This window comes from Halosimplex halophilum, assembly GCF_004698125.1.
GTDB classification, from domain to species: domain Archaea; phylum Halobacteriota; class Halobacteria; order Halobacteriales; family Haloarculaceae; genus Halosimplex; species Halosimplex halophilum.
This window is the reverse complement of record NZ_ML214297.1, coordinates 109,123-163,946: the sequence shown is the minus strand read 5'-3', so window position 1 is coordinate 163,946 and position 54,824 is coordinate 109,123. Positions and strand designations below refer to the sequence as shown.

Annotated in this window: 56 protein-coding genes, 1 tRNA gene and 3 pseudogenes (1 of these 60 running past the window's edge); 13 read left to right on the top strand and 47 right to left on the bottom strand. The window is 68.9% G+C overall.

Annotated features, from left to right (window positions below):
* The 4 genes from arsB to E3328_RS00895 form a co-directional block, all read left to right on the top strand.
* Window positions 1-798: the 3' portion of an ACR3 family arsenite efflux transporter gene (gene arsB, locus E3328_RS00910; RefSeq protein WP_135362754.1), read on the top strand. It extends 366 nt beyond the left edge of the window; only the last 798 of its 1,164 coding nucleotides appear in the window; its start codon lies beyond the left edge, outside the window; the stop codon is at window positions 796-798.
* Between the two features lie 10 nt (window positions 799-808).
* Entirely contained in the window at window positions 809-1,273 is a 465-nt protein-coding gene (locus E3328_RS00905) for an arsenate-mycothiol transferase ArsC (RefSeq protein WP_135362753.1), read from the top strand.
* A 73-nt stretch (window positions 1,274-1,346) separates the two neighbouring features.
* On the top strand, window positions 1,347-1,847 hold the full coding sequence (locus tag E3328_RS00900; RefSeq protein WP_135362752.1) for a DUF7321 family protein: 501 nt from the start codon (window positions 1,347-1,349) through the stop codon (window positions 1,845-1,847).
* Window positions 1,848-1,905: 58 nt separating this feature from the next.
* A complete protein-coding gene (locus E3328_RS00895; RefSeq protein ID WP_135362751.1) occupies window positions 1,906-2,880 on the top strand; it encodes a D-2-hydroxyacid dehydrogenase in 975 nt (324 codons plus the stop codon).
* Between the two features lie 43 nt (window positions 2,881-2,923).
* On the opposite strand, the gene E3328_RS00890 is transcribed toward E3328_RS00895, so the two are convergent.
* From E3328_RS00890 to E3328_RS00780, 23 genes and pseudogenes are all read right to left on the bottom strand, one after another.
* Window positions 2,924-3,313: a hypothetical protein gene (locus E3328_RS00890; protein ID WP_135362750.1), complete on the bottom strand. Its 390-nt coding sequence runs from the start codon at window positions 3,311-3,313 to the stop codon at window positions 2,924-2,926.
* Between the two features lie 109 nt (window positions 3,314-3,422).
* Complete coding sequence (locus E3328_RS00885) at window positions 3,423-4,571, bottom strand: SPFH domain-containing protein (protein ID WP_135362749.1); 1,149 nt, start codon at window positions 4,569-4,571, stop codon at window positions 3,423-3,425.
* A gap of 111 nt (window positions 4,572-4,682) precedes the next feature.
* Window positions 4,683-5,309, bottom strand: a pseudogene (locus E3328_RS00880) (DUF6663 family protein); the annotation flags it as partial.
* A 36-nt stretch (window positions 5,310-5,345) separates the two neighbouring features.
* Window positions 5,346-6,383: an aspartate-semialdehyde dehydrogenase gene (gene asd / locus E3328_RS00875; protein ID WP_135362747.1), complete on the bottom strand. Its 1,038-nt coding sequence runs from the start codon at window positions 6,381-6,383 to the stop codon at window positions 5,346-5,348.
* A 136-nt stretch (window positions 6,384-6,519) separates the two neighbouring features.
* Window positions 6,520-6,711, bottom strand: coding sequence for a 30S ribosomal protein S17e (locus E3328_RS00870; RefSeq protein ID WP_135362746.1), 192 nt, complete (start codon window positions 6,709-6,711; stop codon window positions 6,520-6,522).
* 80 nt (window positions 6,712-6,791) lie between these two features.
* A complete protein-coding gene (locus E3328_RS00865; protein ID WP_135362745.1) occupies window positions 6,792-7,511 on the bottom strand; it encodes an SOS response-associated peptidase in 720 nt (239 codons plus the stop codon).
* A 45-nt stretch (window positions 7,512-7,556) separates the two neighbouring features.
* Window positions 7,557-7,865 carry a hypothetical protein gene (locus tag E3328_RS00860; RefSeq protein ID WP_135362744.1) on the bottom strand — a complete coding sequence of 103 codons (309 nt, stop codon included), beginning with the start codon at window positions 7,863-7,865 and terminating at the stop codon, window positions 7,557-7,559.
* Window positions 7,866-8,208: 343 nt separating this feature from the next.
* Entirely contained in the window at window positions 8,209-9,963 is a 1,755-nt protein-coding gene (flaJ, locus tag E3328_RS00855) for an archaellar assembly protein FlaJ (protein WP_135362743.1), read from the bottom strand.
* A complete protein-coding gene (locus E3328_RS00850; RefSeq protein WP_135362742.1) occupies window positions 9,963-11,639 on the bottom strand; it encodes a type II/IV secretion system ATPase subunit in 1,677 nt (558 codons plus the stop codon). The genes flaJ and E3328_RS00850 overlap by 1 nt, the downstream gene beginning before the upstream one ends.
* 21 nt (window positions 11,640-11,660) lie before the next feature.
* Window positions 11,661-12,422 (bottom strand): archaellum protein ArlH, encoded by a 762-nt coding sequence (locus tag E3328_RS00845; RefSeq protein ID WP_135362741.1) that lies wholly within the window; start codon window positions 12,420-12,422, stop codon window positions 11,661-11,663.
* On the bottom strand, window positions 12,419-12,880 hold the full coding sequence (locus E3328_RS00840) for an archaellum stator protein ArlG (protein WP_135362740.1): 462 nt from the start codon (window positions 12,878-12,880) through the stop codon (window positions 12,419-12,421). Before E3328_RS00840 ends, E3328_RS00845 begins: the two co-directional genes overlap by 4 nt.
* 66 nt (window positions 12,881-12,946) lie before the next feature.
* Window positions 12,947-13,414 carry an archaellum stator protein ArlF gene (locus tag E3328_RS00835; RefSeq protein ID WP_135362739.1) on the bottom strand — a complete coding sequence of 156 codons (468 nt, stop codon included), beginning with the start codon at window positions 13,412-13,414 and terminating at the stop codon, window positions 12,947-12,949.
* Complete coding sequence (locus tag E3328_RS00830) at window positions 13,414-13,842, bottom strand: archaellum stator protein ArlF (RefSeq protein ID WP_135362738.1); 429 nt, start codon at window positions 13,840-13,842, stop codon at window positions 13,414-13,416. Before E3328_RS00830 ends, E3328_RS00835 begins: the two co-directional genes overlap by 1 nt.
* Complete coding sequence (locus E3328_RS00825; protein WP_135362737.1) at window positions 13,826-15,478, bottom strand: FlaD/FlaE family flagellar protein; 1,653 nt, start codon at window positions 15,476-15,478, stop codon at window positions 13,826-13,828. The genes E3328_RS00830 and E3328_RS00825 overlap by 17 nt, the downstream gene beginning before the upstream one ends.
* 240 nt (window positions 15,479-15,718) lie before the next feature.
* On the bottom strand, window positions 15,719-16,240 hold the full coding sequence (locus E3328_RS00820) for a chemotaxis protein CheD (protein WP_135362736.1): 522 nt from the start codon (window positions 16,238-16,240) through the stop codon (window positions 15,719-15,721).
* 3 nt (window positions 16,241-16,243) lie between these two features.
* The gene (locus E3328_RS00815; RefSeq protein ID WP_135362735.1) at window positions 16,244-17,458 is read right to left on the bottom strand and encodes a chemotaxis protein CheC; all 1,215 of its coding nucleotides are present in this window, start codon (window positions 17,456-17,458) and stop codon (window positions 16,244-16,246) included.
* Window positions 17,455-17,814 (bottom strand): chemotaxis protein CheY, encoded by a 360-nt coding sequence (gene cheY, locus E3328_RS00810; RefSeq protein ID WP_135362734.1) that lies wholly within the window; start codon window positions 17,812-17,814, stop codon window positions 17,455-17,457. The genes E3328_RS00815 and cheY overlap by 4 nt, the downstream gene beginning before the upstream one ends.
* Window positions 17,815-17,951: 137 nt before the next feature.
* Window positions 17,952-18,527 (bottom strand): DUF7500 family protein, encoded by a 576-nt coding sequence (locus E3328_RS00805; protein WP_135362733.1) that lies wholly within the window; start codon window positions 18,525-18,527, stop codon window positions 17,952-17,954.
* Between the two features lie 58 nt (window positions 18,528-18,585).
* Window positions 18,586-19,263, bottom strand: a complete 678-nt coding sequence (locus tag E3328_RS00800; protein ID WP_135362732.1) for an archaellin/type IV pilin N-terminal domain-containing protein — start codon at window positions 19,261-19,263, stop codon at window positions 18,586-18,588.
* Between the two features lie 251 nt (window positions 19,264-19,514).
* A complete protein-coding gene (locus E3328_RS00795) occupies window positions 19,515-19,790 on the bottom strand; it encodes a DUF7521 family protein (protein WP_135364633.1) in 276 nt (91 codons plus the stop codon).
* Between the two features lie 144 nt (window positions 19,791-19,934).
* The gene (locus tag E3328_RS00790; protein WP_135362731.1) at window positions 19,935-20,270 is read right to left on the bottom strand and encodes an ArsR/SmtB family transcription factor; all 336 of its coding nucleotides are present in this window, start codon (window positions 20,268-20,270) and stop codon (window positions 19,935-19,937) included.
* A 167-nt stretch (window positions 20,271-20,437) separates the two neighbouring features.
* Window positions 20,438-21,163 carry an RAD55 family ATPase gene (locus E3328_RS00785; protein WP_135362730.1) on the bottom strand — a complete coding sequence of 242 codons (726 nt, stop codon included), beginning with the start codon at window positions 21,161-21,163 and terminating at the stop codon, window positions 20,438-20,440.
* A gap of 187 nt (window positions 21,164-21,350) precedes the next feature.
* Window positions 21,351-21,800 (bottom strand): chemotaxis protein CheW, encoded by a 450-nt coding sequence (locus tag E3328_RS00780; protein ID WP_135362729.1) that lies wholly within the window; start codon window positions 21,798-21,800, stop codon window positions 21,351-21,353.
* Between the two features lie 188 nt (window positions 21,801-21,988).
* Between E3328_RS00780 and cheB the strand changes: the two genes are divergently transcribed.
* From cheB to E3328_RS00755, 6 genes and pseudogenes are all read left to right on the top strand, one after another.
* Window positions 21,989-23,098, top strand: a complete 1,110-nt coding sequence (cheB, locus tag E3328_RS00775; protein ID WP_135362728.1) for a chemotaxis-specific protein-glutamate methyltransferase CheB — start codon at window positions 21,989-21,991, stop codon at window positions 23,096-23,098.
* Window positions 23,099-23,845 (top strand): annotated as a pseudogene (locus tag E3328_RS22880) (Hpt domain-containing protein); the annotation flags it as partial. It lies immediately after the preceding gene.
* 72 nt (window positions 23,846-23,917) lie between these two features.
* Window positions 23,918-25,330 (top strand): annotated as a pseudogene (locus E3328_RS22875) (ATP-binding protein); the annotation flags it as partial.
* Window positions 25,331-25,430: 100 nt separating this feature from the next.
* Entirely contained in the window at window positions 25,431-26,240 is an 810-nt protein-coding gene (locus E3328_RS00765; RefSeq protein WP_135362726.1) for a CheR family methyltransferase, read from the top strand.
* Window positions 26,240-27,466, top strand: a complete 1,227-nt coding sequence (locus E3328_RS00760; protein ID WP_135362725.1) for a HEAT repeat domain-containing protein — start codon at window positions 26,240-26,242, stop codon at window positions 27,464-27,466. The genes E3328_RS00765 and E3328_RS00760 overlap by 1 nt, the downstream gene beginning before the upstream one ends.
* A 22-nt stretch (window positions 27,467-27,488) precedes the next feature.
* A complete protein-coding gene (locus E3328_RS00755) occupies window positions 27,489-28,355 on the top strand; it encodes a CheF family chemotaxis protein (RefSeq protein ID WP_135362724.1) in 867 nt (288 codons plus the stop codon).
* Between the two features lie 30 nt (window positions 28,356-28,385).
* On the opposite strand, the gene E3328_RS00750 is transcribed toward E3328_RS00755, so the two are convergent.
* The 15 genes from E3328_RS00750 to E3328_RS00680 all read right to left on the bottom strand — a co-directional run bounded on the left by E3328_RS00750 (window position 28,386) and on the right by E3328_RS00680 (window position 42,499).
* Window positions 28,386-28,901: a DUF5813 family protein gene (locus E3328_RS00750; protein ID WP_135362723.1), complete on the bottom strand. Its 516-nt coding sequence runs from the start codon at window positions 28,899-28,901 to the stop codon at window positions 28,386-28,388.
* Window positions 28,902-28,983: 82 nt separating this feature from the next.
* A tRNA-Leu gene (locus E3328_RS00745) sits at window positions 28,984-29,068 on the bottom strand.
* Between the two features lie 116 nt (window positions 29,069-29,184).
* Entirely contained in the window at window positions 29,185-29,457 is a 273-nt protein-coding gene (locus tag E3328_RS00740) for a hypothetical protein (RefSeq protein WP_135362722.1), read from the bottom strand.
* Window positions 29,458-29,566: 109 nt separating this feature from the next.
* The gene (locus E3328_RS00735; RefSeq protein WP_135362721.1) at window positions 29,567-30,130 is read right to left on the bottom strand and encodes a DUF7529 family protein; all 564 of its coding nucleotides are present in this window, start codon (window positions 30,128-30,130) and stop codon (window positions 29,567-29,569) included.
* Between the two features lie 107 nt (window positions 30,131-30,237).
* A complete protein-coding gene (locus E3328_RS00730; RefSeq protein ID WP_135362720.1) occupies window positions 30,238-30,630 on the bottom strand; it encodes a DUF7555 family protein in 393 nt (130 codons plus the stop codon).
* A complete protein-coding gene (locus E3328_RS00725) occupies window positions 30,620-31,960 on the bottom strand; it encodes an oligopeptide/dipeptide ABC transporter ATP-binding protein (protein WP_135362719.1) in 1,341 nt (446 codons plus the stop codon). The genes E3328_RS00730 and E3328_RS00725 overlap by 11 nt, the downstream gene beginning before the upstream one ends.
* Window positions 31,957-33,123, bottom strand: a complete 1,167-nt coding sequence (locus E3328_RS00720; protein ID WP_135362718.1) for an ABC transporter ATP-binding protein — start codon at window positions 33,121-33,123, stop codon at window positions 31,957-31,959. Before E3328_RS00720 ends, E3328_RS00725 begins: the two co-directional genes overlap by 4 nt.
* Window positions 33,120-34,667, bottom strand: a complete 1,548-nt coding sequence (locus tag E3328_RS00715) for an ABC transporter permease (protein WP_135362717.1) — start codon at window positions 34,665-34,667, stop codon at window positions 33,120-33,122. Before E3328_RS00715 ends, E3328_RS00720 begins: the two co-directional genes overlap by 4 nt.
* 4 nt (window positions 34,668-34,671) lie before the next feature.
* Window positions 34,672-35,742: an ABC transporter permease gene (locus E3328_RS00710; RefSeq protein ID WP_135362716.1), complete on the bottom strand. Its 1,071-nt coding sequence runs from the start codon at window positions 35,740-35,742 to the stop codon at window positions 34,672-34,674.
* 106 nt (window positions 35,743-35,848) lie between these two features.
* Entirely contained in the window at window positions 35,849-37,783 is a 1,935-nt protein-coding gene (locus E3328_RS00705; RefSeq protein WP_135362715.1) for an ABC transporter substrate-binding protein, read from the bottom strand.
* Window positions 37,784-38,003: 220 nt separating this feature from the next.
* Window positions 38,004-38,552, bottom strand: coding sequence for a peptidylprolyl isomerase (locus tag E3328_RS00700; protein ID WP_135362714.1), 549 nt, complete (start codon window positions 38,550-38,552; stop codon window positions 38,004-38,006).
* A 113-nt stretch (window positions 38,553-38,665) separates the two neighbouring features.
* Entirely contained in the window at window positions 38,666-39,799 is a 1,134-nt protein-coding gene (locus E3328_RS00695) for a UxaA family hydrolase (RefSeq protein ID WP_135362713.1), read from the bottom strand.
* Window positions 39,796-40,128, bottom strand: a complete 333-nt coding sequence (locus tag E3328_RS00690; protein ID WP_135362712.1) for a UxaA family hydrolase — start codon at window positions 40,126-40,128, stop codon at window positions 39,796-39,798. The genes E3328_RS00695 and E3328_RS00690 overlap by 4 nt, the downstream gene beginning before the upstream one ends.
* 31 nt (window positions 40,129-40,159) lie before the next feature.
* Complete coding sequence (locus E3328_RS00685) at window positions 40,160-41,341, bottom strand: UxaA family hydrolase (RefSeq protein WP_135362711.1); 1,182 nt, start codon at window positions 41,339-41,341, stop codon at window positions 40,160-40,162.
* Window positions 41,342-41,428: 87 nt separating this feature from the next.
* Entirely contained in the window at window positions 41,429-42,499 is a 1,071-nt protein-coding gene (locus E3328_RS00680; protein ID WP_135362710.1) for an anthranilate phosphoribosyltransferase, read from the bottom strand.
* 765 nt (window positions 42,500-43,264) lie between these two features.
* Here E3328_RS00680 and rqcH point away from each other — a divergent pair.
* Window positions 43,265-45,457: a ribosome rescue protein RqcH gene (rqcH, locus tag E3328_RS00675; RefSeq protein WP_135362709.1), complete on the top strand. Its 2,193-nt coding sequence runs from the start codon at window positions 43,265-43,267 to the stop codon at window positions 45,455-45,457.
* A gap of 3 nt (window positions 45,458-45,460) precedes the next feature.
* Here the strand turns inward: rqcH and E3328_RS00670 are convergent, their stop codons facing one another.
* Window positions 45,461-46,135, bottom strand: coding sequence for a hypothetical protein (locus tag E3328_RS00670; protein WP_135362708.1), 675 nt, complete (start codon window positions 46,133-46,135; stop codon window positions 45,461-45,463).
* A gap of 85 nt (window positions 46,136-46,220) precedes the next feature.
* Here E3328_RS00670 and E3328_RS00665 point away from each other — a divergent pair, with 85 nt between their 5' ends.
* Entirely contained in the window at window positions 46,221-46,517 is a 297-nt protein-coding gene (locus tag E3328_RS00665; RefSeq protein ID WP_135362707.1) for a DUF7577 domain-containing protein, read from the top strand.
* Between the two features lie 15 nt (window positions 46,518-46,532).
* Here E3328_RS00665 and E3328_RS00660 read toward each other — a convergent pair whose 3' ends face one another.
* The 7 genes from E3328_RS00660 to E3328_RS00630 form a co-directional block, all read right to left on the bottom strand.
* Complete coding sequence (locus E3328_RS00660) at window positions 46,533-46,946, bottom strand: DUF5778 family protein (protein WP_135362706.1); 414 nt, start codon at window positions 46,944-46,946, stop codon at window positions 46,533-46,535.
* Window positions 46,947-47,135: 189 nt separating this feature from the next.
* Entirely contained in the window at window positions 47,136-47,330 is a 195-nt protein-coding gene (locus tag E3328_RS00655; protein ID WP_123537499.1) for a cold-shock protein, read from the bottom strand.
* Between the two features lie 2 nt (window positions 47,331-47,332).
* Window positions 47,333-47,527, bottom strand: a complete 195-nt coding sequence (locus E3328_RS00650) for a cold-shock protein (protein WP_123537499.1) — start codon at window positions 47,525-47,527, stop codon at window positions 47,333-47,335.
* Window positions 47,528-47,529: 2 nt separating this feature from the next.
* Window positions 47,530-47,724: a cold-shock protein gene (locus tag E3328_RS00645; RefSeq protein ID WP_135362705.1), complete on the bottom strand. Its 195-nt coding sequence runs from the start codon at window positions 47,722-47,724 to the stop codon at window positions 47,530-47,532.
* A 92-nt stretch (window positions 47,725-47,816) separates the two neighbouring features.
* Window positions 47,817-50,978 (bottom strand): FAD-binding and (Fe-S)-binding domain-containing protein, encoded by a 3,162-nt coding sequence (locus tag E3328_RS00640; protein WP_135362704.1) that lies wholly within the window; start codon window positions 50,976-50,978, stop codon window positions 47,817-47,819.
* Window positions 50,979-51,474: 496 nt separating this feature from the next.
* Window positions 51,475-52,134: an RAD55 family ATPase gene (locus E3328_RS00635; RefSeq protein ID WP_135364632.1), complete on the bottom strand. Its 660-nt coding sequence runs from the start codon at window positions 52,132-52,134 to the stop codon at window positions 51,475-51,477.
* A gap of 13 nt (window positions 52,135-52,147) precedes the next feature.
* Complete coding sequence (locus E3328_RS00630; RefSeq protein ID WP_135362703.1) at window positions 52,148-52,729, bottom strand: HalX domain-containing protein; 582 nt, start codon at window positions 52,727-52,729, stop codon at window positions 52,148-52,150.
* 182 nt (window positions 52,730-52,911) lie between these two features.
* Between E3328_RS00630 and E3328_RS00625 the strand changes: the two genes are divergently transcribed.
* Window positions 52,912-53,487: an MBL fold metallo-hydrolase gene (locus E3328_RS00625; protein ID WP_135362702.1), complete on the top strand. Its 576-nt coding sequence runs from the start codon at window positions 52,912-52,914 to the stop codon at window positions 53,485-53,487.
* A 511-nt stretch (window positions 53,488-53,998) separates the two neighbouring features.
* Here the strand turns inward: E3328_RS00625 and E3328_RS00620 are convergent.
* Complete coding sequence (locus E3328_RS00620) at window positions 53,999-54,688, bottom strand: MBL fold metallo-hydrolase (protein ID WP_135362701.1); 690 nt, start codon at window positions 54,686-54,688, stop codon at window positions 53,999-54,001.
* Window positions 54,689-54,824 lie beyond the last annotated feature (136 nt).

The window sequence follows — 54,824 nt, the reverse complement described above, 5'->3', positions numbered from 1 at the left end:
CCCGCGCGCCCGGACTTTTTCCTCGGGCTCGTGTTCATCGGGATGGCCCGCTGCATCGCGATGGTGCTCGTCTGGAACGAGCTCGCCGAGGGGTCGACCGAGTACGTCACCGGCCTGGTGGCGTTCAACAGCCTCTTCCAGATCGTCACCTACGGCGTGTACGTCTGGTTCTTCGCGCTCTTTCTGCCCCCGCTGCTCGGCATGGAGACGCTCGTCGCCGGCATCTCGGCGTTCGACGTGACCCCGACGCAGGTGTTCGAGGCGATCGTCGTCTTCCTCGGGATCCCCTTCGCCGCCGGTTTCCTCACCCGGTACGTCGGCACCCGGGCGAAGAGCGAGGCGTGGTACGAGGACCGGCTCGTCCCGCTGATCGACCCGCTGACGCTGGTCGCGCTGCTTTTCACCGTCGTCGTGATGTTCGCGACCCAGGGCGAGAACATCGTCGCCGCGCCCGCCGACGTACTGATCATCGCCGTCCCGCTGACGGTCTACTTCGTCGTGATGTTCCTCGTCAGCTTCGCGATGGGCAAGGGGGTCGGCGCCGACTACTCGACGACGACCGCCATCGGCTTCACCGCCGCGAGCAACAACTTCGAGCTGGCCATCGCCGTCGCCGTCGCCGTCTTCGGCGTCGGCTCCGGCGTCGCCTTCGCGACCGTCGTCGGCCCGCTCATCGAGGTGCCGGTCCTGCTCGCGCTGGTCAACGTCGCGCTGTACTTCCAGCGCAGGCTCGACTGGGGGACCGCCGCGGCGGGGAGCCCCGAACCGACCGACGACCGACCCGCGGCCAACGACTGAGACCCGAACGATGTCAACCGAATCCGAATCCACCGACCCGACCCGTATCGCCTTCGTGTGCGTCCAGAACGCCGGCCGCTCGCAGATGTCGGCCGCCTTCGCCGAGCGCGAGCGCGACCGCCGCGGCCTCGGCGACCGCGTCGAGATCCTGACCGGCGGCACCCACCCCGCGGACCGCGTCCACGACGGGGTCGTCGACGCGATGGCCGAGGTCGGCGTCGACCTCTCCGACCGGACGCCGCGGGCGATCACGGCCGAGGAACTGCGCGCCTGTGACTACGTCGCCACCATGGGCTGTTCCACGCTCGACCTCGGCGACGCCGAGGACGACGTCGACGTGCGCGACTGGGCGCTCGACGACCCCGACGGGGAGGACCCCGAGCGCGTGCGGGAGATCCGCGACGAGATCGAAGACCGGGTCGCCGCGCTGTTCGACGAGTTCAGCGACGCGGGCGACGGACCCGGCGGATCGTAACCAGACCGGCGTCGCCGCGCGCGATCGCCGCGCTTTCGGCACGTTTTAGCGCGACTGGCCGAAAGCGTACGCTATGGTCACGGACAGGGTGATCGCGACGGTCGTGCTGGTGGCCGTGACGGCGAGTTTCCCCTGTTTCGTCTACGGCGCCTGGTACATCATCGAGACCGAGCCGGTCACCTGGTCGGTGCTGATGCACCACCTGAAGTTCGTGGTGACGGGGCTGGTGCTGACGACCGTGCCGATGCTCGTCTGGATGGCCCCGCGCCTGCTGAGCCAGTTCGGTGGCTTCGCGATGGTCCACGCCTTCCTCGGCGCGCAGGCCTACGCCATGCTCGCGTTCGGCTTCACGGGGATCGTCCGCATCTTCACCGCCAAGCGGCGCCACGACCTGTACAACGACTACGACGAGGACGTGCTCCTCGACGAGATCGGCGGCGACCAGATGGACCACTGGCGCAGCCGCCTCCGGATCGGCGTGTTCGGCTACGTGTTCTTCTGGATCCTCGCCTACGGCGCCGGGTTCGCCCGCTACGTCCTCCGCTACGACGTGCTTGGAGTCGTCGGGGTCTGAAGCGGCGGCCTCCGACCGGCGGCCGGTTTTTTGCCCGCCGCCCTCGAACGCGTCTGGCATGACCGACGAGGCGACCGCCGACGCGCCCGACGTGCTGGTCCTGCGACAGAACATCCACGGCATCCCGCCCGAGTCGTACGTCGCGGCCCTGCGCGAGCGGCTCCCGGACCGCGAAGTAGGATACGCCGCCACGCCCGACGAGGAGCGCGAACTGCTCCCGGACGCGCAGGTCCTCGCGGGGTTCGAACTCGACGAGGAGCGCCTCGACCGGGCGGAGAACCTCGAACTGTTCGCCTGCTCGTACGCCGGCGTCGACCACCTGCCCCTGGAGGCGTTCCGCGAGCGCGGCGTCGCCGTCACGAACGCCTCGGGCGTCCACGGCCCCAACATCGGCGAGTACGCCCTCGGCGCGATCCTCTCGTTCACCCGCGGCTTCCTCGAATCCCGGCGCCGCCAGCGCCGCCGCGAGTGGCGCTCCCACCAGGCTCACGAACTCGCCGGCAGCACCGTCGCCGTCGTCGGTATGGGCTCGATCGGCGAGTCGGTCGTCCAGCGCCTCCGGGGGTTCGAGGTCGACACCGTCGGGGTGCGCTACTCCCCCGAGAAGGGCGGGCCGACCGACGAGGTGTACGGCTACGACGAGATCGCCGAGGCCGTCGCCGACGCCGCCTACGTCGTCCTCGCCTGCCCGCTGACCGACGAGACCGAGGACCTGGTCGACGAGGAGGTGTTCCTGACGATGCCGCCCGAGGCCGTCCTCGTGAACGTCGCCCGCGGCGGCGTGGTCGACACGGACGCCCTGGTCGACGCGCTCCGGTGGAACTCGATCCGCGGCGCCGCCCTGGACGTGACCGACCCCGAGCCGCTCCCGGAGGACCACGAGCTGTGGACATTCGAGAACGTCCTGATCACGCCGCACAACGCCGGCCACACCCCCCAGTACTTCGAACGCCTCGCCGACATCGTCGCCGAGGCCGTCGCCACCGCCGAGGAGTCCGGCGAGTGGGCGGACCTCCCGAATCAGGTGGTCTGAGGGGGTCCGAGCCCGACCCGGGACTCCGAGGCGGGGAACCCGGTCAGCGGGCGCCGTCGGCGGTCGACTCGCGGTAGCCGTCCCGCGCCTCGACGAACTGGTAGCCGACCGCGACGACGGCGGCGGCGAACCCCAGCAGCGCGTCGGACGCGAGCGGCCCGATCGTGACGGGGTCGGTGAGGACGGTCAGCGCGGCCAGCGACAGGACGGCCGCGACGGCGGCGACGAATCGCCACCGCGCGGCGACGGGGACGATGCCATCCTCCCCGCGCCAGGCGAGATACAGGTGTGCCCCCGCCAGGACCGCGCCGTTGTAGCCGACGAGAACCAGGGCAGTCACCGCCGGGTCGGAGGGGAACTGCGTCACGGCCGCGAGCCCGGCGAGCGCGAGCGCGACGACCGTCAGGTGGACGGTCGTGTCTCTGGAGACCACAGTCCGTCATCCGTCCGGTCGGAGGATAAGCCTTGAGGTGCCGGCGCGGCCGGGGTCGGCGGGTCGCACGGGCGGAAAATCGACGGCCGCCCGGAGGCTGCGCCCGCGGTTACTCGCGTTCCTCGACCGGCTCGGACCTGCTCGCCCGCGCGTCGTCGCCCTCCTTGATCGCCCGCGCCTCCTCCTCCATCGCGTCGATGTCGACCTGCGCCTCCTCGTCGATCTCCCCGATGATCTCGGCGATGTCGTCGAGACCGAGCAGCTCGCGCGTCTCGGCGTCGAACCCCTGGCTGTCGAGGCTCCCCTGCCCGTCGGCGCCGGCCGCGTCGCGCACGTCGCTGCCGGAGAGGTGTTTGCCGTAGCGGCCGACCAGCGAGGTGAGCTCCTGGGGCATGACGAACGTGGTCGACTCGCCCTGGCCGATGTTTTCGAGCGTCTCCATCCCCTTGTCGACGATGGCGCGTTCGCCCATCGACTCGGCGGACTTGGCGCGCAGCACGGTCGAGATAGCGTCACCCTGCGCTTCGAGGATCTGCGACTGTTTCTTCCCCTGGGCGCGGACGATGTCGGACTGTTTCGCGCCCTGGGCCTGCTCGATGGCCGAGCGGCGTTCGCCCTGCGCCTCCAGAATCATGGCGCGGCGCTTGCGCTCGGCGGAGGTCTGCTGCTCCATCGCCTGCTTGACGCCCGCGGCGGGGTTGACCTCGCGGACCTCGACGCTCTCGACGCGGATCCCCCACTCGTCGGTGGGTTCGTCCAGCTCCTCGCGGATGCGCTCGTTTATCATCTCCCGCCGGGAGAGCGTGTCGTCGAGTTCCATGTCGCCCAGCACCGCGCGCAGCGTCGTCTGCGCGAGGTTCGAGACGGCCCGCTTGTACTCCTCGACCTCGAGGAACGCCTTCTTGGCGTCCATGACGCGGACGTAGATGACCGCGTCGGCCGTGACGGGGGAGTTGTCGCGGGTGATCGCCTCCTGCTGGGGCACGTCGATCGTCTGGGTGCGCAGGTCGAAGGGGTAGGTCCGGCTGACGAAGGGCGGGATCACGTGGATCCCGGGCTCCAGCAGTCTGCGGTACTCGCCGAAGACCGTCAGCGCCTCCTTCTCGTAGGCCTCGACGATCTCGACCGCCGAGTAGACGGCCGCGACGGCGAGCAGGAGGAGCAATCCCCCGATCACCGTCAGCGGCGAGATACCGGGCAGCGACTGGAGGGGTGTGGCGGAGCCAGCGAGGGCGGCTCCGGCGGACGGGACACTCATACGTATGCTAGTGCGTTACAGACGGATAAGGTGTCGCACCGACGGACGTTCGCAGTGGGGTGTCGGAACAGCAGCGGCGACGGCGCGGGACGGCCCGGGTCGCCGCGGTGCTCAGACCAGCGGCTCGTCGGGGTGGTCGCGCTCGTAGGTCTCCCGCATCGTCTCGGCGAAGCGGCCGCCCTTCGAGAGGGTGATCGTGACGACCGTGAACTCGCCGTCGGCGGGGTCGAGGACGAACACCTCGCGGGGTTCGGGCTCGTCGGGGCCGTCGTTGACCCGGTCGACCAGCGGTTCGACCGGGCGGGCGCCCGACCGGAACTCGTCGAACACCGACGGCTGGCCCGGGTCGGCGAAGACGTAACAGACGCCGTTGACCGCGTTGTCGGTGTTGTACGTCTGGGTGGCGTTCATCCCCTCGCCCGCGGCGCGGGTCTCCTCCCAGAGGCTCTCCGCGACCTCGAAGACCGGGTCGGCGTCGGCGACGTAGGTGTAGAGCGTCGGTCGCTGCACCGACAGCGTGCGGACCGTGGGCTCCTCCGAGCCCCAGTCGAGGCCCGCGTCGACGAGATAGCCGGGTCGGAGGTCCGCGACGGGCGCGTCGTGGCCCTCGCGGGGGACGGCGACCGTCTCGTAGGTCTCGCGGTCGAGAAAGCGCCACCGGTCCTCGTCGCCGGGCAGCACGCGGTAGGTCCCCTCGTCCATACCCGCGGTAGGTGGACGGACGGGAAAACGTCGTCTATCTTCGACAGGGCGTCGCCGGCGGGAGCCGACGAGTTACAGGTACCCGGAGTCGACCAGCAGTTCGCCGTTCAGCACGCTCGCGCCGGCCGCGCCGCGCAGCGTGTTGTGGGCGAGGCAGTTGAACTGCAGCCCGTGAGAGGTCTCCTGAACGCCGCCGACGGAGACGGTCATGCCGTCGCCGAGGTTCCGGTCCATGCGGGGCTGGGGGCGGTCGGGCTCGTCGAACACCTCGATGAGCTGGTCGGGCGAGCTCGGCAGGTCCAGCGAGGGGTACGACTCCATCGCGTCCTCGGCCTCGGAGGGAGAGATGTCCTCGGCGGTGTCGGCCCAGACGTTCTCCAGGTGGCCGTCGATGGTCGGGATGCGGTTACAGGAGGCGGCCACATCGGCGTCGTGCCAGTGGACCTCGGCGCCGTCGAACTCGCCGAGCAGCTTCCGGGACTCGGTCTCCATCTTCCGCTCCTCCTTGCCGATGTGGGGGATGGCGTTGTCGATGATTTCCATCGAGGAGACGCCCGAGTAGCCGGCGCCGGAGACGGCCTGCAGCGTGGCGACCTCGATGCGTTCGAGGCCGGCGGCCTCGTCCAGCGCCGCCAGCGGCGGGACCATGGTGATCGTCGAGCAGTTGGGGTTCTTGATGAGCGCGCCGTCCCAGCCGCGCTCGTCGCGCTGGACCTCGATGAGGTCCATGTGGTCGGCGTTGACCTCCGGGATGACCAGGGGCACGTCGTCGTCCGAGCGGGCGTTCGAGGAGTTCGAGGAGACGACGTAGCCCGCCTCGCAAAAGTCGGGCTCGACGCGCTCGCCGACGCTAGAGGGCAGCGACGAGAAGATCAGATCCACGTCGTCCGGGACCGCGTCGGGCTCGGTCGCCACGACCTCGGTCTCGGCCACGTCTTCGGGGATCGGCGTGTCGATGCGCCACTTGCTGGCCTCGCGGTAGCTCTTGCCGACGCTCGACTCGCTGGCGGTGAGCGCCGCGATCTCGAAGTCCGGGTTCGGGTCGACGAGCTGGATGAGTCGCTGCCCGACCGCGCCGGTCGCGCCGAGGATGCCTACGCTGACAGTCATTGATCCGGGATAGAGAGACCGCCCTTCAAAACTGTTTGGATACGTCTACCACGGTCAGGGTCTATCATTGCCGATCGCCGGACGACGGGGGCGCCGCTCCGTGGTCACGCGACGCGGAGAGAGAGGAGAGAGCCGCCTACGCCTCGACGGTCTGGCCCTGCTTGCTGGTGACGTAGCCGGCGATGCGGTTCCGGACGCCCTTCGACTCGACGTTCGTGAGTTCGGTGACGACTTCCTTGTTGTGCTCGAAGTCCTGACCGAAGGCGTTGGGATACCGCTCCATCAGCAGCGTCGCCGTCTTCTTGACGTAGGCGGGTTTGATAGCCATACCGACCCGTTGTCCGGTCGCGCCCTAAAAGGATTCGAATCGGCGCCGGTCGCGACCCCGACGTGGCCGGCCGCTCGGGTTCACCCGCCGACTTCGACTTCTTCGAGCACCGCGGGCGTGTCGTTGGCGGGGTCGTTGACCGCCGTCGACACCGGATAGGTCCGTATCTGCTCGGCGGGATAGGGATCCAGCAGCGACTCGACCTCGTCGGGGTCGCCGGTGAGCCACGTCTCCTCCTCGTCGCGGTCGAGGATCACCGCCATCCGGTGGTGCAGGTCCGCGATCGTGTCGTTCGGTTCGGTGGTGAGTACCGTGAACGTCTCGACCGGGTCGGGGGCGGCGTCCGGAGCGGAGCCGCCCCCGAAGTCGGCGAGGCCGGTCTGCGTCTGTGGGGGCGTCCACCGCTCCCAGAGTCCGGCCATCGCGAACAGCTCGTCGTCGCCGACGGTGACGCGGTAGGGCTGTTTGCCGCCCCCATCGCCCCCCGTCTCGGCCCACTCGTAGAACCCGTCGGCGGGCACGAGACAGCGCCGCGACTCGTAGGCGTCGGCGAAGCTGCGCTTCTCTCGTACCGTCTCCGCGCGTGCGTTGATGAACTCGAACGCCGAGCGGTCGTCGGCCCACGCGGGGACCAACCCCCACTCCATGCGCTGGATGGTCTCGGGCTCGTCGCCGGTGATCACGGGGAGTTCCTGGCTCGGCGCGGCGTTGTAGCGGGGTTCGAACGCGAAGTCGAACGTCGCGTCGAACCGCTCCTCGACGTCGTCGGGCGGGGCGAACAGGCTGTAGCGGCCACACATGGCACCCGCTACGAGCGCCACCGCAATAACGGCACAGTCCGCCGGTCAGTCCTCGAAGAGCGCGGCGGCGAGGATGTTGGCGTCGGCGACGACCTTGAACGCCGCGCCGACGACCCCGCCGAAGAAGAAGGTCGCGCCGACGAGCACGATCCCCAGCCCGATGATCTGGCGGACGATCTGGGCGAGTCCGCCGATAAAGGGCGGGTTCACGAACATCGAGAGTCCGATCGGCAACAGGAGCGTCCCGACGAGATAGAGGATGATGAGCCGTCGCATCTCCGGGTGGAGCGCGTAGGCCACCGCGGAGTCGAAGTCGACGGGCGAGCGCGCGAGCGTGTCTTCCGGTTCTGCCATGGCACGGTGGTCGACCGGGGCCCGGATAGTTGTACGGGGCCGTTCAGGCGGTGCGGTCGCGGTGCCGGAGCGGTCGCGGGGTGGTCGCGGCGCGGAGCGGTGGCCGGGAGGCCGTCTCGTCGGCCGACCCGGGGAAAGGCAGGTGCCCGAGCATCCGCGCCGCAGGCGCGGTTCCCCGGACGCGAGGGAGCGTAGCGACCGAGTCGTCCGGCAGTCTCGTGAGGGTAGCGAACGAGACCTCGTCAGAGCTTGCTCTGACGGTGTTATTCCCCACGTTTTTTCGGCGGAGGACCCCCGCAGCGGGCCTTCGGCGCGCAAGGAGCTCTCCGCCGAAAAAGTGGGCTTATATTGCCAGGAACTGCGTCACCAGCCACTTCGTGGCGACGCCGGTGATCGAGCCGACCCAGGTGAGCGCGACGAAGTGGACGTAGGTGTTGATCTTGTGTCCGCCGTCGACGGTGCGGATCATCAGCGCCGAGAGCATCGCGCCGAACATGATGATGACGACCAGCAGGAACTCGATGAGCGGGATGTTGTACACCTCGGTATTGATGAGGCTGCCCACGTCGAAGTTGTCGGTGTTGGCCTGGAGGTCGAGACTCATCGAGGCGAGGATGTTGACGACCTGGAGGCCGATGAAGAAGGCGAACGTGGAGGCGGCGGTGATCCCGTAGAGGAGGCCGATCAGCGTGGTGGTCGCCTGCGTGCGGCGCTGGCGCAGCTGCTGGACCTCCATCATGTTCTCGGAGATGAGTTCGCCGAGCAGCTTCGGGTCGCCGCCCATCTCGCGGCCGATGAGGTACATCTCCGAGAACTTCTGGATGAGCGAGGAGCGACACTCGGCGGTGAAGTGGCGCCAGGCCTCGGTCGTCTCGATGCGCATGTTCAGCCGCTTGTAGAGGTTGTCGACGTTGTCGGTCAGCGGCCCGAAGTCCTTCTTGCGGAGCGTCTCCAGCACCGTCGAGGTGGTCGACTGCTTGGCGCCCTCCGTGGCGCCGAGCGCGCGGATGAAGCTGGGGAACTCCTCGTCGCGCGCCTTGATCTTCTTCTCCTCGGCGCCGACGACGAAGCCGGGGATGAGCAAGGGGAGCGTGGGGATCGCCGCGTAGAACGGCAGCGGGAGCGGGTCGAGGAAGAAGACCGCGTCGTCCAGCGTGACCGGCGAGACGCCGAGCATCCCGAGCAGGGAAAACAGGAGGAGGCCGACCGAGAGGGCGGTGCCGGCGACGGTGGCGTTGCGGATCTTCGACTCGACGGGCGAGTCCTTGTCCTCGGGGTGGTACCACAACGGGTCGTGGGGCGCCATCGAGCGGATGGCGAGGTAGAAGCCCGACTGGACGAACACGTAGAGGACGATGACGGCGCTGACGGTCATCGTCGGGTTCGTGCCCGTCAGGACCGGGAGGACGACCGCGAACACCAGCGCGAAGGTCATCGAGAGGATCATCGACAGATAGAGGTCCTTCATGACCTCCAGGTTGTCCAGCGTGCCCTGGTAGACGGTCTTGTAGTTGGCGATGATCTGGTCCTGCTCGGAGACGAGGTAGTCGTCGAGCGCCTGGCCGGCGCCGAGGGTGTAGCCCAGGCGGTCGAAGAAGTCGGAGACGACCTCGCTGGGGACCTGCTTGGCGCGGCGGCGGCAGGCGTCGTCCAGGCTCTGGTTCCAGGTGTCGACGAGTTCGACGACGCGGCCGATCTCGGCGGCCATCTCGCCGTACTGGTCCTGTTTGGAGAGCTGGCGGAACACCTCCATGCGGTCGATGTTCGTCGTCGAGAGGACCGTCATGTGGGTGACGACGAGGTGGAACTGGTTGTTGAGCTCCGCCCTGCGCTGGGAGAGCAGTATCTTCGGGTAGAAGACCGCCGAGGCGAACAGCAGGAACCCGAGCAGCGGGATCGGCCCGCGGATCAGCAGCGGGAGGTCCAGCAGCAGGCCGGCGCCGACCGTCGCGGCGAAGAAGACCACCGAGGGGACGAGGATGACGCCGAGGTACCGGTTCAGCGGCATCGGCATCTGCTCGTAGGCGTCGACGAGCCCCGCGAGGGCGGACGTGAGCGTGAGTTCGACCGTACCCGCGGATTCGTCTGCCGACGCCATCACTCGGTCCTGTGGATGTCGAAGGGGAGGCCCTCCACGCCGTCGCGCTGGAAGTCCTCGATCAGCTCGTTGACCTCGTGGTACCCCAGGATACCCTCCTGGATCGCGCGCTCGATGACGCTCGCACGGAAGTTCAGGTCGTCGTAGATGTCGCGGGTGTCCTCGTAGCCCAGCAGCGTCGCGATCTGCTCCTCGAGGACGAAGGAGTTGTTCATGCCCTGGAAGACGATCTCGTCCTCGACGGGGTCCCAGTAGAAGCTCTGGCGGGTGACGACCCCGTCCATCTCCTTGGAGTAGCCCTCGATCTCCTGGACGGAAGTCACCCGGCGAAGCACGTCGTCGCCCTGCTTGACGCGGTTCTGGAACAGCGCCACGTCGGCCACGTCCATGAACGTCTCCGGGACGTTGATCGGTTCGCCGGTGAACCGCTGGATCATCGAGACGATGTCGGAGGCGTGGAAGGTCAGCATCACCGGGTGGCCGGTCTGGGCGGCCTGGAACGCCATGCGCCCCTCCTCGCCGCGGACCTCGCCGACGATGATGTAGTCGGGGCGCGAACGGAGGGCGGCCGCGACGAGGTCGAACATGTCGACGCTGGAGCTCTCGTCGTCGCCCTCCCTGGTCAGGAGCTTCTGCCAGGTGTCGTGGGGCGGCAGCACCTCGGCGGTGTCCTCCGCGGTGTAGATCTTCGCGTCCCGGGGGATGAACGCCATGATGGAGTTGAGGGTGGTGGTCTTCCCGGACGCCGTCTCCCCGACGACGAAGACGGTCTGCTCGTTCTCCAGGCAGAGCCAGAGATACGCCGCGAGTTGGGGGCTCAGCGTCCCCCACTTGGTGATCTGGAAGATCGAGAGGGGCACCTCGTCGCCCTGGCGGATGGTCAGCGAGGGGCCCTTGACGGACACGTCGTCGGAGTAGATGAGGTTGAGACGCGAGCCGTCCGGCAGCGTCGAGTCGACGATGGGGTCGCTGTCGGAGACGGGGTCGCCGATGCGCTCGCCCATGTTCTTGAGCCACTGGTCGTACTCCTCGGGCGTGCCGAAGTCCACGGTGGTCGAGAGCATCCCGTAGACGGAGTGGTCGACGTGGCACTCGTGGGGGCCGATGACGTGGATGTCCTCGTTGGCCGGGTCTCGCATCACCGGCTCCAGGGGGCCGAGCCCGACGATGTCCCGATTCAGTCGGTAGAGGATGTTCTCGTAGGTCGACTCGGTGACCTCGACCTTCCCGAGGTTCGAGAGCTTGGAGAACCGCGAGAGGACGCCGCTCTCGTCGCTGGCGCCGCTCTTGACGGCGGTCGACTCCTGGAGCAGCTCCTCGATGCGGTCGTCGTACTCCGTGTCGCTGGTGGGGGCGGGCTTGTTGACGCTCTTCTGGAGGAGCTTGTTCCGGACCTCCTCGAAGACGACCGACTCCTCGTCGTCGAGCTCCGGCTCGATGGCGTAGTATTTCATGTCCTGGCCGATGTCGCCGTAGATGTGACAGAAGATCGGCCCGCCGACGGGGTAGAGGACGTTCGGCCGGTCGGACTCGTAGTCGTCGTCGGCCTCCTCGATGAACGTGGGGAACTCCCCGGTGATCTGCTTGAACTTCTTCAGGTGGTCCATCAGGTGCGGTCGGCGCGACGCGACCTGCCTGAGTTCGTCCGAGGGTTTGGGTCGTCCGTGGTCTGTCATGCTGTGCTCCTCCCTGGTGTGTTACGCGACGCTGCGCGATTCGATCACGATACCGGTCCCCGAGCGGACGGAGTAGCCGATGGTGTCGCCGACCTGTTCGCCCATGCCGGCAAAGCGGAGGACGCTGATCTGCCGTCGCACGTCGTTGCCGACCTCGATCATCTCCAGTTCGAGGAACACGTCGGCGATCGCCCGGAAGGGGCCGATGGCCTCCTCGTCCAGCGTCGAGGGGTCGACGGTCAGCATGATGACCTTCCCCTGGGAGATGATGTCCCGGAAGAAGGAGATGATCTCCAGGGCGGCCTGCCGTTCCTCGTTCTGGCGGACCAGCGCCTCGAACTTGGGGTCGTTGCGGAGGATTGCGTCGAAGGTGTCGATGATGACGACCTCCGACTCCCACATCAGCTCGGCCTCCATCAGCCGCTTGAGCAGCTCCTTGCGGTCGCCCTCGTCCTCGGAGCCGGAGAAGGTGTTCCCGTCGCCGATGTCGGCGTGGAGGAACAGGCAGTTCTCGTCCAGCAGGTGCTCGACCATGCCGTAGTCCAGCGAGTGCATCTGGTCGAGGAAGCTCCCGACCGTCAGTTCGGTCGAGAGCATCGTCACCGAGTGGCCCTCCTCGCAGAGGCCGTAGGCGAACCGCTGGCTGATGGCGGACTTGCCGGCGCCGTAGTCGCCCTCGACGAGGACGATGCTGCCCGGCGGGATGCCGCCGCCCAGCTCCTTGTTGATCCGGTCGCGCTCCTTCAGTCCCAGCGAGAACAGGTCGTTTGTCGCGATGCTCATGTGCGGAACTCGAACACCTCCTCGTCGCCGTTGACGACCACCTTCACGCGGTGGTCCTCGTTGACCGCGAGCGGGTCGTCGGAGCGGTCGATCACCAGTTTCAGGACCGACCCGGGCCGCCAGGACGGCCCCTCGCCGTACAGCGACACGGTCACGTCCGTCTCGAACTGGCCGTTGACGAAGACGTTGACCGCGCCCGGGTCGGCCGGTAACGTCTCCGATCCCGTGTTCTTGACGTGGAGCGTGACGTTGTCCGTGGTGTCGTCGTAGACGTTCGACGAGCCGCTGTCGCTGATGATCTCGACGTCCGTGCGCACGTCCTGGCTGACCTGCAGCCCCTGGTCGTCGATGGCGTTGCTCAGCTGGCCGACCGTGTCGGTGAACACGCCGGCCACGCTGGCGGCGACCAGCATCGAGGCGATGAACAGGATCATGTGGGAGACGGAGACGCTAGCCACGCCGGACCACCTCCGCGCCGGTCGGGCGGGCCGGCTGCCGGGCGGAGTCGACCGCACGGGGGCTCGCTAGCACGAGGCGGTCACCCCCCGCGTGGCGGCGACGCCGGGCCCGGAGACGACCTTGACCGACCGGGGCGCCGCGTCGAGGCCCGTCTCCTCGACCGTGAGGCGCTCGCCCGGGAGCCAGAGATCCGTCCCGGGCTCCGACCCGTTGGCGGTCCCGTCGACGACGGCCGCGCCCGCCCAGCCGGTCCGGTAGCCGTTGTCCAGCAGCAGGTCGGTGTCGCTCAGCAGGAGCTCCGTCGACCCGGTGTTGTTGACCTCGACGCGGATCCCGCAGGACGGGTCCGTGACCACGTCGAGGCCGGTGATCGCGATATCGGAGTCGGCGATCCCGTCGATCCGGTCGGACTCGGCGGCCCGCGCGTCGTGGAGCCGCTCGCCGGCGTTGGCGACGCTGCCGTAATACGCCGAGAGGGCGACGAACAGCCCCAGCAGGACCACGACCAGCGACCCGCTGACGGAGAAGCCCATCAGGCGACCACCTCCGTACCCGAGACGCCGTCTTCCGTGGCGAGCTTGACCCGGCTCGGCGTGTCGCCCGTGGCGATCTCGACGGTGAGCTGTTCGCCCGGCAGCCACAGGTACGTCCCCTCGTCGCCGTCGACGGTGGCGTTCGCCCGCCAGCCGGTCTCGTATTCGTTGTCGACCAGGATGTCCGTGCGGTTGAGCGACAGCGCCGTCGAGCCGTCGTTGGCGGCCTCGACCGTGAGCGTCCCGTCGACGTACGTCGCGGAGAGGGCGACCGCCGTGTTCTGCTGGTCGAGCAGGCGGTCGGCCCTGTCGCTCCGGGCCTCCGAGACCCGCTCGAAGCTCTCGGAGGCCGCGCCGTGCCACATGCCGAAGGCGATGAGCAGGCCGGCGAACACCAGCGCCGCGGAGCCGCTAACGCTGAAGCCCATCGGCACCACCTCCCCGTGACCCCGCGAGTTTCGAGAGCGCGACGGACTCGGCGGCGTCGCCGTCGAGCTGGCTGATGTATCGCAGGCTCCGGGTGTGGTGGTCGATCGTGAGTCCGCCCTCGCCACCCGAGCCGTCGAACCCGCGCAGGTACGCCTGCAGGTCCTCGGCGACCGGCTCGGCCACCCAGTCGATCCGCTCGTAGTAGTCGATGGCCCGCGCCGTCTCGCGGACGCCCACCCGGTCGACGAGGTACTCCAGCCACTCGACGACGACGAGCTCGGCAGCGAGCCCCTCCGGCATCGTCGCCAGGTACGGCTTGCCGTCGGAGTCGCCCGCCGCCGCTTCGGCGGGCGCGTCCGCCGCGTCGCTCCCGGGCCGGGTGCCTGAGTCCGCGGTCGATCCCGGTTCCGGGTCCGCTGTCGATTCCGGTTCGGACTCCAACTCCGGCTCCGATTCGGTCTCGGCCGGTTCCGGCGCCGTCGCCGCCTCGTCGGTCGGTTCGGCGTCCGCCCCGACCCCGTCGTCGACTTCGTCCATTCCGTCGTCCTCGATGACCTCGTCGAAGAGGTCGTCGTCGGCCATGTCGTCGTCCGACTCCCCGTCGTCGAGGAGGTCGTCGGCGTCGCCGAGGTCGTCACCGAGCTCGTCGTCGCCGTCCTGCGCGTCCGCCTCGTCGTCTCCCTCTTCGAGCTCGTCGGCCCACTCGGCGTCGCCGGACTCGTACTCGTCTTTCAGTTCCGCGAAGGACTTGCCGCCCTCCCCGTCGGATGCGTCGCTCATGTCGTCGTTCCCTCCGTCGTCGCCCGCGTCGTCGAACTCGCCGTCGAGGTCGTCGTCGAAGTCGTCCGCCCCGCCGAAGTCGTCGCCGTCGTCGAGCGAGTCGTCGTCGAACGTGCCGCCGTCGTCCTCGAAACCGCCGAGGTCGTCACCGAGGTCGTCACCGAGGTCGTCGCCGCCCATCACGTCGTCGACGCTTCCCTCGGGGGCGTCGTCCTCGACGAGGTCCTCGTCGAAGAAGCCCTCGGCGTCGGCGTTGGCGATCTCGTCGTCCAGGTCCTCGTCCGCCTCCTCCTCGTCGCCGTCGTCGAACAGCCCGAAGTTCCCGCCGCCGCCCATGCCGCCCATCCCGCCGGGCTCCATGTCGTCGGCGAAGGGGTTGACCCCGCGGGTGACCATCTCGTAGATGTCCAGCAGCTTCCGGACGTTCTCCTCGACGTCGTCGACCGTCTCTGCGATCTGCTCGTTCTCGTTGCGGACGGTGTTGACCGTCGAGGAGAGGCTGCCGACCTCCGTCTCCAGCTCGTCGAGGCGGTGTTCGAGCTCGTCGGTGTCGGTGCCGCCGCCGTCGTCCATGTCGCCGAACTCGTCGTCGCCGAACTCGCCGAACTCGTCGCCGCCGTCGTCCTCGAGGCCGCCGAAGCCGCCGAGCTCCTCGTCGTCGCCGTCTTCGGTCATCAGGCCGCCGTCGGCCATGCTCTCGTCGTCCTCGTCGCTCCCGTCGCCGTCGCCGAAGATGTCGATCATCTGCCGGATGCTCATCCCGACGAGGCCGCTGGTCAACACGACCAGCAGTCCGGGGAGGGCGTCCGACGCGCCCGGCAGGGCCGGGCCCAGCGACTGAGCGACGGGACTCATTACGTGCGTAGGTCCGCCCTAACGCCCTTCAATGTACCGTTTCTGGTATCATTACTGATAACAGAGAGGTTAATTCCGCCATATCAGCGTTGAATCAACGCCGGAAAGGCGGAAAGAAAGGTCGGACGTAAATTTCGAGAAAGAAAGCGAGAAACGAGTGCGTTCCCTGGAGCCCCGGGCGCGCCCCCGTCGGACGCGCGTCGGACGTTCTCCCATCCTGCGGCGTGATCGTTCCTATCCCTACAGCGTGATCGGATCGCGGTTCGCGCTCTTGACGACGAGGTCGCCGGACCCGGTTTCGAGCCGCAGCGAGCGGCCGTGGTCGCCGCCGACGTCCTCGCCGACGACCGGGATGTCGAACTCGGCGAGGGTCCGTCGGCCCGTCTCGACGTTGCGGGCGCCGATCCCCGAGCCGCTCTCGGAGAAGTCGAGCATGTCGCTGCCGCCGGCGAGCTTCGCCGTCATGCGCTCGCGGTCGGCGCCCCGCCGCTCCATGTCGGCGACGAGCGCGCGGATCCCGGAGTCGGCGAACTTCGCCTGGTTGTCGCCCTCCATCTCGTCGATCGAGGGGAGCATCGCGTGGACGAGACCGGCGACGCCCGCCGCCGGGTCGTACACCGCCACGCCGAGGCACGACCCGAGCCCGCTGGTCGTGAGGTGTGCCTCCCCGTCGGCGACCTTCGACTCGGCGATGCCGACTTTCACCCGCTCGGGCCGCGTCGCGGGCTCGCTCTCGGTCGTCGTCCCGTCGTAGACTTTCATGTGTCAGAAGATCGTTTCCACGTCGGCCTCGGTCTCGTCCGCTCGTTCGACGAGTAGCTCGTCGAGCGCCTGCCGTAACTCCGTTTCGTTCGGAAGGGCGTGGATCTCGGCGCCGAAGGCGATGTCGTCGGTGCGCATCTCCGAGTCGATGATGAAGGCGTGCTCCTGGTGCTGACCGACCTGTGCGGCCAGGGGGTCGACGACCGCCCGGCCCATGTCGTGGACCAGCCGCGGGGGCGTGTGGTCGACCGAGGTCTGGAGCACGTTCGCCCAGCCGTCGACGAACCCCGAGGTCATGATGTTGCCCAGCTCCTCGATGGCGGCCTTGTGCTGGTCGGTCAGCTCGTCGGCGTCCATCTCGACGGGCATCATCGCCTCGGCGATGTGGACCGCCGACGCCTCGTCGAACAGGACGAGCAGGAAGCCGCTCGGGACGCCCGTGAACTCGACGACGGTCCCGACGTAGGTGTCGGTCCCGATCTGTTTGGGCACGTCCTCGATCGGCGCGAAACTGAGCCGGGTGACCTCCGCTTCCGTCTCGATCCCGGTCATCATCTCGACGTTCTCGGCGGCCTGCTGGGTGCCGTCCTTGGTCATCTCGTTGAAGACCTCGAGCTTGTCGACCGGGATGGCGTCGTCCTCGGTGTCGGCGGTGCGAGCCATCACGTCCGCGAGCGGGTCGTACTCGGGGAACATGTAGATGTAGAAGCTCACCGACTCGCCGACCCACTCGATCTCGCTCTTGAAGACGAACACCTGGTCGCGCTCGGCGCCCTCCGGGGGTTCCGGGAGCATCGCCGCCCCGTTGCCCGTCACGTACTCCGGCGGGGAGTGTTCGATGGTCGTCTCCAGGAAGTCCGCCCAGCCGTCGATGAACCCGCTCATCATGATGTTGCCGATCTCCTCGACGCTGGAGCGGGCCATCGCCTCGTCGTCGGCGCCGCCCGGCACCAGCGATTCGACGATCGTCTCGCTGCCGGCCCGGTCGAAGACGAGCACCGTGTCGCCGGCCAGTTCCCCGTCGAAGGCGAACTGGACGCCGACGTACTCCCCGTCGGCCAGCTGTTCGCCCACGTCCGCGCGGTCGACCAGCGTGATCTTCGTCACGTCGACGACGGCGTCCAGCCCGGTCATCTGACACAGCGACTGGGTGGCCTGTTCGGCGCCCTCGTGGGCCAGGCGGTTGAACGTCCCGAGCGACTGGACGTCGACCTTCATGACGGGACGACGTCCTCGATGGCTTCCATGACGCTCGGTTTCTGGAACGGCTTCGTGATGTAGCCGTCCGCGCCGGCTCTGACCGCCTCCTTCATCTTCTCTTCCTGGCCGACGCTGGTACACATGATGACGTTCGCGTCGGGGTTCGAGGTCTTGATCTCGTCGGTCGCCTCGATCCCGTCGCGGATCGGCATCACGATGTCCATCATCACCAGGTCCGGCTCGGCTTCCTTGTACGTCTCGACCGCCTCGACGCCGTTCTCCACCTCCCCGACGATGTTGTGGTCCTCCTCCAGAATCTCCCGCAGCAGGTTTCGCATGAACTCCGAGTCGTCGGCTATCAATACGTCTGACATGGGCCTAACACTCCACGTGTACTGTGAAACGGGAGATAAAGGCTTCCCGTAAATTATCGGGATTGATAGCACCCGGCGGCGGTCGGGTCGACCGCGGTCGGGCGGTCCGGCCGCGGCGAGCGCCGGGGCGGATCCGTTCAGATCCGGAAGCCGTCCTCGTCGCCGACGGCGGCGATGAGGTCCGCGATCGAGTCGTCCGGGGAGAGCTCGGTCGATTCGAGCAGCCGCCGGAGGCTGGAGGGGGGGTAGCGGACGGGGACGTTCGCCTCCATGAGCAGGATCCCCAGCACCTCCTCGACGGGCGTCTTGCCGTCGATCTGCTGGGCGTACCACAGGACGAGGCTCTCGAAGATCGTCACCACGTCGTTCGAGACCATCTGTCGCTGGCGGGTCGCCCCGTCGAACGTCGCCGTGATGTCGAAGCCGTACCGCGACCCCGAGTCGTCGAACTGGGTCGCGAGGAACTCGTGGACGGCCTCCTCGGTCAGCTCCGGCGCCGGTCCTGCGGCCGGTTCAGGTGTCGGTTCGGGGGCCGATTCGGTCGACGAGCGGTCGTCGACCGACGGCACGTCCCCGATGGGGTCGCCCGGGGAGACGACGTAGCGGCCGTCGTCTATCTCGGCGACGTGCTCGTCGTCGGTGATGTCGAGCTCGTCGGGCGAGAGGATGGGGCCGTCGTCCCCGTCGATCGGTTCGTCGTCGCCCTTGGCCATACGCTACTGTCCGCGATAAAAGGGTTTAGTTCCGTCGAATATCCGCTATCCGACAGGTTTAGAGCTGGACAGCTTCGGCGCCCGAGATCGTCTCGGGGACGGTCAGCTGTTCGCTCGTGGTCGCACCGGACTTGGTGGTGATCTTGACGTTGACGGACGCGCCTTCGGGGACCTGGTCACCGAAGAACGTATCGCCCTCACCGCTGCCCTCACCGGTCTGGCGACCCACCCGCGTATCGAGCGACGTGCGGTCGTCAGAGACCACGTCGTCGCGGCCGAGGTCGAAGACCATCACCATGCGGTCGTCGGGGTCGTTGAGGACCGGGTGTGACTGGTCCGCGTCCTTGAACGGGACAATACCGAAGTGGCCGTCCGCGCCGGCCGCGTCGACGCTGGCGTTGACCAGGTTGTACGTACCCGAGGGACCGACCCACTGGACGGTCGCGTTCTCGAGGTCGATGTTACTCGCCCCCGGGGACTTCTTCAGCGTCAGGTTCACGACACCGACCGACGAGTCGCTGAGGTTCGACCCCGTCGCCGCCGAGACCTGCAGCCGGTTGGTGACCTGCTGTCCGGACTGCTGGCCCGTCTCCTCTGATTTCGTCTGCAGGAAGCCCGCAGTGTTGATCAACACGCCCGCCGCGATCGCCGCCACCAGGACCATCGCGATGAACACGATGAGGGTCCCGATACCGACCTGCCCGCGGTCTCGTTCGTTGCGTTCGTTGTGTAGCATGGGATTCTCCGCCCGGGAGCCGTTCGCCGCCCCGGACTCTACTCCGAGGATTCCACGCTTCCATATTAAGGGTGATCCCCCAATTATCGATATTAAAATCAAGCCCTACCGGATCGCGGGACGTTTTCAGCGAGGAAAAATAGGCTTTAGATAGTTTATAGCTGCTGATTTGGAGGTATCGGGGTGGAAACAGGCGGTCGTCGAGAAGTCTAGTATTATTTGAAAATATGATAACGCTACCGCCCCGGCGCTCACTCGTAGGTGACCAGACTGTACATGACGAAGAGGTACCCGAAGGTCGTCAGCCCGCTGTTGACGAGCAGCAGCGACCGCGGGCCCGCGAAGCCGGTCAGGAAGGCGCTGATCATCGTCGCGGCGGCGCCGGCCACCGCCAGCGAGAACCCCAGCGAGAGGTGGAGCATCGCCCGTCGGGACGTCTGCACGTACGCGCGCATCGCCATGCCTACCATCGTCAGCCCGGCGACGACGAAGACGACCGTCGACACGGCGTAGAGTAGTTCGATCACTGTGACCACGTTGACTCGGGGTTCTCGACACCCCGTATTAAATCCACTCTCGAAAATATCCCTCGTGATAACGGGGCCGCCGACCCCGGCCGACCCGGCGACGGCACGCGGACGACACCGCTCTGCGACGCGCGCACGCCCGGACTAGCCTTCCGACAGGGTGCGCCAGGCTTCGTCGAGCTTGTTCGTGACCTCCGTCCGCTCCTCGACCTCGACGGTCAGCGACTCCTCGAAGTCGATGTGGACCTGGTCGACGTTGCGCCGGTACACCTTGATGCGTCGCCGGTCGTCCGAGAGGATGTTGTCGTGGAGTTCGAGCAGGTCGTGCTCGGTCAACTCGTCGATCCGGCGATAACAGGTGGCGATCGGGATCCCGAGTTCGTCGCTCAGCTCCTGGGCGGACTGGGGCTCGTCGGTCGCGTCCAGGATCTCTGCGCTGTATTTGTTCCCCAGGGTCTGGAGGATCTCGGCTGAAGCCATCCGTTATCAAAGCGTATATTCACCGCAGTATAAATCTATCGCTGCCAGTACCCGCCGCCTACCGGAGCGTGAGCGGGAGGGCGGATCCACACGAAACGGGCCCGAGACAGTTCACCGGACGCGTTTTCGAACGTAATAACCGGTTACGTTCGTGAGAACGGGGCCGGTCAGAGCGGGTTGTCGTCCTCGCTCATCATCGAGAACGCGCTGGCGTTCTGGTGGACGCGGATCCCGCCCTGGGAGATCTCCATCGGGAAGATGTCGGTCTCGATGTCCTGTTTGCGCATCTTCGCCACCCAGACGTAGCGGTTGACGCCCGACTCCGTCGGCGTCTGGATCAGGTAGATGTTCCCGTCGGTGAGGTAGTTCTCCAGCCCGATCTCCGTCTCCGGGAAGACCGCGCCCTGTTCGTTGGTCATCAGCGTCGTCAGGTCGTTCTGGCTCAGGATGTCCGTGAACTTCAGGAGGTAGGTGCGTTTCTCCTGTTCGGTCTCGAAGAAGAGCTCGAACATCGCCAGCGAGTCGAGCACGACCCGGTCGTAGTCGTTGTCCTCGAAGTCGTCCAGCAGGAGTTCCAGCGACGACGAGAAGTCGTTCTCGCGCAGCAACACCTTCTTGTCGTAGACCTTGATGTCGCCGTTCTCGACGTGCTCGCCCCACCTGTCGAAGCCGATCGACTCGGCGGCCTCCCGCAGGTCCTCCTCGTCCTCCTCGAAGGTCAGGTAGATGCCCTTCTCGTCGAACTTCTCGACGCCGTTGTAAATGAACTGCAGACAGAGGATGCTCTTGCCCGCCCCGGGGTTCCCGCTCACCAGGGTCGTCGAATTCTTGACAATACCACCGTTCAGGATCTCGTCCAACCCGTCGATTCCGGTTTTCGTTAGTTCGATCATGTCTTCCGTGGATCCTCGCGGCGCTCGGCTGGTGGAGCATCCGGTGTCTGTGGTAAAAAGTCTTGTTCATGCGATCAGTTGGCGAGCCGGGCGATACCGGAGATCGGACGGGGCGGCGGGAGGGATCGGCCGAGGGCGGTACGGTCTGCTTACCGGAGCGCGCGTCCGACGGCGCGGGCGCGGTCCGTCAGCCCGAGTGGACGGCCTTCGGGTCGACCCAGATGACGAACTCGTCGTCGCGCTTGACCACGCCGCGGATGGCGTCGGTGTCCCGCGAGGGGGAGTCGTCCACGTCCGACCCGTCGACCCGGACGACCTGATACACCTCGTCGACCAGCCAGCCGGCGGCGCCCCCGTCGTCGACGATCGCCGGGTCGAAGACGATGATCCGCCGCTCGGCGCCGTCGCCGTCGATACCGAAGACGACCTTCGGGTCGACGATCGAGGTCGTGCGCCCGCGCAGGTCCATCACGCCGCGGACGTGGGGCGGGGAGTTCGGGACCGTCGTCACCTCGCCGGCGTCGACGATCTCGGTGACGTAGTCGATGCTCACGCAGTAGGTCTCCGCGCCCAGCGAGAACTCCAGCACCTGTCCGTCCGTCGCCGCCGGGGCCGCGTCCTGAGTGCCTGATGCCATGTGTACCCGTTGCCCGAAAGAGCCCGCGACGGCGACTTAAGGGTGTCTCCCGGGTTATCATCGCTGATACGGCGGGCGGAGTCTTTATCCCGGCGCTGGCGCCACACGTGAGTAGGTATGGTGCCGGCTCCGGCTGGGTTCCGGCGACGCCGTTCGGGCCGCGCCCGAGCCGTCACCGGGGGCTCGATATGGTAGGTTCGCCGCGCGCGGTGGTCGCCGACGACTCGCATTTCATGCGGAGCGTCATCTCCGACATCCTGGAGGAGGGCGGCATCGACGTGGTGGCCCAGGCGAAACACGGCCGGGAGGCCGTCGAGGCGGTCGCCGAGACCGGCCCCGACGTGGTGACGATGGACGTGGAGATGCCCGAGATGGACGGCATCGAGGCGACGGAACGCATCATGGCGACCCGGCCGACCCCGATCCTGATGCTCTCCGCGCACACCGACGAGGACGCGGACGTGACCTTCGAGGCCCTGGAGAAGGGCGCCGTCGACTTCTTCCGCAAGCCCGGCGGCGAGGTGTCGATGGAGATGTCCCGCCTGCAGGACCAGCTCGTCGAGGTCGTCGGGTCCGTCGCGGCCGTCGACCCGACCGACACCTCGGACGTGGCCTCGGCCCGGACCGCCGGGTCGGGGGTTGATACCGGCGGCGCCGGCGCCGACGGAACGGCCGGAACGGGGACGAGCGACCCCGACACCGCGGCGACGGCGTACGTCGACAACCCGACCGTCGTCGTCGGCTCCTCGACCGGCGGACCGACCGTCGTCGAGCAGGTCCTCTCGGACCTGCCACTGGCGGCGGACCTGCGCGTGCTGGTGGTCCAGCACATGCCGAGCGGGTTCACCGGCCGGTTCGCCGAGCGCCTGGACGCCCGCAGCGAGTACGACGTGCGGGAGGCCGAGGACGGCGCCCGGATCGGCGGCGGCGAGGCGCTCATCGCCGCGGGCGACTACCACATGGAGGTGACCGGCTACCGGCGGGGCCGCCTGCGGATCGGGCTCACGCAGGACCCGCCGGTCAACAACGTCAGGCCCGCGGTGGACGTGACCATGGAGACGGCGGCCGAGCGGGTCACGGACCCCCTCGCCGGCGTCATCCTGACCGGGATGGGCGAGGACGGCGCGGCCGGTATCCGCGCCATCCACGAGGCCGGCGGCTACACCGTCGCTCAGGACGAGGCCACGTCCGCGGTCTTCGGGATGCCCAAGCGGGCCATCGAGACCGGCTGTGTCGACGGCGTGGCGCCGGTCAACGACGTTGCGGCGGCGGTACTCGACGCATTCGAGGTGACCTAAATGGACGACCAGTATCTAGACGCGTTTATCCGCGAGAGTGAGGAAGCGATCACCGACCTGAACAACTCGTTGCTCGACCTGGAGAGCGACCCGGACGACCAGGCCGCCATGGACCGGATCTTCCGGACGGCCCACACGCTGAAGGGCAACTTCGGCGCCATGGGCTTCGAGGACGCCAGCGACCTGGCCCACGCCATCGAGGACCTGCTCGACGCGATGCGCCAGGACGAGATGGCGGTCACCCCCGAGCGGATGGACCTCATCTTCGCCGGCGTGGACATGATCGAGGCCATCGTCCGCGAGATCGAGGCCGAGGGCGAGTCGACGACCGACACGACCGAGATGGTCAACCAGCTCCGGGCCGTCCTCGAGGAGAGCGACTTCGACGCCGAGTCCGGCGGGACGCCCGATCCGACCGCCGCCGACGGTGACGCCGTCGAGGGCCCCGCGGGAGCAACCGACGCGACGGACACCGACTCCGCCGCCGTCGAAGGATTCGACGTGTCGCCCGGCGACGCCGAGGGACGGGTCGTCCGCGCGGACGTGTCGGTCGGCGAGGGCGACATGCTCGGCGTCGACGCGATGCTCGCCCTCGACCGGATCACCGACGCGTTCGACCTGCTCGACGCCGACCCCGACCGCGAGGCCGTCGAGGACGGCGAGTTCGAGGACACCTTCGCGCTCGCGCTCGACGCGCCCGACGCGGACGCCGCCGCGGCCGAACTGGACGCCATCGGCGCCGTCACGGAGGCCGACGTGGTCGACGTGACCGACGCGCTGGCCGGCAGTGCCGGCGGCGACGCCGCCGGCGCGGCCGAGGGCGATACCACCGACGCGGGTAGTGCCGGAACCGGCGCGGCCGGACCAGCCGGCGACGCGCCCCAGGCAGGTTCTGACGACGAGGGGGCCTCCGTCGACGAGATCAAGTCCGTCCGGGTCGACGTGGACCAGCTCGACGACCTGCACGGGCTGGTCGAGCAGCTGGTCACCAGCCGGATCAAGCTGCGGCGGGCCGTCGAGACCGACGACCTGGCGGGCGCCTCGGAGAACCTCAACGAGCTCGACAAGATCACGGCGAACCTCCAGAACACGGTGATGGACATGCGGCTCATCCCGCTGAAGAAGGTCGTCGGCAAGTTCCCGCGGATGGTCCGGGACCTCTCCCGCGAGCTCGACAAGGACGTGGAGTTCACCATCGAGGGCGAGGACATCGAGCTCGACCGGACGATCCTCACCGAGATATCCGACCCGCTGATGCACATCATCCGCAACTCGCTGGACCACGGGATCGAACCGCCCGCGGAACGGGAGGCGGCCGGGAAGGACCCGACCGGGCGGGTCGAACTGCGCGCCTCCCGGGAACGCGACCACGTCATCATCGAGGTCGAGGACGACGGCGCCGGCCTCGACGTGGAGGGCATCAAGCGCAAGGCCATCGAGAAGGGCGTGCGCTCCTCCGACGAGATCGAGGCGATGAGCGACTCGGCGGTGTACGACCTGATCTTCCACCCCGGCTTCTCGACGGCCGACGAGGTGACCGACACCAGCGGCCGCGGCGTCGGCATGGACGTGGTCCACGACACGGTCACCCAGCTCGACGGCTCGGTCAGCGTCGACTCCACCCCCGGCGAGGGGACGACCGTCTCCCTGCGGCTCCCGGTGACGATGGCCATCGTCAAGGTGCTGTTCGTCGAGGTCGGCGACGAGGAGTACGGCGTCCCGCTGAAGAACGTCGACGAGATCACCCGCACGACCGAGGTCAAACAGATCAACGGCAACGACGTCATCAAGCACAACGGCGACATCTACCCGGTCATCGACCTCGCCGAGCGCTTCGACGTGCCCGGCACGCACGCGACCGCCGGGGCCGACGGGACCGAGACGGCCGCCACCGACGGCGGCGAGCCGACGGCCGAATCGGCGGCACCCGGCGGCGAGTCGGCCGTGGAGACCGACGAGCCCGCGTCGCCCTCGGCGGGGGCCGCGGGCACCGGCAGCGAGGCGATGGCCGGGACCGTCGGCACGGGCGGCGCGGGCGGCGACGAGGGGATGCTCGTCCGCATCCGCGAGTCCGAGCGCCAGGTCGCGCTGCGCTGCGACGCCGTCAACAGCCAGGAGGAGGTCGTCGTCAAGCCGCTGGAGGGGATCCTCAGCGGGACGCCCGGCCTCAGCGGGACCGCGGTGCTGGGCGACGGCAACATCGTCCACATCCTCGACGTGGTGACGCTTTGATGCTACTGGGACACGCAGGAACCGACGTGACCGAACACACGGGGGATTCGGGGTCGACGACGCGAGCCCGACACCCGACGGCGACCGACGGGAGGCGACCATGAGACAGGAACGCGACCAGGCGTTCGACGAGCTGCTGAGCTACATCGAGCGCGAGCTCGACTTCGAGTCCGGCTTCTACAACGACGCCTACCTCGACCGGCGGATCAACGCGCGGATGCGCCGCACCGGCGCCGACGGCTACCGCGCCTACCAGCGGCTGCTGGAGGACGACGACGGCGAGCGGGCCGAGCTGCTGGACTCGCTGTCGATCAACGTCACCGGCTTCTTCCGCAACCCCGAGGCCTGGGAGTCGCTGCGGGGCGTCCTGCGCGAGCTCACGGCCGAGCAGCGAACCGTCTCTATCTGGAGCGCCCCCTGCGCGGACGGCCGGGAACCGTACTCGATCGCCATGCTCGCGCTGGACGACGACGAGATCGACGCCCGACGCGTCGAGGTCCTCGGCACCGACATCAACCGCGAGATCCTCCGGACCGCGCGGGCGGGCCGCTACGAGACCTCCCAGACGACGGACATCGAGGCCGAGCTCGAACCGCTCGACGCCTACGAACCGTACGTCGACCGCGAGGGCGACGTGTTCACCGTCACCGACCGGGTGACGGACCTCGTCGAGTTCGAACGGCACGACCTCATCCGCGGCCGCGAGAAGAGCGGGTTCGACCTCGTCTGCTGTCGGAACCTGCTCATCTACATCGACGCCGACTACAAGGTCCCCATCTTCGAGACGATCACCGGGTCGCTCGCCGAGGCGGGCTACCTGATGATCGGCATGACCGAGACGCTGCCCGCCGAGTTCCGCGACCGCTACGACCCGGTCGAGAAGAAACACCGCATCTACAGACGCGTCTGATGTCACTCTACCAGCTCGAACGCGACGGCGACGTGCAGGAGCTCATCGGCGTCATGCGCCGCAGCGACAACCCGGAGCTGCGCGCCCGCGCCGCCGAACTGCTCGGGAACTTCCCCGACCACGACGACCGCGCGGACGTGGTCGACGCCCTCGCCGGCGTCGCCAGCGCCGACGACAGCGCCGAGGTGACCGCCGCCGCGGTCGACTCGCTGGACGAACTCGGCGGCGACGCCATCGAACGGCTCATCGGCGAGATCGCCGGCATCGACCTGGGCGAGGGCGCGGACTGGCAGAAGGCCCAGGCGTTCGCGAAGGCGCTCGACGCCGACATGCCCGAACTGCGGATGGCCGCCGCCAACGGCCTGGGCGCCCTCGAACAGGCCGACGCCGTCCCGAAGCTCGTCGACCGGTTCGACGACCCCGACCCGCGGGTCCGCGCCCGCGCCGCCCGCGCATGCGGTCAGATCGCCGACTCCCGGGCGACCGACGGCCTGGAGTCGCTGCTCTCGGACCCGAACGCGACCGTCCGCCGGGAGGCCGCCGAGGCGCTCGGCAGCATCGGGAACCGCCAGGCGCTGTCCGCACTGTTGCCCCTCTACGAGGACGACGACGAGCGGGTCCGGCGGGTCGCAGTGGGGGCGTTCGGCAACTTCCCCAACGCCCAGCCCGTCGAGTACCTCGTCGCCTCGCTGACCGACGACTCCCCGGCCGTCCGCCGGACCGCCGTCTACTCGCTGGTCGAACTGCTCGCGAACGTCCCCACCGGACAGAGCCACGAGATCCGCGAGACGGTCGTCGAGCGGCTGAGCGAGACCGACGACCGCAACGTCGTCGTCCCGCTGGTCGAGATACTCGAGGAGAGCCAGCAGGCCGCCCAGCAGCGCAACACCGCCTGGCTGCTCGGCCGCGTCACCGAGTCCGAGGAGCGCGAGCGGGTGGTCGAGGCGCTCGTCGGCGCGCTGCGGGCCGACGACCGGATGACCACCCAGTTCGCCGCGACCAGCCTCGCCGAACTGGGCGGGGACCGCGTCGAGGACCGGCTGCTCGAACTCGTCGACGACACGGGCGCCCCCTCGCAGGCCCGCGCCCAGGCCGTGTTCACGCTCGGCAAGGTCGGCGGCGAGCGCTCCCGCCAGCGGCTGGACTCGCTGCTCGACGAGACCGAAGACGAGCAGATCCGCAAGCGCGCCTTCTCGGCCATCTCGAAGCTGGGTGGTCGCGGATGAGCGGGGAGAGAGGTGACCGACCGTGAGCGACGAGGAGCGGCCGCTGGCCGACACCCAGGGCCGGTTCGTCCAGGTCGTCAAGAGCGGCCGGAAGGTCAACGACCTGGAGTGGCTCGGCGGCCGGATCCTCCTCTCGAACAAGCGGCTCGTGCTCGCGAGCAACGAGGGCAAGCGCCAGATCGCCCTCGCGAAGGTCAGCACCGTCAAGAACCGCAAGAACAGCAACAACGCGATGGCCGCCGTCTCAGGCTACTTCTCGGTCCAGACCGGCAACGACGTGTTCCTCGTCGCCCCGGCCGACGCCGACGAGTTCGAGGAGTCGCTGTACACCGCCCTGCTCGACGGCGAGGTGGCACTCGTGAAACACCCCGCCGTCGAGGGGGGCGTCGTCCGGGACACCGAGTGGGGCAAGGCCCGGATCAACGTCGAGTCCGACCACGTCGGCCTGGCTATCGCCAGCGGCCAGTTCGTCGAGATCGAACTCGTCGACGTGGGCACCGTCGAGGCCCGGGACGGCGCCGTCCGCGGGGACGAGCGCCGCATCCTCGAGATCGAACACACCGACGAGGAGGGCACGAGCGTCCAGACCTACGTCTCGGGGACGACCCGCCACGTCTCCATCCTCGAATCGCTCGTCAGACAGGGCGAACTCCAGAACGCGACCGACGCCGACCTCGACCAGACCGAGATGGAGGTCCTGATGGCCCTCTATTCGGGCGTCTCGCCGTTCGAGATCCCGGAGTTCGTCGGCATGGAGGTCGAGGCGGTCGAGGCCGTCTTCGACCGCCTCGTCGAGGAGGGCATCCTCCGGGAGAAGCGCGTCCGCCGCGACGTGCGCCTGAAGGCCCGCGGGCGCAACATCGCCAGCGACGTGATCGGCGACCAGTGAACCGCGTGCGCCGGAGATCCGAGCCGCGAGCTACAGCGGCGTCCCGCCGCGCTCGCCGTCGTCGTCGGTCGCCGCGGCGCTCAGCAGGTCGGTCACCGGCTCGCCGTACTCGTAGCCGGGGACGACGCCCTCGACGTAGGTCCCCTCGACGTACTCGACGAGCGTCTTCGCGATCTCGACCCCGCGGGCGGCGTCGCCGTAGCCGAACTCGTAGGTGACGGTGACGGTCCCGTCGGCGGTCGTCACGTCGAAGCCGTCGAGGTCGACCGAGGCCCGCGTGGCCATCGGCGCGTCTTCCAGTCGGCGTTCGAGCGTGTCGAGCCACCCCGACTGGACGGCCTCGCCGACCTCGCCGTCCTCGGTAGCGGCCCGGAGCGTCGGCACGTCGACGCGCACCCGGAAGTCGGTCGCGTAGTCGTCGCGCTCGCTCGCCGTCACCTCGGCGTCGAAGACGGTCGTCGTCACGCGGTAGCCCCCGTCGGCGGCCGCGAACGCGTCGTGGCCCTCGAAGGCCTCGCGCGCTCCGGCCGGCGTCTCGTCGGTCATCACCCGGAATTGGGCGCTCGCCGGCAAAAGACCGTTGTGTCGCGTCGCGGGAGCAGTCGCTCGCGAGTTGCGAGCGACAGAGTGCGAGGGGTGGGATTCGAACCCACGGACCCCTTCGGGAGCGGGTCTTAAGCCCGCCGCCTTTGGCCTAGCTCAGCCACCCTCGCGCGTTCGTCCGTCGCCCCTCCGGCGGAATAGCGGTTACGGTCCGGTCGCGTGGCTCGCGAGCCGTCGAAGCGAGCGGGAAGGGGAAAACGGGCTGTTCGGAGGGCGCGCCGGCGGGTCAGACCTCGACGTGGATGTCGGTGAACGGGACCCGGACCATCAGGACGCGGGTGACCGGGCGGCGCCGCAGCCGCACGCGGACGATCACCGCCGTCAGCACCCACGAGACCGCCGCGAGCGCGGCCGCCAGCGCCGCGACGCCCGGGTACATGACCACGAGCGCGGCGACCGCGACCGCGAGCGACATCGCCAGCGAGACCAGCAGGGTGCGCGCCAGGCTGTACTGCGTCGGCAGGCCGGCCGAAGCGACCGGGGGACCGGTTCGTCTCATCACACTCGATGCTACGCCGGCCGCCCCCTTAATGGTAATCTGAAATACATTTCTGTAGGCGAGGCTACTGAACTCAGTTTCACGAGCCGTGTTGACACGGCCCAGGAGGTCAGCGCTCGTCGCTCTCGGTGATGTCGTAGGCGTAGAACTGCTCGGGTTCGGGGAAGAAGTCGGCGGGGTCGTCGTGGCGGACGGTGCCCAGGTCCGTGCCGTCGAGGGTCCTGAGGTGGGTGTACATCTCGTCGCGCTCGACGGCGGTGCGGACGAGGCCGGCCGAGAAGCGCATGTCGTAGGAGCCGGCGACGAAGAGGACGAGTTCCTCGTCGTGGTCGATGCACTCGGTCACGACGAAGACGAACCCGCCGCTCTCCAGCTGGTAGACGCCCGTCTCCTCGAAGTCGGACCGCTCGACGTACGTCTCGACCTCCTCGGCGAAGTTGTCCGGGACGACGTGGGAGAGCCCCCAGGTGTCGTCGTCGCCCATCGACGGCGAGAGCGTCGTCGTGTCCCCCGCCGGGACGGCCAGCGTCTCGTAGCCCTGGTCCTCGCGGTCGTCGGCCATCGCCTGCATGTCCTCGAGCGCCCGCTGCCAGTTGGTCTTGAGTTCCTCGCTGTGGTCGGCGACGACCTCCTTCCGGTCGACGTCGTCCGGACTCTCGGCGTGGTGGGGCATACTTCGGTCAACGCCGTTCACACAGTAAAGGGTGGTGCACCGGGCGGTCGGTCCCGGGCGGGACGGGATGCCGTTCCGCGTCCGACCGCCGAGCCCGGTTCGGTCGGTCAGGGGCGGATCCCGAAGCCGAACTCCATGACGAGCGAGACGCCGAGGACGACCAGGCTGGCGGCGAAGACCTTCTTGTCGCGGCTGACCCGCTGGTCGAACGGGACCCGTTCGCCCCGCAGCGGGGGGATCTCCTGCAGCCGGGCCTCGAAGCCGGTCTGGCGCTTCGACTCCAGGGTCACCCGCTTCTCGTCCTTGTAGGAGGGGGTCGGCTGGATGCCGAGGCTGCCGATCCCGAACAGGGCGACGCCGACGAGGAAGACGGCGTACTTGGCGGCGACGAGCGTCCCGCCGACGAGGTAGCCGACGAGGACGGCGCCCCCGGCGACGAGTCCGCCGACGGCGAGCACCCAGACGGCGAACTCCGCGAGCAGGAGTCGCTTACTCGCCATCGGACCCGCGACCGAGCACCGACTCGACGCTCTCGTACTCCCCGGAGTGGCGGTGGCAGTAGCTCAGCCGGTCGGTCTCGCCCACCGGGTACAGCTCCGGCCGCTCGGTGTCGCAGACGCCGTCGAACTGCGTGCTCATGTACTCGCGCGCCCGGTCGGGGTACCCCTCCTTGACGTGCTCGGCGGCCCGCTCGACGTGCTCGCGGACCTCGTCGGGGACGCCGTCGCCGAACATGTCGGCGACCGTCTCGTCGATGTCGTCGAACCGGTGGAAGGCGCCGAGCGACCGGCGGATCCGGTCGCGGACCGTCAGGTCGATGCGGGTGCGCTCGCGGATCACCTCGCGGAACCGCTCGATGTCGTGCCACGTCTCGGGGTCGACGTGGTCGTACTCCTCGGGGTAGATCTTCGCCGGACAGCGGGTCGTCAGCTGACACCCCGTCGGCGGGTCCCGCGGGCTCGGCGGCGTCCCCGGGAGCGTGATCCGGTCCTTCTGGACGGTCGGGTCGGGCTCGGGGATCGCCGACAGCAGCGAGTGGGTGTAGGGGTTGGCCGGGTCGGTGTACAGCTCCTCGGTCGCCCCGATCTCCATGATCTTCCCGAGGTACATCACCGCGACGCGGTCGCAGATGTGTCGCACGACGGAGAGGTCGTGAGCGATGAACAGGTAGGTCAGGTCGAACTCGTCCTGCAGGTCCTCCAGCAGGTTGAGGATCTTCGCCTGGACGGAGGTGTCCAGCGCCGAGACGGGCTCGTCGAGGACGACGAACTCCGGTTCCAGCGCCAGCGCGCGGGCGATCCCGATCCGCTGGCGCTGGCCGCCGGAGAACTGGTGGGGGTACCGGTAGTAGTGCTCGGGCTGGAGCCCGACCTGGGCCAGCAGGTCCTTGACCTTCTCGCGGCGCTCGGCGGGCGTGCCCACCTCGTGGACGTCCAGCGGCTCGCGGACGATCTCGCCGATGGTCATCCGGTCGTTGAGGCTGGACTCGGGGTCCTGGAAGACGATCTGGGCGTTGCGCCGCCACTGCTTGAGCCGCTCGCCGGTCAGCTCGGTCACGTCGGTCCCGTCGAACTCGACGGTGCCCTCGGTGGCCGTCTCCAGCTGCACGAGCGTCCGCCCGAGCGTCGTCTTCCCGCAGCCGGACTCGCCGACGAGCCCGAGCGTCTCGCCGCGCTGGATCCGGAAGCTCACGCCGTCGACGGCCTTGACCGGCGGGTCCGCGAAGACGCCGTCGCCGCCGTAGTACTTCTTGAGCCCCTCGACCTCGACGAGCGTCTCGCCGGTTCCCCTCGGTTCGGTTCGACCGCGTTGCTGGGTCATCTCGCTCATCGTCGGTCACCTCCGTCGGCCGCGACGTCGTCGCCGGGCTCCGCCGGGCCCGTCCCTTCGTCCGCGTCGGCGGCCTCGTCGTCGGCCTCGCCCAGTCGCTCGTGGTGGGCGACGGCCTCCGGCGTCGTCATGTGTTCGGGGTAGAGCAGGCAGGCCGCGGTGTGGTCGGTCGTGCTCTCGTCGACCTCGACGAGCTCCGGGTGGACCGCCTCGCACTCCTCGAAGGCCTTCGGGCACCGCGGCGCGAACCGGCAGTGGGTCGCCGCCTCGTTGGGGGTCGGCACCTCGCCCTCGATGGTCCGCAGGCGGTCCTCGTCGGCGTGCTGGCCGGGGATCGCCTCAAGCAGTCCCTCCGTGTAGGGGTGGCGCGGGTTCGCGAACAGCTCCTCGGTCGGCGCCTTCTCGACGATCTCGCCGGCGTACATCACGTTCACGCGGTCGGTGACGTCGGCGATGACGCCCATGTCGTGGGTGATGAACAGGATCGACAGGCCGCGTTCCTCCTGGAGGTCCCGCAGGAGCTCCAGGATCTGCGCCTGGATGGTCACGTCCAGCGCGGTCGTCGGCTCGTCGCAGATCAGCACCTCGGGTTCGCAGGCGAGCATCATCGCGATGACCGCCCGCTGGCGCATCCCGCCGGAGAACTCGTGGGGGTACTCCCCCAGCCGGCGGGCCGCGTCCGGGATCTGGACCGCCTCGAGCAGCTCGATGGCTTCCTCGCGGGCGGCCTCGCCGGTGATCCCGCGGTTGACCTTCAGCGCCTCCTTGATCTGGTTGCCGACGGTGAACACGGGGTTGAGCGACGACAGCGGGTCCTGGAAGATCATCCCGATGCCGCTGCCCCGCAGCTCCTGGTACTGGGCGGTGTCGTAGCCGGTGATCTCCTCGCCCCTGAACCTGATCGACGAACCGGGGAGGACCTCCCCGGGCTCCTCGACCAGCCCCATGATCGACCGGGCGGTGACGGACTTGCCCGAGCCGGACTCGCCGACGAGCCCGACCGTCTCGCCCTCGTAGAGGTCCAGGTCGATCCCGTCGACGGCGTGGATGGTCTCGCGGTCGGTCCTGAAGACGGTCCGGAGGTCCCGCACCGAGAGGACCGGCTCCTCGCCGTCCCGGTCGCGGGCCGACGCCCCGGCGTCGCCCGAGTAGGGGGCGCTCATCCGGCGGCACCTCCCGCGGCCGCCTCCTCCTCACCGCCGCCCTCGCTCTCGGGGTCGATGGCGTCGCGGATGCCGTCACCGAAGGCGTTGAGCCCGGTCACGAGCACGACGATCAGTATCCCCGGGATCAGCGCGATGTGCCACGACTGGGTGGAGACGTAGTTGCGCCCCATGTCGATGGCGCGTCCCCAGGCGGGGGTCGGCGGGTTGATGCCGAGCCCGCTCCCGATGAACGACAGCGCCGCCATCGAGATGATGACCCCGCCGACGGTCATCGACCCGTAGACGAGCAGGTACGGCACCACGTACGGGAGCATGTGCTTACGCATGGTCGTCCGCGGGCGCTGACCGAAGCTCTTGGCGGCGTCGATCCACTCCTCCTCGGAGACCTGCAAGGCGGGGCCGCGCACCGACCGCCACAGGCTCGGGAAGAGGATGATCCCGAAGGTCACCGCGTAGAGGAACCCGCCGTGGAGCACCCCCGTCAGCCAGTGGCCCTGGAAGGCCATCCCGACCATCAACAGCAACAGCAGCCCCGGTATGGAGGTGATCCCGTCCGCGACGAGGATCGTCACCAGGTCGACGAGCCCCTTGTAGTACGCCGAGGTCATCGACGCGATGACCGCCAGCAGCGACGCCAGCACGATGGACAGCCCCCCGATCATCATCGAGATCCGGGCGCCGGCCACCGAGAACGTGAACAGGTCGCGGCCGTTGGTCAGGGTCCCGAACGGGTGGAACCGGCCGTAGTCGTCGTAGGTCATCGGCCCGACGTTCTGGTCGCCCTGGCCCTTCGACTTCGAGTTGAAGTTGGCGTCGCCGACGTACACCGTCTCGACGCTCCCGCTCTCGGCGTCGTAATACTGGATCTCGTGGCTGTACGGCGACTGGATGTTCTGCTCGACGGTCGTCGGCCCCAGCGCCGGGGCGAACAGCGCCATCGTCACGAACACGAGGACGACGACGATGCCGAACTGGCCCCAGCGGTGGTCGCGCAGGCGGTCGACCACGTCGTCGCGGGGCGTCCAGTCGACCTGGCGGTAGTGGTCGCGGAAGACCAGCCAGCCGCGGTAGACCCAGTAGAACACGACCGCGGCGTACAGGTAGACGAGCACGAGCCGGATCGCCCAGGCGACCGCCGGCTGCAGCCCGAGGAACGTGCCCTCCCAGGGCCCGTTCGGCCCCGTCTTGTACCCCTCGTTGGGGATCGTCTCCCGGGACAGCAGCGTCGGGACGTTCCCGGCTGCGGACCGGAGCCCGTCGAGGAAGCCGCTGGCGGCCTGCTGGGCGGCGTAGACCGCCTCGCCGGCCCTCGGGGAGAAGGCGCCGAGTATCACCTCGATCAGCGCCGTGACCCCGATGACCGTCGCGTCGAGCAGCAACAGGAGGCCGCCGGCGAGCGCGCCGAGCTCGACTGCGACCAGCACGAGGGCGACCGCCCCCCACCGCAGCGCCGGTTCGGGGTTGGCCAGCAGCCGGTCGCGCAGCCGCGTCTCCTCGCGCCGGTCCCGGTCGCGCGCCGAGTCGGTGATCGTCGCACACATCGTCTCAGTCCTCCCGGCCCTCCAGGCCGATCCGCGGGTCGATGATCGTGTACGCCACGTCCTGTGCGATGTTGAAGAACACGAGTATGAGGATGAATACGTAGGTGAGCGCGCCGATGATCGGTACGTCCGACGCGAGGACCGCCGAGAGGAAGAGGTTCCCGAGCCCGCGGATCCCGAAGATGAGCTCCACGAGCACGGACCCGCCGATGAGCAGGTAGAACTCGCCCATGATCACCGGCAACAGCGGGATCATCGCGTTGCGCGCGACGTGTTTCCCGACGATCACCCGCTCGGAGACCCCCTTGGCCTTGGCCGTGTCGATGTAGGGGGAGTTGAGGCTCTCCAGCACCGCGGTCCGTCCGATGCGGACCTCGTTGCCCATCGACGAGGAGCCGAGCACGAGCGCGGCCGGGAGGATCCACTTGAACGCGACCGCCCAGTTGTAGGGGTCGGGGACCGGGATCCCGACCGGGCCCAGCGAGTAGCTGCCGAACAGGTTGCCCAGCGCCGCCGGGGTGCCGATCACGTCGGTCGGTATCAGGAACCCCCGGTAGAACGACAGCAGGCCGCCGGCCGACAGCAGGCCGGCGAGCATCACGGCCAGCCAGAAGTTCGGCATGGCGCGCCAGACGATCCCGCCGAAGGAGGCGGTGTAGTCGCCCCAGGTGTTGGCCCGGAGGCCGGCGTACAGCCCCAGCGGGATGCCCAGCGCCAGCGCGATGACGACCGACCAGATGCCGAGCCACAGCGTCGCGGGCATCCGTTCCCAGATGAGCTGGGCGGCCGACTGGCCGCGGGTGACGACCCACGACTGGCCGAAGTTGAACGTGACCGTATCGATCAGGAAGTCCCGGTACTGTATCCACAGGGGGACGGGCTCGCCGTTCGGGTACCGGAGGCCGAGCGAGACCGCGAGTTGCCGGGCGGTCTGGGGGTCCGCGTCACGACCCAGGATCGCGGTCATCGGGTCGAACGGCGACAGGTAGAGGATGACGAACGTCATCGTGAGTCCGAACAGGACCACCGGCACCCCGAGGACGAGGCGCTTCGCGATATACAGGAGTTTGTTCATGGCGTGTCTCCGTTATGCGTGTAGTTGTCTCTCTGTGTGGGCCGCAACGTAATACGTTCGTCGTCTGAGCGGGGAGTTCATCGGGAGCGGCCGGGGACCCGCTCGCTCACTCGGAGCCGCCGACGTGCTCGTCGTAGGCCTCGATCCCGCCGGGGAAGATCTGCGGCGGCGTCAGGTGGTAGGCCGGCTCGAAGCGGTCCTTGAACACGTTCGCCATGAACTCCGGCTGGTTGATGACGTAGGCCATCGCCTGCCGGACCGGCCTGGGCACCTGCTCCATGTTGAAGCCGACGTAGAAAGTGCCGATTTCCGGGGTCCGAGCGTAGTTGACGGTGGTCCCGTTCTCCAGGTCGTAGGTCCCCAGGTCACGACCAACGTCGTCGGTCTCCTCGACGGTCACGCTGTCGGCGTTGTACTGGGCCGTGGGCACGCCGCCGATGTCCGCGTTCTCGTTGAGGAAGTAGTTGTACCGGGCCTGCGTCTCGGTGAGGATGGCGGCGTCGATGCCGTCGAAGGAGGCGCCCTCGCCGTGGTAGTCGTCGAAGGTGTCCATGACGATCTCGCCGCCGTTACCCGACTCCCAGTTGACGAACTCGAAGGGGCCGGCGCCGACCGGGCTCTGGGAGAACTCCTCCCACTCCATCTCGCCGTCGTAGCCCTCAACGTCGCCGACGATGCCCTCGGGAACCGCCGAGAACGCCGAGTAGGCCAGCACCGACAGCGAGAACGCGAACGGCTCGCTGGTCGTGATCTCCAGCGTGTAGTCGTCGACCGCCTCGACGCCGATCGAGTCGGGGATGATCCGGGTGGTCGTCTCCGGCTCGCCGGAGGCGGTGTCCGTGACGGTGTCGCCCTCGTCGTCGGTGACCGTGACCTCCTCGGTCTCGTGTTCGATCCCCATGACGCTGACGGGGAACCGCGCGTTCGTGGAGTTGTCCGAGACCATCAGCCGCTTGATGGAGTACTCGAAGTCCTGCGCGGTGACCTCCTCGCCGTTGTGGAAGGTCGCGCCCTCCTTCAGCGTGAACGTGTAGGTGCGGAAGTCCTCGCTGACCTCGTACCCCTCGGCCAGCAGGTTCTCGACCTCGGTCGTCCCGTTGACGTAGTTCGTCAGCGCGTCGAACATGTCCATGATCTTGCCCCCGGAGGCCGTGTTCCCGGAGGCGATCGGGTCGAGGCTGCTGAACGTCGAGGAGATGGTGCTGAGTCGGTCCTTGCCCTCCAGGCCCGCGACGGAGTTGCTGGTCTTCGCCCGGGAGGGCTCCATCGGTCCCGGCGGGTTGTAGTCGACGTGGTCGTACCACATCGCCTCGGTGACGCCCTGGTAGATCGGGATGAGCGCGGCCTCCTGCCACATCCCCTCTTCCATTTTCACCGCGGCGTCGCCGCGGACCTCGGCGGCCTCCTCGGTGTCCTCGGGGTTGTTCGAGATCCGCTCGAACTGGTCGATCATGTACTGGCGGACCTCGGGGTCGGCCTCGGCGTCCTCCGACCAGAACAGCCGGGCGCCGTTGGCCGCCGCGTTCTCGTCGTAGACCGTGTTCCGCGGGTCGACCAGCTGGACGAAGTTCTGCGGGCCGGGGTAGTCGGCGACCCACCCGAGGGTGTACGCCTCGTGGTTGCCGTTCCGGGTGGCCTCCAGCAGCGGCGAGAACGCCGCCGAGCTCTGGTTCATGTCGATGTGCGCCGACTCCAGCCGGCTGGCGATCGTCGACGCCATCTCCGACCACGTCGGGCTCTCGTACTGCAGCCAGTCGAGCTCGAAGCGGTCGTCCGGGCCGTAGCCCGCTTCCTCCATCACCCGCTGGGCCTCACCGATCATCGTCTCGCCCACGCCGTAGGGGTACTCGCTTACCGTCACCGGACCGGTGTCGGTTCCGGTGTCGGTCCCGTCGCCGCCGTCGTCGCCACCGTCACCCGGCGTGGCGGTGTCGCCGCCGTCGCTCCCACAGCCCGCAACTGCCGAGGTGAGCGCGGCCGCACCGGTCGCTTTCAGAAATCGTCGTCGGCTGGTGTCCGAGCCGTCAGTGTCGCGAGGCATACGTCCCCATTACCGAGCGCGATACTTAAATTGCGGTGGAACTTGCCGTTAGTTGTCGCCGAAATCGCAGTACCACGGCGGTCGAAAATTATCTTAAATTATATTCTACCCCCTTCTATTATAACGGGGAATTAGAGGACCACCGGTGGATGTCCGAGACACACTGACGGCTTAAGGGAATATAAGCGTACTGGGCAAAAGCTGCGATGAACGGTCGGTATTACCGGTGAATCTCGACCGATTCGAGGACGACCGTGTCGATGGGTCGATCGCTGGGGTCGGTGTCGACCGAGCCGATGGCCTCGACCACGTCCATGCCGTCGACGACCTCGCCGAAGACGGCGTGTTTGTCGTCGAGGTGGGGCTGGGCGTCCAGCGTGATGAAGAACTGCGAGCCGTTGGTGTCGGGGCCGCGGTTGGCCATCGAGAGCTTGCCCGGTTCGTCGTGGCGCAGGTCCTCGTGGAACTCGTCGTCGAAGGTGTAGCCCGGGCCGCCCCGGCCGGTGCCGGTCGGGTCGCCGGTCTGGATCATGAAGTCCTCGATGACCCGGTGGAACTCGATGTCGTCGTACAGCGGGTCGACCCGCTTCTCGCCGCTCTCGGGGTCCTCCCAGGCGCCCTCGCCCGGGCCGACCTCGGCCGCCTCGTAGTCGGACTCGGTCGCGTGGTCGACGAACGCCTCGACGGTGTTGGGTACCCTGTCCTCGAACAGCCGCACCTCGATGTCGCCCTCGGAGGTGTGGAGCGTCGCTGTCAACTCGTCACTCATACCCGGTCGGAAGCCCGCCGCGGAGAAAACGCTGGTGGTACCGTCCGCACCGACGGGTATCGACCGACGGCGGCGACCCCTCGGCGAACCGCCCGTCCCCGCGCCGGCCCCGCTCACATGGACGGGCCGACCCGCGTGATCGCCGAGGAAACGAGCCCGTGTTCCTCCGCGCGCACGCGCTCGCCGCCCGCGACAGCCCGCAGGCGCCCGAGCAGGGCCGCGGGGTCGGTCGCCGTCGCGTCCACGTCGATGTCGTCGCCCACGGCGTCGAGCGTCGTCCGATCGCCGGAGACCTTCACCACCGGCGCGACCGGGTGGCCGGTCGCCACGCCCTCGCCAGTGACGTGGACGACGACCTGCGCTCCGGCCGCCGCGAGGCCGGTCGCCGCCTCGGCGAACCGCGAGGGCGCGTCGACGACCGCCAGCCCCTCGTCGTGGATCGCCCGCTCGCCGTAGTCCAGTACCGCCCGGACCGGCCGGTCGCCCCACGCCCGCGTCACCGCCGCGAACTCGTGGTCCCGCGCCTCGCGTCCGACCCGCGACGCCCGCGCGGGCCGGCCGCGGTGGCGCTCGGCCAGTTCGCGGAGGTCCGCGGCCGCCGCCTCGTCGTCGGCCCGCGCGGCCGCCGCTTCCGGATGGGCGACGACGCGCTCGCTCCCGGCCGCCACCACCCGCGCGCCCGCGTCGACCAGGTCGTCGACCACCGCACCGACCAGCGGGTCCGCCGTCTCGCGGGTCGACTCGGCGAGGTCGCCCGAGACGACGCCGACGGTGAGATCCGAGAGGTCCGCCGTGGTGGCTCCCCGGCCGTCGTCCGATGTCCCCCGGCCGTCGCGGGTAGACTGCCCGCGGAGTTCCTCGACGGCTTCGACGCCCGCCTCAACCGTCGCGTCGGTGCCGCCGGCGTCCTGGATCGCGACCTCGCGGACGGGCACGCCCAGGTCGGCGAGGTCGGCCGCCACGTCGTCGCTCTGGATCGACTCGCAGCCCAGGCCGACGACGACCGTCCCGGCGACGTTTGGGTTCGATCCGACCCCGAGGAACGCCCGCAGCGTCTGTGCCTTGTCCGCTCCGATCTGCCCGCAGCCGTGGTCGTGGGGCGCGCTGACCGCACCCTGTACCCGGTCGGCGATCCGGTCGGCGACCTCCCGCGAGCAGATGACCGAGGGGAGCACGAGGACCTTCTCGCGCACGCCGACGCCGCGGTCCCCGCGGTCGACCGCCTCGAACCCCTGCCGCAGGCTCACGCCGACTCACCCCTTCCGGGTCCGTCCGCCGCCTCGGCCGCCCGGTCGCCCCGGCCGCGCCGGCTCTCGCAGTTGTGGGTGTGAACCCACTCGCCGGCGGCTATCGGCTCTGTGGCCTCGCCGATCACCTCGCCGTACTTGCGGACCGGGTCCCCGGCGTCGATGTCCACGAGCGCGACCTTGTGCCCGAACGGCACCTCCTCGGCGACGGTCACCGGTGGATCCGCGTCGGCCAGCCGGTCGCCCGCGTCGAGGTCTTCGAGCGCCGTCGCCACGTTGTCCTCGGGGGCCATCACCAGCGCGGTCCCGTCCAGCACTTCGCCCTTCATCGTCGCCCCCGCCGCGGCGCTCGGTCGCCGCTCATGACCCCTCCGCGGCGAGTTCCCGCGGCTGGCGCTCGTTGATCGCGAACTCCTCCAGCCGGCGCGCCTCGGCGGCCGTCTCCGCGCCGCCGGCCACCGCGAGCAGCGTCCGGTAGATCCGCTCGCCGGCCTCGCCGAGCGGTTCGCCGTCGATGACGGTACTGGCGTCCACGTCCACGTTGGCGGCGAGCCGCTCGGCCGTCCGCGGGTTGCCGGTCACCTTGATCACCGGCGCGATGGGGTTGCCGGTCGTCGACCCGCGCCCCGTAGTGAAGGCGACGACCTGCGCGCCGCCGGCCACCTTGCCGACGACGCTCTCCACGTCGTAACCCGGCGAGTCCATCACCGACACGCCGCCGCCCACGGGGATCGCCTCGCCGTAGTCGACGACGTGGCGAATCGGCCGCGTGCCGCACTTGGCGAGCGCGCCGAGGCTCTTCTCTTCTATCGTGGTGAGCCCGCCCTCCTGGTTGCCCGGCGAGGGCTGGGCGCCGCGCATGTCCACGCCCATCAGGTCCGCCAGGCGCTCGCGGCGGTCGACGCGGTCCAGCAGCCTCTCCCGGGTTTCCTCGTCGGCGCAGCGCTCGGCGGCGACGTGCTCGGCGCCGATGAACTCCGGCGTCTCGGAGATGCAGACCGCGCCGCCCGCGTCGACCAGCCGGTCGGATGCGTCGCCGAGCGCCGGGTTCGCCGCGATGCCGCTGGTCGCGTCGCTGCCACCGCACTCCACCGCAAAGACGAGTTCGCTCGCGTCGGCTTCCTCCCGAGTCTGACTCCCCACCTCGGCCCACAGGTCCGCGAGGGTCTCGGCGCCGGCGTCGAGCGCGCCGGCGGTCCCGCCCGCTTCCCGGATCGTCAGCGTCTCGACGGGCTTGCCCGACCGGGCGATGTCGTCGGCCACGTCGTCGGCCTCGATGTCCTCGGTCCCGAGTTCGACGACGAGCGCCGCGCCGACGTTCGGATTCGCCCCGATCCCCGCCAGCACCTCGCGCGTGCGTTCGCGGCCCGCGTCGGGCTGGCTCGTCCCCATCTGGTGGGGCGTCGCCCGCGCCCACCGGCCCCCGTCGTCGGCGACCCGGTCGGCGACCGGGCTCGCCGCGACCGACGTGGGGAGGACGGCGACGTGGTTGCGGACGCCGACCCGGCCGTCCGGTCGGCGGTAGCCGTCGAAGGTGTCCATGGGGAACGAATCAGCCTCCGCTCGCAAGAATCTGTCGCGAACGGGGTCCGGACTTCGGATCCCGGCCGGCGGAGTCGGGCGACCCGCTCAGAAGTCCCGCAGGTCGTCCAGCACCGCCTCGGCCTCGCCGCTCTCCAGCGCGTCGCGGGCCGTCTCCAGCCCCTCGTCGATCGAGTCGGCGTCCTCGCGGGCGTAGATCCGCAGGGCGGCGTTGAGCGCGACGGCGTCGGCGAACTGGTCGCCGCGCTCGCCCGCGACCACTTCCTCGGTGATCGCCGCGGAGTCGGCGGCCACGTCCTCGACTTCCAGATCCTCGCTCTCGAAGTCCATGCCGTACTCGGCCGTCTTGATCTCGAAGTCGTCGAGTTCCTCGTCGCCCTCCGACCACTCGCCGACGACCGTCGTCCCGGGGCGCACGTCGTCGTACCCCTCCATGCCCTGGAAGAACAGCGTCCGGGACACGTCCTGGCTCTCGGCGGCCTGGAGCGTGTCCGTCATCTTCACCGCGAACGGCAGGTGGTAGAACGAGCCGAGGTGCACGTCGGCGTTGGCGGGGTTGGCGAGCGTCTCGACGGTGTTGACGAACGTGCGGACGCCCATGTTGTCCCGTCGGTCCCACAGCGCGTGGATCCCGGGGTTGAACTCCGGCTGGTAGTAGTAGCCGAAGCCGACCTCGTCGACCATGTCGGCGCTCTCGGCCGGTTCGATCTCGGTGCGGACGCCGAGTTCGTCGAGGATCTGCTTGTAGCTGTCCTGTTTCTGCGTGGGGACGCGGTCGCCGCTGTGGACGACGACCGGGGTGCCCGCCGCCGCGGCGACGACGCCCGCCGCGACGCCGAGGATGGCCGAGCGGCCCTTGCCGTCGTAGTTGGCCCCGCAGTCGACGGGGTCGGCGTCCGGTTCGGCGGTGACGACCGACTCCTCGCGCATCACGTCGACGTAGGCGCCCAGCTCCTCGGCGTTGTTGCGCTTCCAGCGGTTGGCGAGCCAGAACGCCCCCAGCGTCGTGTGGTCCGGTTCCCCAGCCAGGATCCGCTGGAACGCCTCGCGGGCCTGCTCGCGGGTCATGTCGTCGGCGGACTTGTGTCCCGACCCGACGACCTCGGTCATCAGCCGCTTGAGCGGCCAGTCGCCGAACTCCTGTGTCGCTTGAGCCATACGAACCGGTTCGGACTGCCGACTCTAAAACGCCCCGTTTCTTCCACTCTCCCGGGAGTCGTCGCCGCGTTTTTTGTCCGTCTGGGCGTGTTTCCGCTGGATCGTCGGAGATGCGGAAGTCCCCCCGGGACCGTCGGGCCGTCGGGTCGGCGAGCGGACCGTACGACCGGTTCGTGACCCGTGTCGTGTTCCGTTCGAGTGGCGAGTTGATCGGGTGTTTCTGGTGGGTTTGTCGTGGAAGGAAGTCGTATCGGGGAGAGCGCAGTCAACCACAGGCGATGAAAGCCCTCGGCGCGCTCGCGGTCGCTGAGCGGGATATCCGCGCTCCGCTCGGGTAGAGGTCGCTCAGGCGACCAAGCAAGCGCGAGCGCGCCTCGCCCGTTCAGTCCGCCAGGACCGCGCGACCGCACCGCACGGCACCGCACAGCACCGCAGACGGCCACGAGCCTCCCCAGCCGATTGCGATGCTCGCAGGCTGCGCTTCTCATCCCTCGCGCGGCTACGGTCGCGCGCGTTCATGCGCGCTCCAGCGCGCGCCAACCGCACCGCGCCCGCTCACCGCAATAGCCGTCACCTGCAGGTAGCATCCGGGCGCCACAGGCGCGCGGTTCATCCGCCAGAGCGGGGCGAAGCCCCGCGGAGGCGGTCTTTTTCACCCATGTTTTTGGACCGGGGGTGCCCGCACCGCCCTCTGGGCGCGAGGACACCCCCGGTCGAAAAAGATGGTGTCGCAAGCCCTTTGCTTTCGAGGGCGGACCCCACTGTATGGACAGAAAGCGGGAGCTGACGAGCGTCGACCTCGCGGCGCTCGCCGGCGAGCTGTCGGCCTACGAGGGCGCGGGCGTCGGGAAGGTCTACCTCTACCCCGACCGCGACCTGCTGCGGTTCCGGATGCGCCACTACGACCGCGGCCGGACCGAGTTGCTCGTCGAGGTCGGCGAGGACAAGCGGGTCAACGTCACCGACCCGGACCACCTCCCGGAGGCGCCCGAGCGGCCGCCCAACTTCGCGATGATGCTCAGGAATCGGATGCAGGGCGCCGAGCTAGTCGACGTGTCGCAGTTCCAGTTCGACCGCATCCTCGAGCTGACCTTCGAGCGCGACGAGGAGACGACGACCGTCGTCGCGGAGCTGTTCGGCGACGGCAACGTCGCCATCCTCGACGGCACCGGCGAGGTGATCGACTGTCTCGAAACTGTGCGCCTGAAGTCCCGGACCGTCGCGCCGGGGAGCCAGTACGAGTTCCCGAGCGCGCGGTTCAATCCGCTCGGCGTCGACTACGACGCCTTCGAGGCGCGGATGCGCGACTCCGACTCCGACCTCGTGCGGACGCTCGCGACCCAGCTCAACTTCGGCGGCCTCTACGGCGAGGAACTCTGCACGCTCGCGGGCGTCGACTACAACGTCCCGATCGAGGAGGCGACCGACGAGCAGTTGCGGGCGCTGTACGACGCCGTCCGGCGGCTGGCCGACCGGCTGGCCGACAGCGACCTCGACCCCAGAGTCTACTACGAACTCGACGAGCCCGACGCGGAGGACCCGACCGACGATGCCGGGGAGATCGAGGGCCGGCGGGTCGACGTGACGCCCATCCCGCTGGCGGAGTACGACGACCGCTACGGCGAGCCGTTCGACTCGTTCAACGAGGCGCTGGACGACTACTTCACGTTCGCCAGCGACGAAGACGAGGAGGGCGGCGACGACGCGGGCGGCGACCGCGGGCGCCCGGACTTCGAGTCGGAGATCGCCAAACACGAGCGGATCATCGAGCAACAGCAGGGCGCCATCGAGGACTTCGAGGCCCAGGCCGAGCGCGAGCGGGAGAACGCCGAGGCCCTGTACGCCAACTACGACCTCGTCGACGAGATCCTCTCGACGATCCGGGCGGCCCGCGCCGAGGACCGCTCGTGGGACGACATCGAGGAGCGCTTCGCGGAGGGGGCCGACCGTGGCATCCCCGCGGCGGAGGCGGTCGTCTCGCTGGACGGCAGCGAAGGCACCGTGACGGTCGAGATCGACGGCGAGCGAGTCACGCTAACGGCGAGCGAGGGCGTCGAGAAGAACGCCGACCGGCTCTACCGCGAGGCCAAGCGCATCGAGGGCAAGAAGGAGGGCGCCGAGGAGGCCATCGAGCAGACCCGGAAAGAACTGGAGGAAGTGAAGCGACGCAAGGAGGAGTGGGAGGCCGCCGACGCCGGCGAGTCCAGCGCGGGCGGCGAGGGTGAAGGTGAGGGGAGCGACGAGGACGACGAAGACGAGGACGTGGACTGGCTGGCCGAGCCGTCGATCCCGGTCCGCCAGTCCGACCACTGGTACGAGGATTACCGGTGGTTCCACACCAGCGACGGCTTCCTCGTCATCGGCGGGCGCGACGCCGACGACAACGAGGATCTGGTCAAGAAGTACCTCGACCGCGGGGACCGCTTTTTCCACGCCCAGGCCCACGGCGGCCCCGCGACGATCCTCAAGGCCACCGGCCCCTCCGAATCGTACGACGGCGACGTGGAGATCCCCGAGTCGAGCAAGCGCGAGGCCGCGCAGTTCGCGGTCTCGTACTCGTCGGTCTGGAAGGACGGCAAGTTCGCCGGCGACGTGTACGAGGTCGGATCGGACCAGGTGTCCAAGACCCCGGAGAGCGGCGAGTTCCTGGAGAAGGGCGGGTTCGCCATCCGCGGCGACCGCACCTACTACGAGAGCACGGAGGTCGGCGTCGCCGTCGGGATCACCTGCGAGCCCGAGACGCGGGTCATCGGCGGCCCGCCGGCGGCCATCGAGCCGAAGGCCGAGACGACCATCGAGGTCGAACCGGGACAGTACGCGCAGAACGACATCGCGATGCGGCTCTACCGGGAGTTCAAGGGCCGGTTCGCCGACGACGCGTTCGTCCGGAAGGTCGCCAGCGCCGACCGCATCCAGGAGTTCCTCCCGCCGGGCGGCAGCCGGATGGTCGACGACTGATCCTCACTCCCCGTCGGACGGCTGTTCGACCCGCAGGTCGAGCCACCACTCGACGCGTTCGAACGGGCGTCCCGGATCCGTCGCTCGGGCCGCGTCGTCCCCGTTCGCCCGGATCTTGAAGCCCGTGGCGATGCGGTAGGTGTCGGTCGGGAGGTATCCGTCCGCCGTGTAGTCGTCCCAGACCTCGTAGGTCGTCGTCAGCGACTCGCCGGGACCCAGCTCGGCCGTCGTACAGCCGTACAGGGGGTCCTCGACCGAGTCCGGCGGGACGGCGTCGCTGGTCCAGCACTCGCCGGCCCGGTCGGTCGGTGTGTCGTCCGGGTGGTAGAGCCGGAGTCCGCGGGGTTCGCTCCGGCCGTCCCGGTCGAACAGGTGACACCGGTCGTCCTCGTGGACGTTCAGTTCGCGGGGCTCGTCGCCGGCGTTCTCGACCGTAGTCCGCAGACGCGCCGGTTCCTCGGCGTCGCTGCGCGCCCGCGGTACGGTCGCCGAGACGGCGAGCCCGTCGACCGCCGTGATGTCGCCCGTGTCGACCAGCGAGACCCGCCGCGGAACCGGCCCGTCACACGTCGGCGGCGTCGCCGTCCCGCCGGAGTCACCCGTGACCGCGGTGGTTCGGCAGCCGGCGAGGCCGGCGACGCCCGTCCCGACGGCCCCGAGGAGGGCTCTCCGATGCACGGCCGTAGCGTCTCCGCCGACCCGGAAAAGGACTGGGGCGGATTCGGGGCGAAACCGTCTTGCATGCTGGACGGTAACACCCGTCATGGACTCGGCGCTCGCGCGACTGCTCGCGGTCGCCGTCCTCGCCGTCCTGCCGGCGCTGTGTTTCGTCGGGCTCTTTCGGCTCATCGACCGGATGGCCCACGACGAACTCGTCGCCCGCGTCGAACGGGGGGAGTTCGAGACGGAGTCGCCGGGGGGCAGGGCCGCGAGTTCGATCGACCCCGCCACCGCCGTCGCCGCCGCCCGCGACCGCGAAACGGTAACCTGTCCGTCCTGCGGTGCCGAGAACCGGGCCGGGGTCGACTACTGTCGGCACTGCCTGTCCGAGCTTCAGTGACGAACGGTCAGCCCGCTACTCGTCGGGTTCGACGCCCACGGCGTCGTAGCCGGCCCCGCGGAGCGCCTCGACCAGTCCGTCCTGGTCCACGTCGGCCTCGTAGTAGAACACCACGTCGAAGGTGCCCTCGCGGAGCAGCTGCTGGCACTCCCAGACGAACTCGTCGCCGTCCAGCGTCAGGCCCTGGTGCTGGTTGACGCCGAACTCGGGGTCGTCGTTGCCGGAGTAGACGTAGGTGTCGGTCGGCTCGATCCCGGAGTACTCGGCGATGTAGTTGCCGATCTCCAGGGTCGCCTCGTGGAGCGTCGGCTCCTGGTCGCCAGACAGGTCGGTGTGGACGATCACGCCGACGAGTTCGATCTCGCCGGGTTCGAGCAGTGCCTGGGCGCGCTGGTAGAGGTCCGTGTCGACGGCGTCTGCGTCGCTCATTGCTCGTACCTGCGAGGCGCTGGCTCTTGTGTCCCACGGTATCGCCCCGGAGAATGCCGGCGAGCGGCGCCGCTCGCCGAAGATATTCGGACTGCGAGCGGGCCAACCCCGGCCGGACGTTACTCGTCGCGGACGGCGCGGCCGCTCGCCGGTGAGACGGACGTGCCGCGAATGCGGCAGGATCCGCAGTTACAGGCGTTCGAGGTTCGTCGCGCGCGGGCCCTTGTCGGCCTGCTCGATGTCGAACTCCACTTCCTGTCCCTCTTCGAGGTCCGGACCGCCGACGTCTTCCATGTGGAAGAAGACGTCCTCGTCGGCGTCATCGGTGTCGATGAAGCCGTAGCCGCCGGTGTCGTTGAAGAAGTCGACCTTACCTTTCGCCATCGTTAGAGACGCTCCAGGTTGGTCGCTCGGGGACCCTTGTCCGCTTGCTCGATATCGAACTCGACTTCCTGACCCTCTTCGAGGTCGGGGCCGCCGACGTCCTCCATGTGGAAGAAGACGTCTTCGTCCGCGTCGTCGGTGTCGATGAAGCCGTAGCCGCCAGTGTCGTTGAAGAAGTCGACCTTACCTTTCGCCATGATTACAGGCGCTCCAGGTTCTCGGCGCGCGGGCCTTTGTCTGCCTGAACGATGTCGAACTCGACTTCCTGCCCCTCCTCGAGGTCAGGACCGCCGACGTCCTCCATGTGGAAGAAGACGTCCTCTTCCGCATCGTCAGTGTCGATGAAACCGTAACCGCCAGTGTCGTTGAAGAAGTCAACCGTACCGGTCGCCATTGCAACTAGCCAGAGGTGATGCCCCTATTAAAACCTGGCGGGTCGGCGAGTGGTGTGCTACCACACGTCGCGCGGGCCGGCGTCGACCGCGGTCACTCCGGGGCGGTGTCGAGCGCGTCGGCGACCCGCTCGACGGGATGAGGGGGCGATTCGCCCCCCTCGCGGTCGGCCAGTTGCGACCGACAGGAGGCGCCGGGTGCGACGACCGCGTCGCCGTCGCTGTCCGCGACCTGGTCGTAGAGGATCGACCCGATCGCCTTGCTCATCGAGTAGTGTTCGGCCTCGTAGCCGAACGAGCCGGCCATGCCGCAACAGCCCGAGTCCAGCGCGTCCACCTCGTAGCCGGCCCGGCGGAGCACGCCGACGGCGTGGTGGTCCTTCTTGGTGGCCTTCTGGTGGCAGTGGCCGTGGTAGGTCAGCGCCTCCGCGGGCGCGTCGAACTCGATCCGTTCGTCGAGGCGGAACCGGTCGAGGTACTCGCAGACGCCGTAGGCGTTGGCGGCGACCGTCTCGGCGGCCGCCCCGGCGAGCAGGTCCAGGTAGTCGTGCTGGAACATCACCGCGTCCGAGGGCTCGACGACGACGAGGTCCCAGTCGTCGGCGACCCGCGGGGCGAGTTCCTCGACGTTGCGTTCGGCGCGCTCGCGGGCGGTGTCGAGGAAGCCCTTCGAGTGAGCCGCGCGGCCGCTGGCGGCCACGTCGTCGGGCACGTCCACGTGGACGCCCGCCGCTTCGAGGACGCGGACCGCCGCCTTCCCCGCCTCGGGGTGGCTGTAGTTGGTGTAGGTGTCGGGGAACACGAGCGCCTTGCGTTCGGCCTCGTCCTCGGAGACGCCCGCCTCGCGGCCGGCGAACCAGTCGACGAACGACTCCCGCTCGAAGGTCGGGAGCGTCCGCTCGCGCGCGACGCCGAGCAGGCGCTCGGCGACGAGCCCGCTGCCGGGCAGTTTCTGGAGCCAGTTCGAGACCGGTGCGGTGGCGCTCCCCAGCGCACTCAGGCGGTCGACGTTGGCGAAGACGCGCTCGCGCAGGCTCGTGCCGTGTTCCTCGTGGTGGGCGTGTTCGACTTCCGCCTTCAGCTTCGCCATGTCGACCTCACTCGGGCAGTCCTTCGCGCAGCCCTTGCAGCCGATACAGAGGTCCATCACCTCGCTGACGAACTCGTCGTCGGTCGGGTCGTCGGGGAGGTCGCCGCTCATCGCCTGACGGAGCATGTTCGCCCGGCCGCGGGTGGCGGTGACCTCCTCGTCGGCCGCGCGGTAGGTCGGGCACATCACGCCGCCGGTGGTGTCCTGGCCGCCGCGACAGCCGCCGCAGCCGTGACAGAGCTCGACCATGCCCTGCATCCCGTTGTCGTTCTCCCAGTTCAGTTCCGGCTCGAACCCCGCGTCGAAGGCGTAGTCGGGGTCGAACCGGAGGTTCTCGGTCATGTCGACCGTGCGGGCGCGGTCGGGCGCCTCGCCCGCCTCCACGTCGGCCGCGTCGACGCCGACGACCTGGCCCGGGTTGAGGAGCCAGTCCGGGTCGAAGGTCGCCTTCAGGTCGCGGAACAGGTCCCACACGTCTTCGCCGTACAGTTTCCGGTTCCACTGGGTGCGCGCGCGACCGTCGCCGTGTTCGCCGGAGACCGAGCCGCCGTACTCGACCACGAGGTCGGTCACCTCGTCGGCGATAGACTCCATCGCGGCCACGCCGTCGACGGTCTTCGAGTTCACCAGCGGGCGGATGTGCAGACAGCCCGGACCCGCGTGTGCGTAGAAGCTCGCGTAGGTGTCGTGCTCGTCGAGGACGGCCTGGAAGTCGGCGACGAAGTCCGGCAGGTTCTCGGGCGGGACGGCCGTGTCCTCGAGGAAGGCGATGTGTTTCGCGTCCGTCGTCCGCGAGAGGAGGATCGGCAGCCCGCTCTTGCGTAGCTTCCAGAATCGCGCCCGCTCGGCCTCCTCGTGGGCCTCCCGGGCCGCGAACGCCCGGACCGGGGTGTCGGTTACGTCGACGGCGCCCTCGGCGGGGTCGGCCTCCGTCGTCGCCGCGTCGACGACGTTCGCGCCCTGAGCGGCGCCCACCCGGTCGGCGATCAGATCGGCGACCCGCTGGCGCCCCTCCTCGTCGCTCTCGGCGTAGAACTCCACGAGCAGGACCGAGCCGGTCCCCTCCGGGAGCACCGAGTCGACCAGGTCGCCGAACTCCTCGGTCTCGGCGGCCAGGTCCAGCAACACGTCGTCGAGCACCTCGACGGCGGCGGGGTCGTGTTCGAGGATCGGGTCCACGTCCTCCAGCGCGTCGAGCAGACTCCCGTAGGTCAGCAGCGCCAGCCCCTTCGTCTCGGGGACCGGCTCCAGCGAGACGGTCGCCTCCGTGACGATGGCGAGCGTCCCCTCGCTACCGGCGAGCAGGCGGGCGACGTTGACGGTGGCCGGCTCGCTGTCCCCAGCCGCGGCGTCGTCGCCGTTCTCGGCGTCCAGCGCTTCCCGGGCCTCGGCGACGAACGCGTCGAGGTTGTAGCCCGAGACGTTGCGCTTCAGCTCGGGGAACGCCGCCTCGACGGCCTCGATCTCCTCGTCGACGACCCGGGCGAGTTCGGCGTAGATCCGGGCTTCGAGGTCCCCCTCGGGGTCCGCCCGCTCGCGGAGTTCGTCGAGCGTCACCTCGCCGAATCGGGTGACGGTCCCGTCCGCGAGGACGACTTCGCAGGCCTCGACGTAGGCGTCGGTCTTGCCGTACTGCAGCGAGTGGGCGCCCGTCGAGTTGTTGCCGATGGCGCCGCCCAGCGCGGACTTGTCGCCCCAGGCGGGATCGGGCGCGAACTTCAGGTCGTGGGCGGCGAGTTCGGCGTTCAGCTCCCCGAGGATGGCCCCCGGTTCGGCGCGGGCCAGCCGCTCGTCGGGGTCGACCGAGAGAACGGCGTCCATGTGCCTCGTGAAGTCGAGGACGACCGCCTCGTTGACCGATTGGCCCGCCAGCGAAGTGCCGCCCCCGCGGGGGAGCACCGGGATCGACCGCTCGGCGCAGTAGGAGACGACGCTCGCCACGTCGGCGGTCGACTCCGGGTAGACGACGCCGACGGGCGTCACCTCGTAGATGCTCGCGTCCGTCGCGTACAGCTCCCGCGAGTAGTCGTCGAACCGCACCTCGCCCGCGACCCGCTCGTCCAGGTCCGCGACCAGTCCCGGTCGCGCCACCGCGTCCGCCGCGTAGTCGTAGTCCATCCGGGGGTCGCTGGCGGGGTCGCCCTCCGGCCGGTCGCTCGTTCCCATGCCCGACGGCTACGCGGTTCGTCGGATTAAAGCCCGGCCATCGCTGGCGGAACGTGAATCGCCTGACGGGGATCGCTCGACGGGGGTGGACGGCGAGGCCGCCGCCCCGTCGCGATGTCGAAAACGACTACTCGGGGCCGAGTAGCCTATCCGATGACAGCACCACGGTGGTAGGCCGGTGGTGATGGTGGCTGCAGTGGCTGGCAGTGGCTGGTTGGCGCGCGATGCTCGTCGGTTCGGTCCGGGCGTCAGCCCGGTGGCTCGAACGTGCCCGGCCGAACGCGCTCGCGTTCGACCGTTGCATCTCAATATCTTCCGTTTCTGTGTATAAATCTTCTCCACAAGGTGAGTTGTAGGACCTAATATCGATTATTCGTCCGGAAATTATCGTTACGATTGATCGTCAGTCGGTTGAGTTCGAGCCCGCGAGGTCGCGCGGCGAGCCGCTGGCTTCGGCCGGGACTCGGGAGACAGGGACACCGGACTGCGACGGCGGTCAGAACTCCTGCCACTCGGTCGGCTGGCCGGCGAGGCCGAGGACGCGGGCCTCGCGGCGGCCCTCGTCCTCGCGGATCTCGATCATGCCGTCGAAGGCCTGCTTGATGACCTGCAGCGTCTGGTCGTCGTGGGCGGACGAATCGATGGTGAAGAGGCCGAGGTAGCCGGCGGAGTCGAACCGCGAGGAGAGGACGTGGCAGAACTTGAAGACGGTCTTGCGGTCGGTGTAGGTGAGCATCGTCGACAGCGACGTGAGCGCGAAGCGGCCGCTCTCGGCGCCGTTGTTGTGGAGGTACTCGAGACACTCGGTGATCCCGATGCCGATGCCGGTCAGGTCGCCGGGCGATGAGACGTGGTAGACGTAGCTGCCGGTGGCGGTGGCCTCGCCCCGGCGGCTGCCGTCGCCGCGGCAGTCGACGACGCTGACGGTCGACTCGTCGGCGTCGGGCGCCCGTTCGAGGAAGTCCTCGAGGACGTTCTCGGCGCGGTCGCCGGTCGTGACGATCAGCGAGCCCTGGCCGTGCTCGGCGCCGTCGGCCAGCATCGACATCGCCAGGTCTTCCTTGCCGCTCATGGCCGGCCCGGAGACGAGGATGTTCGACCCCGGGCGGACCGACTCCAGCGCCTCGAAGTCGAGCACGTCGGTCAGGTCGTACATCGTCTCGGAATCACTACTCCTCGACATCGCCGAGACCCCGCAGTGTCGCGATGAAGTCCTCGTCGTTGTCGATGCCACCCAGGGTGTCGGACAGCTCCGACTCCAGCTCCTCGACCCGTTCGCGCAGTTCGAGGTACTCCTCGTTGTCGGCGAGTTCGGCGCTGCTCTTGGTCGCCTCGAGCGTCGCCTGCTTCTCGACCAGCGAGTAGTACTCCTGCAGCAGGTCGTCGTAGGCCGACCGGTCCAGCAGGTTCTCGACGGTCTCGTGGAGCTGCTGGCTCCGGATGGGTTTGCAGAGATACGCGTCGAAGCCCATCTCGAGGATGTCGAAGTCCGGTTCGACCGCGGTCACCATGGCCACCCGACAGTCCAGCCCGCGCTCGCGGATCCGCTCTAGGACCTCGTCGCCGGAGAGCCCCGGCATCATCCGGTCGAGGAGGACCACGTCGACCTCGTCGTCGAGTTCGGCCAGCCCCTCGTCGCCGCTCCCGGCCATCCGAACCTCGTAGTCGTCGGCGAGCCAGAGATTGTACGTCTCGGCGACGTCGGGCTCGTCCTCGACGATGAGCACGACTGGCGTTTCCGATCCTGTCATTCTGCTCTCTACGGCGTCGTTGTCGTTCATCACACATAGCCCTGTGGGTCCGGCTCGCGCGCCTGATAGCTGCAGTCGGGCGGTTTTTCGCGGTCTGCGTCGATCCGCCGCGGCCGGGCGCCGCGACCGGCGACCGGTCGCGAACCGACACGCTCACCGCCCCGGCGCGAGTACGGGCGGCCGTGATCGAAAACGTCGCCCGGGGCCAGCAGGTCTTCACCAGCAACGCCTTCCTCGTCACCGGCGAGCGCACCGTCCTCGTCGACGCCGGCAGCGAGTTCGACGCCGCCGCCGAGGTGCGCGACCGCGACGCCGCCCTCGACGCCGTCGTCCTCACCCACACCCACCCCGACCACGTCGGCAACACGGCCGCCCTCGCCGAGGCGTTCGGCTGCGACGTGTGGGGGTTCGACCCCGACCACGAACTGGTCGACCACGCCGTCGCCGACGGCGACTCCCTCCAGTTGGGCGACCACAGCTACGAGGCGCTGCACACCCCCGGCCACAAGGACGACCACCTCTGCTTCTACGCCGCCGGCCCGGAGGTCCTGTTCGCCGGCGATCTGGTGTTCGCCAACGGGAGTTTCGGCCGGACGGACCTCCCGGAGGGCGACCGCGACACGCTGGTCGACAGCATCGAGTACCTCCGCGACACCGTCTCGCCGGAACTCGCCGAGATTCACACCGGCCACGGCCCCAGCGTCACCGACGACCCCTACGACCACATCGAGACCGCGCTCCGCGCCGCGAAGTTCTGAGACGGACCCGGACCCGACGCGTTCACGGTCACCTGCCGTCAGTACAGGACGGCTACCGACCAACCGCAGTGGCGCGTGCTGTCGCGCGCGGGTTCATGCGCGCGACGGAACCGCGCGAGGGATGAGTGAGTGAGCGGAGCGAACGAGCGAATCGGCTGGGGAGGTATGTGGCCGTCTGCGGTGCTGTTCCTGGCGGACTGAACGGGCGGGGCGCGCTCGCGTTCATTTTAGTCGTCTGAGCGGGCACTATCCGCGCGGTGCGAGGCGCTGGCGCCTCGAAGCGAACGGCTCTGCCGTGAGCGGGCGGTGCGGAGAGCGCGGATATCCCGCTTGGTTCGAGAGAGCGGAGCGCTCTCGGCATCCCGAAAATCTTCGATTTTCGAAGACAGCGACCGCGAGCGCGCCGAGGGCTTTCAACGCTTGCTGTCAGTTGCAGTCACGGTCACTCGGGCCCATCCGGGCCGACTACCCGAGACACCACGTCACGAACTGCTCGAATCAGGTCCATGTCCTACAACCGGGCGGCACACTCCAGCAGCGCCCGGCGGCCGTCCGAGACCAGCGGCGTGCCGTGGCCCATCGCGGCGACCTCGAACGGCGGGACCCGCTCGCTCAGGTCGCGGATGCTTTCGGTCAGCGCCCGCATGTCGTAGGAGTCGAGCCAGAACGGCGGGGTGAGCCGGCCGTCGTCCTCCCAGAGGAGGTCCCCGAGGAAGGCGGCCCCGGAGTCGTGGACGAAGACGGTGTGGCCGGGGTTGTGACCCGGCGTGTGGTAGGCGGTGAACCGGCCGATCTCCTCGCCGTCCTCGACGCCGCGGATGTCCATGTGGTCGGGCAGCGGGTAGATCCGCCGTGCGATACGGTGAAAGAGACCCTTGTGGTGGAGCAGCTTCGGGTCGCGCTCGCCGCTGCCGAGCTCGAGATCGTCGGCGCCGATGTAGACGGGGCCGTCGAACGCGCCGTCGAGCGCCCGCAGGCCGCCGGTGTGGTCGATGTCGTAGTGGGTGAGGAACACGCGGTCGATGTCGCCGACCTCGTAGCCGATCTCGCTCAGTTCCGACCCGAGCGAGGGGCGGTTCCAGGGCAGGCCGGGGTCGATGAGGGTGACGGTCCCGTCGTCGACGAGGTAGCCGTTGGTCGCGAACGGCGGCACCAGCCCGATGTCGAGCAGCCAGACCCCGTCCGCGAGTTCCGTTGGCATCTCTGTCTGTGGTTGGCGATCGAGCGGGAAAACGGTACTGGCCGCGCCCGGTCCGGGACCCGTCGGGCGGTCGCGGACCGAGAGTCAAATCCCGGTTTGGGTCTACACAAGACATTCATGTCGAAGCCACGACTCT

What these genes read in the sequence shown, in the direction of transcription:
- E3328_RS00700 (WP_135362714.1), bottom strand. Translation starts at nt 38,552, where the DNA reads ATGAGTGACGAGTTGACAGCGACGCTCCACACCTCCGAGGGCGACATC.
- E3328_RS00650 (WP_123537499.1), bottom strand. Translation starts at nt 47,527, where the DNA reads ATGGCGAAAGGTAAGGTCGACTTCTTCAACGACACTGGCGGCTACGGC.
- E3328_RS00715 (WP_135362717.1), bottom strand. Translation starts at nt 34,667, where the DNA reads ATGTGTGCGACGATCACCGACTCGGCGCGCGACCGGGACCGGCGCGAG.
- E3328_RS00705 (WP_135362715.1), bottom strand. Translation starts at nt 37,783, where the DNA reads ATGCCTCGCGACACTGACGGCTCGGACACCAGCCGACGACGATTTCTG.
- E3328_RS00660 (WP_135362706.1), bottom strand. Translation starts at nt 46,946, where the DNA reads ATGAGCGACGCAGACGCCGTCGACACGGACCTCTACCAGCGCGCCCAG.
- E3328_RS00635 (WP_135364632.1), bottom strand. Translation starts at nt 52,134, where the DNA reads ATGTACGACCTGACCGACGTGCTCGACTTCGAGGCGCTGGAGTCGGTC.
- E3328_RS00655 (WP_123537499.1), bottom strand. Translation starts at nt 47,330, where the DNA reads ATGGCGAAAGGTAAGGTCGACTTCTTCAACGACACCGGCGGCTACGGC.
- E3328_RS00790 (WP_135362731.1), bottom strand. Translation starts at nt 20,270, where the DNA reads ATGGCTTCAGCCGAGATCCTCCAGACCCTGGGGAACAAATACAGCGCA.
- E3328_RS00720 (WP_135362718.1), bottom strand. Translation starts at nt 33,123, where the DNA reads ATGAGCGCCCCCTACTCGGGCGACGCCGGGGCGTCGGCCCGCGACCGG.
- E3328_RS00750 (WP_135362723.1), bottom strand. Translation starts at nt 28,901, where the DNA reads ATGACCGACGAGACGCCGGCCGGAGCGCGCGAGGCCTTCGAGGGCCAC.
- E3328_RS00835 (WP_135362739.1), bottom strand. Translation starts at nt 13,414, where the DNA reads ATGGGCTTCTCCGTCAGCGGGTCGCTGGTCGTGGTCCTGCTGGGGCTG.
- flaJ (WP_135362743.1), bottom strand. Translation starts at nt 9,963, where the DNA reads ATGGCGTCGGCAGACGAATCCGCGGGTACGGTCGAACTCACGCTCACG.
- E3328_RS00710 (WP_135362716.1), bottom strand. Translation starts at nt 35,742, where the DNA reads ATGAACAAACTCCTGTATATCGCGAAGCGCCTCGTCCTCGGGGTGCCG.
- E3328_RS00645 (WP_135362705.1), bottom strand. Translation starts at nt 47,724, where the DNA reads ATGGCGACCGGTACGGTTGACTTCTTCAACGACACTGGCGGTTACGGT.
- E3328_RS00630 (WP_135362703.1), bottom strand. Translation starts at nt 52,729, where the DNA reads ATGACAGGATCGGAAACGCCAGTCGTGCTCATCGTCGAGGACGAGCCC.
- E3328_RS00860 (WP_135362744.1), bottom strand. Translation starts at nt 7,865, where the DNA reads ATGGCAGAACCGGAAGACACGCTCGCGCGCTCGCCCGTCGACTTCGAC.
- E3328_RS00665 (WP_135362707.1), top strand. Translation starts at nt 46,221, where the DNA reads ATGGACTCGGCGCTCGCGCGACTGCTCGCGGTCGCCGTCCTCGCCGTC.
- E3328_RS00760 (WP_135362725.1), top strand. Translation starts at nt 26,240, where the DNA reads ATGTCACTCTACCAGCTCGAACGCGACGGCGACGTGCAGGAGCTCATC.
- cheY (WP_135362734.1), bottom strand. Translation starts at nt 17,814, where the DNA reads ATGTCAGACGTATTGATAGCCGACGACTCGGAGTTCATGCGAAACCTG.
- E3328_RS00730 (WP_135362720.1), bottom strand. Translation starts at nt 30,630, where the DNA reads ATGGCGAGTAAGCGACTCCTGCTCGCGGAGTTCGCCGTCTGGGTGCTC.
- E3328_RS00815 (WP_135362735.1), bottom strand. Translation starts at nt 17,458, where the DNA reads ATGAAGGTCGACGTCCAGTCGCTCGGGACGTTCAACCGCCTGGCCCAC.
- E3328_RS00870 (WP_135362746.1), bottom strand. Translation starts at nt 6,711, where the DNA reads ATGGCTATCAAACCCGCCTACGTCAAGAAGACGGCGACGCTGCTGATG.
- E3328_RS00885 (WP_135362749.1), bottom strand. Translation starts at nt 4,571, where the DNA reads ATGAGTGTCCCGTCCGCCGGAGCCGCCCTCGCTGGCTCCGCCACACCC.
- E3328_RS00895 (WP_135362751.1), top strand. Translation starts at nt 1,906, where the DNA reads ATGACCGACGAGGCGACCGCCGACGCGCCCGACGTGCTGGTCCTGCGA.
- E3328_RS00830 (WP_135362738.1), bottom strand. Translation starts at nt 13,842, where the DNA reads ATGGGCTTCAGCGTTAGCGGCTCCGCGGCGCTGGTGTTCGCCGGCCTG.
- E3328_RS00820 (WP_135362736.1), bottom strand. Translation starts at nt 16,240, where the DNA reads ATGAAAGTCTACGACGGGACGACGACCGAGAGCGAGCCCGCGACGCGG.
- E3328_RS00865 (WP_135362745.1), bottom strand. Translation starts at nt 7,511, where the DNA reads ATGTGTGGCCGCTACAGCCTGTTCGCCCCGCCCGACGACGTCGAGGAG.
- E3328_RS00640 (WP_135362704.1), bottom strand. Translation starts at nt 50,978, where the DNA reads ATGGGAACGAGCGACCGGCCGGAGGGCGACCCCGCCAGCGACCCCCGG.
- E3328_RS00900 (WP_135362752.1), top strand. Translation starts at nt 1,347, where the DNA reads ATGGTCACGGACAGGGTGATCGCGACGGTCGTGCTGGTGGCCGTGACG.
- E3328_RS00690 (WP_135362712.1), bottom strand. Translation starts at nt 40,128, where the DNA reads ATGAAGGGCGAAGTGCTGGACGGGACCGCGCTGGTGATGGCCCCCGAG.
- E3328_RS00785 (WP_135362730.1), bottom strand. Translation starts at nt 21,163, where the DNA reads ATGATCGAACTAACGAAAACCGGAATCGACGGGTTGGACGAGATCCTG.
- rqcH (WP_135362709.1), top strand. Translation starts at nt 43,265, where the DNA reads ATGGACAGAAAGCGGGAGCTGACGAGCGTCGACCTCGCGGCGCTCGCC.
- E3328_RS00800 (WP_135362732.1), bottom strand. Translation starts at nt 19,263, where the DNA reads ATGCTACACAACGAACGCAACGAACGAGACCGCGGGCAGGTCGGTATC.
- E3328_RS00740 (WP_135362722.1), bottom strand. Translation starts at nt 29,457, where the DNA reads ATGAGACGAACCGGTCCCCCGGTCGCTTCGGCCGGCCTGCCGACGCAG.
- E3328_RS00905 (WP_135362753.1), top strand. Translation starts at nt 809, where the DNA reads ATGTCAACCGAATCCGAATCCACCGACCCGACCCGTATCGCCTTCGTG.
- E3328_RS00725 (WP_135362719.1), bottom strand. Translation starts at nt 31,960, where the DNA reads ATGAGCGAGATGACCCAGCAACGCGGTCGAACCGAACCGAGGGGAACC.
- E3328_RS00805 (WP_135362733.1), bottom strand. Translation starts at nt 18,527, where the DNA reads ATGGCCAAGGGCGACGACGAACCGATCGACGGGGACGACGGCCCCATC.
- asd (WP_135362747.1), bottom strand. Translation starts at nt 6,383, where the DNA reads ATGACTGTCAGCGTAGGCATCCTCGGCGCGACCGGCGCGGTCGGGCAG.
- E3328_RS00850 (WP_135362742.1), bottom strand. Translation starts at nt 11,639, where the DNA reads ATGACAGACCACGGACGACCCAAACCCTCGGACGAACTCAGGCAGGTC.
- E3328_RS00680 (WP_135362710.1), bottom strand. Translation starts at nt 42,499, where the DNA reads ATGGCTCAAGCGACACAGGAGTTCGGCGACTGGCCGCTCAAGCGGCTG.
- E3328_RS00780 (WP_135362729.1), bottom strand. Translation starts at nt 21,800, where the DNA reads ATGGCATCAGGCACTCAGGACGCGGCCCCGGCGGCGACGGACGGACAG.
- E3328_RS00765 (WP_135362726.1), top strand. Translation starts at nt 25,431, where the DNA reads ATGAGACAGGAACGCGACCAGGCGTTCGACGAGCTGCTGAGCTACATC.
- E3328_RS00620 (WP_135362701.1), bottom strand. Translation starts at nt 54,688, where the DNA reads ATGCCAACGGAACTCGCGGACGGGGTCTGGCTGCTCGACATCGGGCTG.
- E3328_RS00685 (WP_135362711.1), bottom strand. Translation starts at nt 41,341, where the DNA reads ATGGACACCTTCGACGGCTACCGCCGACCGGACGGCCGGGTCGGCGTC.
- E3328_RS00825 (WP_135362737.1), bottom strand. Translation starts at nt 15,478, where the DNA reads ATGAGTCCCGTCGCTCAGTCGCTGGGCCCGGCCCTGCCGGGCGCGTCG.
- E3328_RS00845 (WP_135362741.1), bottom strand. Translation starts at nt 12,422, where the DNA reads ATGAGCATCGCGACAAACGACCTGTTCTCGCTGGGACTGAAGGAGCGC.
- cheB (WP_135362728.1), top strand. Translation starts at nt 21,989, where the DNA reads ATGGTAGGTTCGCCGCGCGCGGTGGTCGCCGACGACTCGCATTTCATG.
- E3328_RS00735 (WP_135362721.1), bottom strand. Translation starts at nt 30,130, where the DNA reads ATGCCCCACCACGCCGAGAGTCCGGACGACGTCGACCGGAAGGAGGTC.